Below are 57,283 nucleotides of genomic sequence, written 5' to 3' on the forward strand. Positions count from 1 at the left end.
CTTTTCTCTGGAGAAGAACAGGGGCTATTGGGATCCAAAAGCTACGCGAAATACATCGAAAATAACAAGATGGATTTGTATAGACTAATTAACCTTGACATGATTGGGTATCCATTTTTTGCAGATAATACTGTAATCATTGAAAGAGATGATAATATGGATCTGAATCACAACAAGGTTAGAGAAAACGATCTTAAATCTATAGTGTTTGGAGAAGTTATGAAAGATTTAGCCTCAGAGGTTAATCTTAACTTCCATTTGGATTCCATATATGACAGTGACTATGAACCTTTCGAAGCAAGTGGACATGTAGTAATAGGTGCTTACGATGGATTTGCAGATCCGAAAAAAAATCCACGCTATCATTCATCCTCGGACCTGCCAGAATTTATAAATTGGAACTATTTAACTGCAGTTACTAAGTTGGTATTGACAACAGTTCTAAAGATCGATTCTATCAACAGTCACTAATACAAATAACAACAACAGTTCCATATTTCAATGATAAATAGACCAGATGACGTTGGGACTAGAATATCCGTCTTTCAGACATGTAGTCTTACAATAAAATAGATCATTTAACTTCTGAATTTAAGAAAATGATATGGTGGTCAAGACAATTTCCATTCAGGACAACATCAATTTTCCATAAAGCCTCAAAGATCTGTCCATAGGATTTACTTCTCTTGAAAGGTTGGGGGCCGCTCTGAACGGTAATAGAGACCCGATCACTGGTGAACCCTTGATATCTTATAACAGTACTATTTAGGAGTAAACGCAAGTATACCATCATACTGTACTCTATTTTTTAAATGGATGAATATTTTGCACACATGATGGACGAATTGTATTTTCCCTTCTCATAATGTCGGTAAACCAGTCGAGTGAGTTTTATCATGATCTTTGTTTACTCGCTCATATGAATAACCTCATTTAATCATCTGCACTAAGTGCAAAAATCTACAAGCTCCTTCTCTTGCATTATTCATCCACTGTTCATCCACTGTTCTTGACATGTTCGTAGTAAATAGTCTATTCGTTCTGACTTATCATCAGTTTTAAACTTGGTAACTCCATGATGTTGCTTCCAAGTCTCTTTGGTTTCAGGATCGGACAATATTGTCATACAGATCCTCTGCAAATATCTTTTATATGTAAACTGATCGAAAAATAAATAATCATCATGAATCACTTACAAATTATGTATCAAAAAGTATCTAAAGAAATAATATCGATTATTGTTATAACGACGCTCTTGACAGTGTTATCGTCGGTGATGCAGCTTTCATACGCACAGTCAAATACGGATCTCGAAAATGACATGCTGAATATCCATAACGAGGAGCGCGATGCCGTTAGCGTTCCGCCGCTAACGTGGAGCAGTAGTCTTGAAGCCGACGCCCAAAGTTGGGCGAATCATTTGACGACGCTCGGGCTTGTATGTGATCCCGCACGAGCCGAGCTAGTACCACCCAAGCCCGTATGCGATACTACTCCACACGGTGCTAAAAACGAGAACATTGCGTCTGGGGTCGCGGATTTCAATTCACCAGGGGAACTTGCCCAATTGTGGGCTGACGAAAAGGCGAAATATAACTCCGGACAACGTTCCGGGCCAGGTATCGGCCATTACACTGCAATGGTCTGGAAGAACACCCAAGAGATTGGTTGTGGATTCGCCAGTAGTGGTCAAATGGACTTTCTAGTATGTCGCTATAACCCGCCGGGCAACGTTCCGGGACAAACACCTTACTAGAATATAGGATCGTTTGTTTGACAGGACTCAGCTATTCATTTTACAAAGTAGATCGATTAATACATAAATCTCATTCCGCAGTATCGTATGTTCAATCTCTTGCGTAATTAAAACTGGCTAGCTCCTTCTCCTACCCAATATCATCCAACTAGCCTAACGAATCCATTATCCTATAGTTTACCAGTCCTGATACTATGTCCGATGTCTTATCGTACTTTCTTAATCTATTCCTAAACACATCATTCATTATCCCGTACTTTTTTATTCTGCAGATGGTATGTTCGACTACTATTATCCTTCTTTTAGAGATCTTTGTTGTATTCCTTTTCCTTTTCTGTTAGATCCTTTTGATCCTTTTCTTTCTTTCTTATTGATAAAGAGGTTTTGTTTTGGATAGTCTTTTTGTACTTCAAGCCCAGGAATCCTAGGTCAAATGTATTAATAACATCTTTGGGATAACAGGGTGATTCTTCTTGTATATTTTGTAATCATGTCTCCTACCTACCTACCTACTTATTTTTTGATTTGTAGATTAAGACCGAGTTCGTTTACTGTGTAGATTCTTTGTTGTATTTTTGTTCTTCTTGCCAGAGTAGTATATCTTTCTTCTCATCCTGTCCTTTGGTCTTGATATTTCTTGCTCTGTACAGTCTAAAAGCAATAAAGCCTGGAAAGTACTGCTTAACAACTTCCTCCTCTGGTCTGTTCAATCTTTTGGTCATCTGATGGTTTTTGAGGAATGGGTACAATGTCTTATCATGCCATCAATCTTTTGAATGTCTTTACATACGTTACTCTGGTTTAAATCAAACAGGTATCCGGTCAAGGTATAGGTATAGGTGATGTATAATAATAGTAAACCAAAATCATAACAAACCTGTTTTTTATGTCTAGCTTAAACTGCCTTCCTCCTGCTTCTACTGATCTTTCTCTCTTTCTCTCTCTATCTTTTCTATGAGACAGAAGACGTTTTATCATGTTTGGTATTTTGATTCTATCGTTTGATAGATGTCATCAAACTGTTTGATTAAAAGACCAGTGAACGATTTGAAAAGTACGTAATGGTTTTGTAGATAACCTTTCATACCATACGATAGCAAAAGAAGGAAGGACATAGGCTTATCTAAAAGATAGAAGGACATAAAGCTGTTTGACTAACTACGTAAGATCTGATTAACTCAATCTTGTAAGATAATTAGGAATTTTAATAAAAACCAGTAAGAATTATGACATCGTGTTAAATATCGGTCAAATGATTATAAAACATCAACCTAATTTTTTGATATTATAAAAACCCTGCAAAGAACATGCAGATTCCCTTTTATATTTTATCTTTTATATAACTTGGTTAATATATTATCTAGTATAGTCACAATCTGGTTATTGGATTGAATTGAATTTTATTATCGGTATTAATTTGTATTTCTTGAGAAAAGCTAACCTGTGTCACTTGAGACACAATCTCTTAATTAATTTTCCTTAATACATCTATACTACATTCCATTTATAAGTTAATTAAACGGTCAACAACATATTCAATCTCATTTGCAAGACAAATATCGTTTGATTTTTCTTTTATTATCTTTAAAATAATTTAGAGATTGCTATATATTCACACATCGTTTCATAAAGCCGCTTGGACTAATTACGAAAGAGGTCTATTGATTAATTGTTTACAGACCATTTTCGCATCCATTGAAGCAAATTAATTATAGATTCCACAAGTTCTTGACCTTTCGGAGTTAACCGGTATTCCACTCTGGGAGGAATCTCATTAAAGGATTGTCTGTTTAAGATACCACTTTTTTCCAATTCCTTTAATCGGATTGTGAGAGTTTTACTGCTGAAACCTTTCATTGACTTCCTAAATGTCAAGTATCTGACTGGGTCAGTAGAACAGCAAAGAGGAATCAATATTTCTAACGTCCCTCTCTTAGTAATTATCTTTCTTAATTCAGATGTTTCTTTCATTAGATTTTCCACATCATAACCATAGAAATTACAAGAATTATTTTCCTTGAGGATAGGCAATTTACTTGATTCCAATGTGGCTTTATTCAGTATATCTCCCTTTAGTTTCCTTAACTTCACTTACTTTACCATTTTACTCTTACCAATTTAAATAGTTTCCTTTGTAAACCTATACCTATGGATAAACAATTACAATTAAAGGAGAAGATTAAAGAACAATATGGAAAGATTGCACTAGACGGAAATTCTAATTCTTGTTGTATGCCCTCTAGCGACTGCTGCGGTACATCTGAAATTATACTTTCCCCCTTTGAATCATCAAAGACTGTGGGGTATGATTCAGATAAACTAAAGTTGATTCCTGAAACTTCTGTATTAGGAGTAGGATGTGGAAATCCCACTAGATTTGCAGATATTAATGAAGGTGATAACGTAGTCGACTTAGGTTCAGGAGCAGGGATTGACGTATTTCTTGCAGCCAATTTGGTAAAAGAAAGCGGAAAAGTCATTGGAATTGATATGACAAAAAATATGCTCAACAAAGCAAGAGAAAATGCTGAAAAACATGGATATACCAACGTCGAGTTCAGACAGGGAGATATTGAACAAAGAATACCTGTTGAAGATAATTTTGTTGACGTAGTTATTAGCAACTGCGTTATTAATCTAACAACAAATAAGGAAAATACGTTCAAAGAAATTTACCGAATCCTTAAATCAGAAGGAAAAGGGAAAATGGTTATATCAGAATCTAGTTACTTCCAAGGAAATAGATCTAGATTCTGTTAATACGGATAATTGGTGCAGTTGTATTGATGGTGCATTAACAAAAGAAAACTACATTGATAGTATTAAAAAAGCTGGATTTACCAACATTGAGATACTAGAAGAGAAATTATATACGGAGTTAGATGAAGGCAAAGAACAAGAAAATCAAGAAAAAAGACAAATTACTAGTATCTCCATCAAGGCTGTTAAAAAGTAAGACGGTTAGCAAGAGAAGTGATATAGATGAAATTTCCATTTGACAAAAAATCCTCCGATAATACAAAAAAAAACTATCCTCTTTGTATGCGTTCAAAACGCGGGGAGAAGTCATATGGCAGAAAGTTTCTTTAGAAAGTATGCACCAAAAGGCTACGAAACGGTTAGTGCAGGTACCGTTCCAACTTCTCAAATTAATCCGATTGCAGTAGATGTTATGAAAGAGGTTGGAATAGACATCAGCAGTCAAAAGCCTAAAGATTTGACAGAAGATATGATGCGAAATGCAACAACCATAATCAATATGGGTTGTATGGACGATAAATACTGTCCTGCATTATTTATACCAAAAGTTATAGACTGGGGTATTGAAGATCCAAAAGACAAGCCGATAGAGAAAGTGAGACAAATAAGAGATGAAATTGAAAAAAGAGTATTGGAAATAATTGACTCTGCCAGAGACAATAAAATTCCAATTTAAGATAATAGCACTTTATTTCGTTCAGTTAAGTGAATCCAAGTAACTCCTAGTAAATAATCATGTCAAAGGAATCTACTTTTGAATCTGTAGTTAGCAAGCTATCTACTAATCAAAAAAGGTTTATCGCAGAACTGGTGGGAACGTTTGTCGTTGTTGTTTTAGCTACAGGTTCGGTAGTTATTAATGCAAAGTTAAATGGTATTCTTGGACTACCATTTGTTGCATTTGCTCCTTTTGTGGGCGTTGTAATAGGTGTATATCTTTTTGGAAAAATCTCTATGGCTCATTTTAACCCTGCTGTATCTGTTGGATTTTTAATCACAAAGCACATCACAAAAAAGCTACTAGTTTTGTATCTTTTGGCGGAGATTGTTGGTGCTTTTCTAGCAAGTCTTTTTGTAAGTATTATGATAGGCAAAGAGGCAAACATAGGAGCTAATGCACCTAATTATTCATACCCTTTACCTTTAATATTTGGAATTGAAGTTTTAGCATCAGCTCTTTTAATGGCGGTAATACTCACTGTTGTTTATACAAAAGGTTTGAAAGGATTCGGCGGTATCGCTATTGGAGGTATTGTTGGACTAGATATTTTATTTTTGGCTTTTATATCTGGTGCATCTATGAATCCTGCTCGTTCACTAGCCCCTGCTGTGTTATCAGGTGTATTGACAGATCTATGGTTATACTGGACAGCAACATTTGTGGGTACTGCAATGATTGCATTAATCTGTAGAAAAAAAGGTTTGAATGAATAACAAATATTGATCTACTATTGGTAACATCCGGTAACCGATGCCATTCGATTCGACCTGTAGCTTTGAATAGTCAATATTTGATGTACATACAATAATATGAATAATAAATATTAGAGTTTGTTAAGACCGTTCTGCAATATTTTATAGTAACTTTTTTTCTTAAGGAACAGGAACTTAAGTTGAACAATAAAAAACCAGACGAAGTTGGGGCTCGAATCTACGTCTTTCGGACGTGGGTTCCAACGATAATTATCGCTTAGGTGTTAGGATATATGAGGAGTAGACTTTGATTTTATCACTCCTCATGATTATTTCTTTATAATTACTAAATTTAGGTCGCATTTAGAATATACTAAAATACAATAATCAAAACAAATGATTGGATAAGTTAAGTTTTAAGAAATCAAACACCCCGAGTATATGTAATTGAATCTAAAAAAATGTTATGACCACTTCTTAATCTGTTAGTTTTATCTTTGACTACAGCAAACTTAAATAATACTACTTAAATTAATACGAAATGTCAATCTCTTGTTCCATCATCGTAGTGGATGACGAACCAGAACTTGCATCTCTGTTCAAAGCATTTTTGAAAAATCAAGGGTATGATGTAGTCCCTTTCACCGACCCGATATTGGCTTTGGAGTATTATAAGAAAACTTCGGATAAACATTCATTGATAATAACAGACTTGAGAATGCCAGGTATATGTGGGATCGACCTTGCCCTGAAGGTAAGGGAATTTGACAATAAAATAAAAATTTTCTTGATGACTGCTTTTGAAAGTAAAGATTTGGAAGATAGAAAAGACTTTAAAAATGCAAGAATTGACCGATTAATTCAAAAACCTGTTCGTTTTTCTGACCTACGAGAAATGATAAACGATGCTTGGAAAAAGTGAGCATGCTGATTCATATTTTTACTGCAATTAAGTGATGATTTAGTAACTTTTGCTTTTGCTCCTCTGACAATCTATTAAAATCTTTTTGATGATATACGCATATCCTCTTCAACTCAATATCGTATTTAGAAGGAAGAGATAACTCAAAATTTACAAGGTCGTCTATGCGATGTTTAAAAGGAAAAGTACCTTTATCGGCTATGATTGATACGCCTGATTTCCCCTTCGACTTAGCATACTCAACCAAGGTTTTGTTATAATTATAATCAGAGTCTGGTGATACGTTACCTATGTATTTCTTTAATGAATCGACGATTATTAATGATTTTTCGGCCTTTTCCCATTTTTCTATATCTATGGATGTGAGTCCTTCAGAAAGTATTTTTCGCACAGAATCTTCGGTTTCATAAAAAGGTGCCAGTTGAATAACTTCATTTCTTTCCTCAATCCCTTTTTTTACATATTGAGAATAAAATTCTCTTAGTATAACTAAGTCCTCATAAACAACTATGTGTGAATCCCATAATCTGATTCTGATATGGTATTGGATGCATTGGCTGCATTCATCTGAATGATATTATTTTCAACATATATGTAATAACACCCGCCTATATTATTTTGTCCAAAAAACTTTATAAACTTAACCAAGGTTGCAAGAAGTTATTTTAAAAAGTTTGAATGAATAACAAATATTGAACTCGTGTGATAATAGGTATTTAACAACGGTAGTAATTCTATAATTCTGTTTGACGACACAGAATAAAATGGGTTAGGATTGTAAATTTAACCATATTTGTACTGTTGTTGCTGAATAGGAGAAAGTCAAAATTAGAATGATACTAAAGTTTTTTCTATGACCATCTAAATCTAACTCTTTAAATCGTGTATTCTAGAGAGGCCGGGCAAATGAAAGTTGAAAACCATCTGGCTCGCGTATGTCTATATAATCTGAATTATCAAATAATATATGCAGATGTGCAGAAAATTAATAATAATAGTTTCTTCTTTTTTTTCTATATTACTTGCGTTTTCTGAATATAATTCTAATGCTTTTTCTTTAAATGATACTAATCCGTCAATCGTTAAAAACGATAGTTGGATAAGCGAACGGAATAATTTGAATGTAACCGTACAACTTATGCCAATAGTCCCAGTTATCGACGAAACTACAAAAATATTATTTGAAGTGACCTCTCTTAATAACTCCAAACCTTTTGAGGACCTGAATACTAGAGTTACTATAACAGACCATGATGGACGATTATATAAATTTGAAAATAAACTCTTGCCTGTAATTGATGGACAATTTTCTGTCGATTATATTTTTCCAGATGACGGAGAACATAGAATAATTTTGCAATTATATAAAAATACTACTCCTTTTACGGTTAGTTCTTTTGATTTACTCATTCCTCATTCTATGCCTCCATCACAAACAGACAATATACTAAAACCGTTTATCGACTTTTTCAATTCTTTTTCGTAAATACTATTTCGATGAGGATACAGAATTAATCAAGTATTCATTAGTTAACTTTCAAGGAACAAATTTTATTTATCGAGATTGGGATTGGGCTAACATTTAGCCGGGCAAAAATTTGGTTGCGCCCGTTGTACAGTCTCCATCACTCTCTCATCAAAGAGCACACATTAAAGTAAATAGAAAGGTGTTGGTCCAGTCATAATGATAATAAATTTAATGTAGATCCTCTGATAGTTCTATTCTACTCTCGACCAGGAAACCGCGTCTGGATCTCTTGAAGCAGCCAGCCGTTTCCGTCTGGATCCTCAAACGAGGCAAAGGAGAAATAGGAACGAGATGGGATTTGTTTGCGTGTTAGGTAGTCATGGGTTAAACTTATTGTGTGATTAATTTTGATTGACGAATTTATTAGACATATATCAATCAAGTAAATCAATCTATTAGATGACGAGTTTTGTTAAAGATTAGAAAAATGCTACGAAACTATGTGTTATAAATACTATAAGAAGTAAGTACTTTAAATGAATATATACAAAAAATTGATGTTACTATTAACTATTGTCTTCATATTTACTATACCTCTCGAATTTAATACCGTTATCAATCAACAATCTTTTGCTCAAATTTCCTCTTCTCCCGAACGATTGCCGCCTACTTCCCCACCGCCATTTGAAGAACTACCTCAACAACAAAAAGCCACATCGACAAACAAAACTTGTACGCTAACACCATCCTTAATCGAAGTTGAAGGTACACCTCAACAGATTGAAGGTCCATATTTCGTTGACAATATGCCAAACCGTTCTGATCTACGTTCTGAACCATCTGATGGTTCAATACAGGATGGTATTCCTTTGAACATAACATTCAACGTATATAGAGTTGATGACACCGATGGAGATGGAAAGGGAACTTGTGTTCCTTTTAGTGGTGCTAAAATGGACCTTTGGGAAGCAAATTCTCAAGGCCTTTATTCTGGAGTAGAGGAAGATGGAACACAAGGATTGGTATATCTTCGTGGATATCAGATTACTGATGAAAATGGAACTGCAAAGTTTGAAACAATCTATCCAGGATGGTATGAAAATAGAGCAATACACATTCACTTAAAAATAAGGGATTTTGAAGGTCCCGAGAAAACCTTTGAATGGACTTCCCAGTTGTATCTTCCCGATTCAATTAATAAAGAAGTACATTTACAACCACCATATAACAACCATGGACCTGTTCCTATGACAAATGAGCAAGATTTCATTTTTACAGGACCTTCTACTGATGGTTTAATAAAAAATAACACTGGAAATCACCTAATGCTTAATGTATTAAAGTCCGATGGCGGATATAGTGGCATGTTCAATGTGGGATTGAATACAACCATGGATAAATAACAAACACAGACGAAGTTGGGGCTCGAATCTACGTCTTTCGGACGTGGGTTCCAAATTCGATACTTCAAATTTTACAATTTGAAATAATGATTCAAGAATTAGGTCTTCTTAATGGACATGATGATGGTCACTCCATCCAAATTCAGATATATTGATACTAAATCAAAATTATTCTTAGAATACAGGAATGCCAGGGTAGGAATAACGATGACTTCAACTTATAATCGAAGATTTTAGAAAATACATGATAAACTACAGTTAAAAAATATTATTCAGTTTGTGTGAGATTGTATTGCTGGAGCCCAAGACTACTACAATTTAATTACAAATCCTTAGTTTAGTTATTGTGAACAAATAACAATGTGTAACAATATATAGCAGTTCCGTGTGATATATAGTAGGATTTGCAGATAATTGGAAATATTAAGTTCTAATCGTATAGATTATGATAAAGATGCCTATAATTATGATAGATCAAGACCTGATAATCTTACAAATGCTAATCTTACAAATGCTAATCTTACAAATGCTAATCTTACAAATGCTAATCTTACAAATGCTAATCTTACAAATGCTAATCTTACAGATGATAATGATCAAATAAAATTCATTAACTATACTCAGCAATATTGTATAGGCATTATTGATATTGTTAATTCAACTAATGAAACCTCAAAAATATCTAGTCCACCTAAATTGAGAAAATATTATTCGTTATTTCTTAATACAATGTCATCTGTAATCAATAATTGCAATGGAAAGGTTATTAAAAATATTGGGGATAGTCTGTTTTTCTATTTTCCCAAAACTTGTGACGAAACCAACGAGCCGGCCTTTCATGAAGTATTTGAATGTGGAATGAGAATGCTTTCATCCAGTAGTATACTAGATAGTCAGTTATGCGAGAATGAATTGCAGCCTATCAATTATAGAATCTGTATGGATTATGGAGAGGTGGAAATAGCAATGTCTGATAATTCTAATGAAGTTGACTTGTTTGGATCAGTTATTAACGAATGTTCAAAAATGAATAATTTTGTGTCTTCAAAAGAATTGTGGATTGGGGAAAAACTATACTATAGAGCTAGTAAATCTCAATTCATTAACAACTATGCTATACATAAGGTAAATCTACAAAATAATGGCTTTAATAACATCAAATCCGTTAAAAATTTTGGTTGTTTGTATTCTGTAAGTATGCTAGATGAAATTCAAAGGAATAAAACTATACTTGACTACAGAGAAATACAAAATACACTAAAGAAAAATAATTTATCAAAACCTATTGCTAACACCATTATCAATATTCTAATAATAGACGATGAAGAAGATATTCTTTACACCTTTACTACCCTTTTAAATAGACAAGGTTATAACGTCAAGGCTTTTTCAAATTCAATCGAAGCTTTTACACATTTTACAGAGAAAAGCCCTTACTTTTATAATTTGATTCTGATGGACATTCGAATGCCTGGAATAAATGGTATTCAGCTCTATCATAAACTAAGAGCAATAAATCCCTATGCGAAAATTTTATTGATATCAGCATTGGATGTTGTACACGAATTAATCGAGTCGGTTCCTGGAATAAACATGAAAGAGATCATTAGAAAGCCCATAGAACCAGAAGATTTCATATTAAAAATAAAATCAACAATAAATGATTGATCAATAGAAATAAGTTCTGTTTATAACGATTCATAAAGTTTATTCCATAACAATAATTCAGTATTCTTTAGAGTATTAGTCAAATTTACGCTCTTACCTATGATACCTCTCATAATACTAACTATCATATCTTTTGATCCTTTCTTGTGGGTGGCATCAGAAATACATCATTTTTATATTGAATTATTTGCAGTTATTTTAGTTTCAACATTAGCTTTCTATTATATTCTGCGTGCAAGAGTTTTAAAGGACAATTTTAGCCTCTTTGTTGGTATCGGATTTCTAATTAGCGGATTAATTGATATGTTACACGTAATAGTATCAATAACACTAATTGAAAATATTGATTTCTTGAAGTATTTTATTCCTCAAACGTGGTTTGCAGGAAGATTTTTTCTCAGCGCTATGCTCTTAATTGCAGTAGTGAAATATTCATACACATCTAAAGAAGAAGACCTTGTCAATCTTGATAAACAGTATGATACTAATCAAAAGATCAACCCCTCTAAAAACCGTAAAAAAAATATAATAGACAACTCCATTCTATACATAATAATTTTAGGTGTATTGGCATCTAGTATTGCTTTGAGCTCACTATTTTTGGTCTTTCCTGCCTCTGTTTTAGATGATTACCCGTTCATAGGCCCTATGAGATTCCACCTCTGATATTGTTTGTCCTTGCTTTGTTCTTTTTCTATAAAAAACGACTTTACCTAAAAAAAGACGTTCTTTATAAAGGTATTCTTATTTATTTCATAATTGAAATATTCGCTCAAATCATAATGTCTTTTATTGCCGTTTCTTTTGATACTGCGCATAACCTAGCTCATGTGATTAAAGATGCGGGATATTTTGTCAACATCATAGCACTTGCTTTATCTAGTATACACTATACCAAGAATTTAAAAAAAAGCAATGCTCTTATACGAAATCAATATATAAAAGTCAAAGAAGCAGAAAAGATGAAAGATCAATTCTTGAACATTTCTGCTCACGAATTGAGAACACTAATTCAACCAATTATCGGGCTTTCAGGAATGCTTAATGGAGATTTTCAAAATAAAAAACATGTTGATATGAAAGAAATAGAACGTGGTGTGTCAATCATATATAGAAATGCAAGAAGGTTACAAAAACTGACCGACGATATTCTAGATGTAACTAAAATTGAAAGTAATGAATTGAAACTTGACATAGGAGAATTTGATCTTCTTGACGTCATATCAAATACAATAAATGATTGTACAATAGATATGGAAAAAAAGAAAGAAAATGTATTATTTGTATGTATAAATGACTTTAACAATAAAGAAAATGACGATGGTAAATTAAAAATGTCACCAAGGGTCACGTAGTTGTAAAAGGAGACAAAAATAGAATAACTCAAGTATTGTCAAATCTTGTAAATAATGCAATAAAGTTTACAACAAAAGGATCGATAGCTGTAACAATGGAGAAAAAAATAATAGCGAAGTCATAATTGCCGTAATAGATACAGGATTAGGAATTGATCTGGAAATAATGCCATATTTATTTAAAAAATTTATTTCAAATTCATTTATTGGAACTGGTTTGGGTTTGTATATATCAAAAAGCATAATAGAAGCTCATGACGGAAAGATTTGGGCTGAAAACAACAGGGACGGTAATGGTGCTACATTTAGTTTTAGTTTACCTTTAAAAAAATAATTTTATACAAACAATGGAAACGGAACTAAAAAAATACATTTTAAAGTTGACCAACGAAAAGTTACCATTTCAATATGAGAATAAACAAACTTTCTTTTTGAAATTAGTATTTTTATACCTGTAAGTATTTCATAATATAGACAAATATTGGCACAATCAGTCAATCAATATAAAAAAATATCTTCTTTTATCATGTCTTGGTATCTTTTTCTATCGTCAAAAAAGTTTGAGAGCCGTACCAATATCCTAATTTTCCATCCTTTGTGCTATTTTTGATATTAAATTCGGCTTGTTCAGTTAGAATATGTTTACATATTGTGTATGCATTTTCTTGGTTGTTTTCACGTAATTTCTTTAGGATGTTACGAAAATAAGGTCTAGATAATCCTAAAGTTATTTGATCGACCACATCAGACAATTTACTAATAACTTGATGATATTCGTCAAATTATATAAAAATATGGTATGATTCCCTGTTTGAGGCGCCGGGAGTGGGACTCGGATCTACGTCTTTCTGACGTGGGTTCCAACAAAAAAAGCCTCCTACTCTTTCAACTGGTTGACTAATCAAGGTCCGGGCCCGTGGGGATACGGTTCAAGGTTGAATATAATCCTGTGCAAAAAAACAATGTCTATCTAAATCATGAATTAACTATAGATCTTTTGTAAGGTTTAGTTATGTAACCGAGGCAGAATCTCCATATAAAAAATTAATAGACGTCTATAACGTTCATATTAATGAAGATCAACTATCTATCTTTTAATTCGAAGTTTGTAATCTTATCAGCATATTTTTTATACAACTGATCAATAACTCTAATTCTTTGAGTATGTTTGCATTTCTTGGGGTTTCCAGCCGAATACAAATATCCTTTACATGTGCAAAACCAATGATTATTATCCTTTAATTTATTAACCTTATATCTCTCTCCTGAAGTAATCGATTTCACATAATAAATATCCTCCTTATCATCATATTCTACCGATTTAGTGAAATCAATTCGCTTTGCATGATTAGAATTCATTTTTTTAAAAATTCCTTATAATATATTCGCATACTAAACATATTAATTTATGACATATGTCATTTCCTTGGTTATTCACTTGTGATTTATTTCATCAACATGTAAGGAAGTAAAGGGATGGCCCTCGATCAAAAACTGACGATACGCCATGATTATCTGAAATAAACATGGTCCATTAGAGTATGATGATAATGGACGATTTAAAAGCATTAATGATTTCTTTAGCAATAGATGACGATTACTCCACTACTAGGACCCAACGGTAAAATTCCTATTTTAATTCGAGATGATGATATTAATTTTTTTACAAAAAGCAATATGCTGGAATCAATATATTCTAACGCATGGAATAATCAATTCAAAGTAAGTCTATCTGTGATACCTTATCAAAAGACAATTAATGATGCTTGTGTCCCACCTGATTTCAGGAACTCTCCAGAATATCATTCCATCGAGAACAATGAAGAATTATGCACATTTTTAAAGGAAAAGATCAGACACAGTAAGATTGAGATTATTCAACATGGTGTAACTCATGATTTAATTGATGGTCGAGGAGAGTTTAGTCAGCAGATTGACGGAAAGAGTGAAGATATAAACAGAACTATAAAAGATACATTTACTCATTATTACAGGTCACTAAATACTGATGGTTATGAAAAGAACAACAAGATAGGCTTTGAACCCTATGTAAATATTGGAAGGGATATAATAAGAAAATCCTTTGATATTAATCCAGTTTTGTTTGTTCCCCCATTTGATGACTTTTCTACGTACAATCTAAATCTCCTATCAAGTCTTGGCATGATTCCTATCTATGGACAATCAAACTATCATAGATTTTTTAGATCATCATACGTTCCCAGTTATTTTAAAAAATATTTTGCAAGTAAACTTTTAAAAAAATTTGCCAATGTGGGATTTATTATTCCCTTTATCATGTCTAATGTCGATTACTATAATAACAAACATAGTCCGGGAATAATGCTATATATCCCTAGAAGGCTAAAAATAAATCCTATATCAAATTCCAATAAAAATGCAGAAAAAGAACAAGAATCTTCACAAACATTTGTAAAATGGATATCCAATACCATCTCTTATTCCATGGTTCAAAGAACGCCTCTAGGTATTCTAAACCACTATCATCATTATTTTTATGATTGGAATCATGATTCTATTACTAGAAAAAACTTGTTTGAACAGTGGAATCAGATTTTACATCTGTTCAATAAAATTCCCTTTTCATGGAAGACAACTTTCTTCGATCTATATCAACGAATAAGAAAGATAAAAAAAATTAATATTGCAATTACAGGTCAAAAGATGACTATAAAATCAGGCAATGAGTTGATTGAAGAAATCTCTTTTAAAGTAGACAAGGTACTACAGTTAGTAAAAGAAGATGTGGTTTATGACGAGCAGGACAAGACAATAATTACCATTGATCAATTAGAGCCTAATTCCACAAGAGTTTTTTATGTCAAATAATGGACATAATGAGTGTACATTATGCTGCGACAAGTGCTCTCCCTAATTGGAAAATTAATAACTCAAAAACTACAAAATACATCAGATCAGACGTATCATATATGGTCAATAATAATACAGAGTAGAACTCTAGCCAATTTCTGAATTTCTTTGCTTGAATACATCTGTGGGGATACGGTTCAAGATAGAATATAATCGGGTACTATATCCATTGAAAAATAAATCATCGTGCTTGAATTCTTATAGGACTTTATGGTCTGTTTAATAATCTGTCAGTTTCGCCCATACAAATTATTTGAATGTAGCAGTAGCATGCATCGTTCTAATAATTTAAGTGGTGTTAATCAAGGATTTGGAAATTATTTAAATATTAATAAATTTACCCTAATAAGTAATGATTAATGATGAGCGATGAAAAGGATGATGAAGTCTTTTCCCAAGACTACAAATCGATTGAACAATATATTCTAAATGGAATAATTTATAAAATTCTTGTATCTGGAAATCAGACTCAAAATAAATATTCAATAATTGAAATTACCTTTCCTCCAGGTGAAGAGTCAGAAATACCTTTACACAAACACGGAAACGAAGCATTGGTAATGCACGTGATTGAAGGCAATTTTTCCTTTAGATACGGAAAAGAAACTCTAGAAGGAAATAAGGATACGGTGTTAAGATTTGAAAAAGATAAAAGTCATTCTTATAGAAAAATTGGAAATGATCAGGGCAAATTACTTGTAACATACACTCCTGCAGGATTGGAAAACTTTTTTAGAGAACTAGGAACATCCACGATGGAGGATTTTAAAAAGTCTATACAGTTTGATCCAGTTATAGTTCATTTGTTAGAAAGTAATTATAACTGGAGATTTATTTTTGATTAAGTTTCTCTTCACATAATGCTAAATACATCCGTGGGGATGTGATTCAAGGTTGAATATAATCAACGTTAAAAGTGATGGCCGGTACATTATATGTAAACAAAATCAAAGTCAACCATTACAAAGATCTAATGATTTAAGAGAAAGCAACATACATCAAATTTCAATAGAGAGCGCCTCTTGTCTAATCCGGCACCATTAAATCATTGACGGGTATCTGGAAACTCAATAATATCGTCAATTGCAAATATTTGGTTATTTAGCACAATTGTGCTCATTTCTTTACTGTGTCAAGTATTATAGGACGATTGGACGATTCGGCGGTTATTTATTGAAAATTATGGAGGATAAATATCAAAGGAATCTATTTCACAATGATCAATCCTAGACAAAAAGGTTTTTTGATAAATAAACTAAATTAAATTCATGACACCAACTACTGTCAACCATTTTTCCTCAAAATCCAGAGAGTATTCTTATGCTAGACCAAAATATCCAGAGGATCTTTTTAAATTTCTAAATGAGATTACTCCTGTTAAGGATCTGGCTTGGGATTGTGCGACAGGAAACGGACAGGCCGCCATAAGCCTTTGCAAATACTTTAAAAAGGTGATAGCAAGCGATGCAAGCAAGAATCAAATTGATAACGCATTTGATCGGGACAACATCAACTATGAGGTGTTTCCTGCAGAGAAACCCAATATCCAAAACGACTCTGTTAACCTAATCACTGTAGCGATGGCAGTTCACTGGTTTGACTTTGAGATGTTTTATCGAGAAGCCAGACGAGTAAGCCGAAGTAGTGGAATAATAGCAGTATGGGCCTATGGAATGCAAAAAATTAGCCCTGAAATTGACAAAATAAGTGAAAGACTCAATGTTGGCGGAGATATTCTCGGAAACTATTGGCCAAAAGAAGTCAAATTTGTAAAAGAAGAATACAAAACAATACCGTTCCCTTTTAAGGAAATTGGGGTTCCCAAATTTGAGATAAAAGTAGACTGGAATCTTAATAATCTTTTTGATTACATGCAAACGTGGTCAGCAGTAAAAAGATTCTATGCGGAAAATAAATACGACCCATTGAGTGCCGTCAAAGAAGATTTGAAGAATTTGTGGGGAAAGGATGATGAAATAAGACTAGTAAAATGGGATCTAAACCTCAGGGTAGGTAGTATCGATAGTTGATATTCTATTGTCAGGCTGAGTTATTTTTTAACTTTAAACCTCACGCTTGTGGTGAATCATCTAATTGAGACATATTAGGATTTGATCGTATTGTTACACCATCAAATAGTTTCCTCAGAACCATAAAATACACTGGACTTTGTAATCAATCCATCTTGAAATTCAAATTTCTCAATAACTGATGTTCTATGTTTACCATCCAATGTTGCATAGTATTCAAGTAGAATCTTGTTTTCTTGTATCAATACTTCTTTGGGTGTAAAATTCAGTGAAGGAAAGTTATTTTTCAAGGCTTTTGACCGATATTCCTCTAATTCTTTTTGGTTAGATATTTTTGATGCGGTGCGATCTGGAAATACAACTTTGACTTTAGGGCTAGAGAATTCAATATTTTCCGAATACATAGATAATACTGTTTTTATATCGTGGTTATTCCAGCCATCAATCCAATTTTTCACATGCTGGTTTACAAATGATTCAGAAAGAGCCATATATCCTATTGTTATTCTTGATTTAAATATAATTTTCCGGAGCAAATAAAGATTTGATTTTGAAAAAATAATAGTAAAGTAGAAAGAAATTTAACAGTTCATTTGTCCGACACAAATGTACCGCGAACCCAATCGAGTCATTGTATATTTATCATTTTAGAGATCACTAAGTTTGGGTGCGTGGGGGTTGGTAACAAATTTGACTATAATTATGGATTGCATTGCTGAGGATACAATAACTAATAGACCTGACGATGGGATTCCTTGGGTATCCCTTAAACTCGGTTATCATCAAGTTTAATTCTCGTTTTCTTCACTTTCTGGTTCATCGTCACTATCATTACCTTCATTGTTATCTGATTCCTCAGAATTTGATTCTTCTTCGATACCATCATTATCGTTCTCGTTCTCGCTTTCATTTACATCATTTTGGCCGTCAGTAGTAGGATTTTCACCGTTACCGTCACTTTCGCTCGATTCACTATTTCCTTCCTCTACTGGTGGATCGGTCCAGTCATCAATTTCATCATTGTCTCCACTACTACTTGTACAAGTGTGATCACGACTTGCTTCTTCAGCCGTACATGGATTACTGTCATCGCTGTTGTTTTCATTGTTGTTATTTTCATCATTATCTGTTTGGGTATCACTCTCATCATTTGTCTCACAACCTATCCCATCGCCATCAGCATCAAGGTTATTCGGGTCATTGCTTCCAACTGCAATATTTGTTCCCTCGACATCACTGCAGTTCAGATCGCCGCCGCCCTTACTATCTTGAGTTTCACAACCTATCCCATCGCCATCAGCATCAAGGTTATTCGGGTCATTGCTTCCAACTGCAATATTTGTTCCCTCGACATCACTGCAGTTCAGTTCGCCACTCCTAGTACCATTATTGTAGTCAATATCGTCAGCTTCACAACCTATCCCATCGCCATCAGCATCAAGGTTATTCGGGTCATTGCTTCCAACCGTAACATTAGTTTCCTGAATATCTGCACAGTCTAAGTCACCACCGTTGCTACCGCCATTATTGTTAAGATCCTCAGCTTCGCAACCTATGCCATCATTGTCACCGTCAAAGTCGTTTGGATCATTGTTTCCGACTAGGAAGTTTCTTTCATCAATGTCTTCACAGTCTAAGTCACCACCGTTGCTACCGCCATTATTGTTAAGATCCTCAGCTTCGCAACCTATGCCATCATTGTCACCGTCAAAGTCGTTTGGATCTGTCAGGCATAGTCAAGATTCATGGAAAACATCCGGTTTCTACGGACGGTGGAACCTGGTACCCAATGGATTGTAGATTCCTAAAACTAAAACACCATATCCATTCCTCAATAGAGAAAAGTTTGATTGAAAGGACTATGCAATATATTAAGGACAGAACTGAATGTTTCGATGATTATTTTCCTTGTAGGTCAAAGAATTGCAAGTTAAAGCACGTGAAAAATTGGTTGAATTTATTTGTAATTTATCATAACAGAAAGACAAAACCTGCTAAATGAACAGAGCCTGTCAATATGTGTATATTGTATTTAACTCATGAAGAACATAATTCCACTATTAATCCATCGCTCCATCCGTATTTCTTATCCATCAATTGTGAAATTCTATTAATCAAATCTGTCTCTACAGCATCTTCAATTACCCGTCCATAACCGTGGAATGCTCGATTATCTACATGAAAAGATATGGTAGGATCGTGAAGGATATTCTGTACCCTGTGTACTTTCTTTTTATACTCTGATAAAACATAATATTTCTTATTTTGCTCAACAAACCAAATTTCTATTTTATGTAATTTTCCTGTTTTCCATCCTTTAGTCGTTAGATAAAGGAATTGTGATTGTGTATGAGGAGGATTAGGCAACTAATCTAGAGTATTTATTAGACTTTAAGATAGATATGTTAATCTATAAAGCATACAATCTCATTTTTTTATGAAATGATAAAGTCATCAAGTCTAATTGATGTTTATTTCTGGTGGTGCTGGCGGCATCATTAAGAAAAAACCTTTGGAAGGTAACTGAGGATCATTTAACTTGTACTGGCAATTTACAATATTTTGTTCATAGCATATCAAAGTAGTATCATTCACTGAAGGAACTTTATAATATTTTATAACTTGGATATTTGAAAGAATTATTGCACCTTGATTTTCTAAAGTTCCATTTATTTTGTAAAATCCCGAAGAATTCTTAAAACTCTTTACGATTTCTACCAGAGTATTATCTAATGGTTCCTGGGTGGTAGACATTCTATCTGCATAGTAGTGTATTTCGGGTTTTTCATGATCGTTATAAACAGAGGAATTAACCTTGGATAATAAATCTGATATCGATAAACTGTATATAGCCAAGAGACCAAATAGTACCAAAGCAACAGCCAATACAGTTGATCCAAGTCTCATATATTAGAAAATAGTATACCAAACTATTTCATCAGTTGCAAGTTTTTTAGCAGAAAAATGAACTTCTTTTTTACTATCTATCTTATATCTATACGATATCTACAGGGTACATGATTCTTAGATATATAAGTCCGATCCAATGTAAAAAGTGGGTTAACTACATTCGATCTGTTATACCTAAGTAGAGTATATTTTTTTCGTAAGGGACAAGAACTTGATAAGTTGAATAATACAAAACCAGATGAAGTTGGGGGACTCGAAACCCTGCTATAAAAACAGGGAATCTAATTATTGAAGGCTAGATTAGAAATGAGAAAGAATGGGATTTGTCATGTCAGGTAGTCGTGGGTTCATATCATAATTATAACTATCATAAACCTTAATTTTGATAGGTTGTTCATTGTCTTTTGACCTTAATAAGATACAAAGAACTTGCAACTATTCCCACTTAAAATAAATTGGTAATTAGATCGAATGGACCAACACGTTCTATCCCTATTTGAGGAATTCCTATAGTTCTTGATACGATATATATTCCAATAAGGAAACCTGAACCAATCATTATACCGATGGAGAGTAATCGTAATGGTATTTGATAATTTGTAAGAAACGCAGTAGCCACTCTACCTGCTCCACCGAAGGTTGAAATGATTATAAACCCAATAGATGAACAACTAACACAAGTGCTAATTACTATTCCTAAAAATGAACCTGAAATCAATGATTTACCTATTTTCAGGTTTAAATTTTTTATCAAATAAATATTCATAGACACTACTATTCCCAAGAGAAGGGCTTTGGCTCTTCATTTAGCATCCAAATATTCTGTAAGGTGACCATCAGGAGCACGAAAGAAAACAGAAAACAAATTAAATCCAAAATAATGTACTTGGCTCTTCAGATTCTTGTCCAAGGAAGGAAAGAGGGTTATTCCAATCGACCTTAAACATAAGGTTGCATTCAGCAAATCATCCAGATATTATGGTCCCCTCGAGTTAGGTTACTAATGGATTTGTGTCTATTTGTGTTTCCTTTTGCTTTTCAGACTTTTCATATAATCAATAAAAAATGTTGCAAAGACTCCAGCTGCCCCACTGCCGAGAATCACTATTGCAGTCCCGTATGTATTCCAAAAGGCCATAAATCCCTCATTAACAGTTAGTGGCGGTAGTACCTCTATTGTTAAATTACCTTTACCTATTATATCGCCGGTAGTTGGATACTTTTTGGACACTTGAAACTCTGGGTCCACAATTCCAGTTACTGTTTCATTAAACATAGGCGCTGTAGACGATGTTGTTTGTACTAACATTGAAGCCTCAAAAGGTACAGTATACACACCTACTGGTGATTGTGGAGAAACCTCTACGTCAAATAATGGGGGCTGGATTCTTTGGGCAGATACACTTAAGCCGTTAGAGCTGAAATTAGTGCCATGTTCAAAAGTTATACTAGTAACATTACTAGAGAGGGGTGTCTCTATCTCAGTCGGTACTATTTTCTTTTTCTCCTTGTCTTATGACTATACTCTCGGGATGTGTTAATATGTCTATGACAGGTGGAGGAACAGCAACCCAGCTTGTGAAATCCCTGACTTCGCTTGACTTGAAGGATTCTGCGGTATAAAAAGATAAGCCGTAATTGCTTGGGGAATTTATAGAATCCAGGTTCAATAGCAGTTTGACATATCCTGGCCCTATTTTGGGATTATCGAAAGGTTCAGTATAGTTTATCTTGGATTCTATAAGCGCAGAAGTACCTGTTGATGATAACTGGTAAAGATATTCACTCCATTTTCCATTAGCTGCTTCAACATAATAGTTGAAATTGGCTCCGCTATATCCTGAATTTTGAGGCAAGGAAACAATGGCAATAAGCACACCATACCTAATCTTTTTGAAAGGTTGATCGTATACAGAAGCATTTTCCGAATTTGATTTCACCCAAAATGTAGTATCTAGAGTTTTTCCATCACTAAAATAATCCACTGCCAGTAGGTCTGCAGGGTCGGACCTTAAATTAGCACTATCATTACCATAGGTTTGAACCCAGTCGTTTTTCTGATCGCTGATATTTTTATCATAAATTAAGACTTGATCAAACGCAGGCGGTGCAGCAAAAGCCTCATGAAAGAGCGAACAGGGGTTTAATATCAATAACAACACAAAAATTATACTAGCTGAAGCAAAAGCTATGAATGAGCATTTTTGTGATTGCAAGTCCGTATTGAGTAACCCTTTATACACCAAATAAAATCATACATAGATAAGGTTTTTGTCAACAATTCGCATATTTTAAGCACATTAAATAAGCGAGGTTTCGGGTCTGAACCCGCTATGCTCCTTCTTGTAACCTCACTAGCCTGACTAACTTGTTTCAATTTATGGATGATCATAAAATGAACAGCAACCAATGCTGCCCCAATTGTTATATTTGGTTTAAGGTGTAGCCTTTAAGCGGATTTGCGTATTAATTAGGAAAACTTCGTAACCAAGAGAGGGATTCGAAACCCTGCTATAAAAACAGGGAATCTATTTCTGTTAAACAACCCAACAAATGGAGGGAATGGAATTTGAACTCGTCTCTTGATTTCACGGGTTTCCATTGATTTCCATATGCTAATTTAGCTACTTCCATATACATTTGAAACAGTGAATCTTGATTTTTCCGCCTAGAATTGTTCATCTCTTATGACAACCCTCTTTGTTAAGCTCTTTCTTTAGATTCATCTTTTTTTAGCATAATAGATAGTATCACGGAAATAATACACAACAGCGTCATACAAAGAAATATTTGCATAAATGAATTAGATGAGGGAAAATTAGTCATATTGGTGGCAACATCTACTTTTAAAGGTGTTTGATTTATTTGCATTAACATTCCTGCAAGAGCTGGTCCTATAGCAGAACCTATAAATCTAAATAATGTGTTTACTCCAAAAGATATCCCTATGAATTTGATGGGTGTAGAAGCAGTGTTTATATTTATTTGACCTACATTTAATAAAGATAATCCCGAACCTATTATTGCGAGACTTATCGCGGTCCATACAAGGTTATTATAAAGTAATAGAATACTACCAAATCCAATCGTTGCTATTATTGATCCTGCTATAATTACCCTAAATGATCCAATTTTTGATATTATGAAACCAGATGTAGGTCCAAATATCAATGACATGATGGAAAATGGAAGTATTAGGTAGACAACATCTAAAGCACTTCCCCCAAAACCTATTGGCTGAGGAGTCCTCACAAGCACTGGTATAGTTTGAAAAACGGTGAATGTAACTATTCCCCAGATAAGTATGATGATGTTTGTTAGAAATATCGGTTTTAGTTTTAGCAATTGAAGATTAATTAGAGGAACAGATACTTTTCGTTCGAGCAATATGAAAACAAACAGTGATACACCGCTCAATGCGAACAATAAGGTCGAAATTGATATACCTGATTTTACACTTTCATTATTTTCTGATTGAACCAATGTTAGTGCTGAAATAAATGATATGATAGTAACAGCAAGGGTGATGGTTCCTTTAATATCAAAATTTGAAACTACTTTATGGGATTTTATATGCCTGTGATTTGAGCTGAGATTTGTAATATCAATAGATAACTCCCATTTGTTGGCTTCCTTCACAACGGGAGATTTATCTTTTATTTTGACAAAATACTTTATCACGATGGTTACAATAATTGTAAACGGAAGTATAGATAAGAAGGTCATGTGCCATCCAAAATTATGTGTAATATTTCCCCCAATCATTAATCCTAATACTCCTCCGAAAGCAAACATAGATGCCAGTGTTCCTTGACTTATAGCTATTTTGTCTTTTGGAATTTCAATTTGGATAATTGCAAAAACTAGGGGAAATACAGACATCCCAATACCTTGTATTATACGGAAAAAGATTAACCAAAAAATATCATTAGCTAAAGAACCACCAAGAATTCCCACTGTATAAATTACTAATACTGTCAAAAGAATAAGTTTCCGTCCGTACAAATCGGATAGCTTTGACACTATGGTTGTAGAAATCAATGCAGATATTACAAATGATGCAAATATCCAAGAGGACATACTATAAGAAATATTAAACTCTCTAATGATGTCTGGGATTGCAGGTAATAACATTGTTTCTACATACATTACCAAAATGGAGATGGAGCTCAAAATCAAAAGGAGCTTCCAAGACGAAAAAGATGATTTTTTCATTTCTAGCTTACATTTTTCTCCAAAAATATCATTACAGGCGAATCATCTAAGGACAGTCTTTTAAATTCATGATAACCATGTTTTTGGTACAGGTAAATATTTTTAATACTTTTGTATCCGGTAAATATTTCTTTTATATCTTCTAATGACGCTACTTCAATATGGACGTCATTTGCTTTTACCATTTTCATGAAGCCGTTATCATCTATGAAGAAATTACAAATTATTTATCTGTTAAATTGAAAGAGAAAGCCTACATGAATAAATCATTAACACAAAAACTACACCAAAAAATTAAGTAGATGAAGTTTGGGACTCGAATCCATACCATATAATCGCGGATTCAAATAATAAATTATTTCAGAATCGATTTGATACAAAAGTGGTATAACATCATATCATTGTACCTACTATAAATTTCAGCCTCGTAAAGTAAGGAAGGGTATTATTTTCAATTTTTCATGGCACCAAATCAAATCTAAAGTGAACAGGTCCAAAAAGCAAATAAAAGAATAAAAATCTGAACAAGCAATTTCATGTATTAAGTTGACCAGTACAGAGCATGCTTTAAGATTAAGACCTGGAGTCATAGATGATGCGAAGGAGGTTGGGAAAATAATTTTTGAAGCATTTTCAGGGATTGCAGATAAGCATGGCTTTCCTCGGGAGTTTCCTACTGTTGATATCGGAATAAATGTAGCTTCTTCTTTGCTCTCTAACCCTGGATTCTATTCAGTAGTTGCCGAAGATATTGAGGGATACGGTAACAAGGTCATAGGAAGCAACTTTTTAGATGAACGGTCAAATATGGTGACAGGGATTGGACCAATAACAATTGATCCAAAATTCCAGAATAAAGGAGCAGGTAGACAGTTAATGAACAATGTAATGGAGAGAGCTAGAAGTAAGAACTATCCAGCAATACGTTTGCTCCAAGCGTCATATCATAACCGATCACTTGCGCTGTATACCAGCTTAGGGTTTGACGTTAGAGAGCCAATATCAACCATGCAGGGAAAACCAATTTCAGTAGTCATTCCTGGAAGAACAATACGAGTGGCAACTGAGTCGGATTTGGAATCATGTGACGCAATCTGCAGAGCAATTCATGGTCACGATAGAAGTGGTGAGCTAAAAGATAGTATAAAACAAGGTATTGCCAAAGTAGTTTTACATGGGGACAAAATTACAGGCTATACAAGTGGATTGACATATTTTAATCACTCAGTAGGTTTTTCTAATGATGACCTTAAAGCGCTTATTGCTTCAGAATCAATTACGACAGCTGATAGTTATGGAGGACCTGGTATTCTTATTCCAACTAGAAATGCAGAGTTATTCCGATGGTGTCTTGACAACGATCTAAGACTAGTCCATCAACTTAATCTCATGACTATTGGAATGTATAATGAACCTGCTGGATACTATATGCCCTCTATCCTATATTGAAAATCACTGATAGTAGTCAGTTAAATAGTAACTTAGTATACTAAAAAATTCAAAAATAAAACAGACGAAGTTTGGGATTCGAATCCATACCATATAATCGCGGATTCATAATTTAAAATTTTACTAGACTCTATCAAAAATCATTAGCATGGAGAGCATGGGATTTGTTTACATAACAGGCAGTCATGGGTTTATTTCCGTCGACAGTAATTGCATTAGTGAAAGTTAATTTCATTCTGTTCAGCAATGATGTATTTACAAATAATCTCGGTGTTTCCTATTGAATTTTCAAACAGTTTATCCAAAGATTTTCTAATATACGGTTTTTGATATTTGCAGATCGAAGTAATTGGTTCTTTTATCATCTTCTCTCTTGAATTAAATGAAGAATACTGTGACTGATCTGGCTTTTGCAAATTATCAATTTTATTTTGTCTCTTTAAGTTAATAAAATATTTATATGAATCCACGTTTTAGGCGCCGGGAGTGGGACTCGAACCCACGAGTCCGGAAGGACATCAGCTATCTATCCTTTACTTCCTCTTTTATTAGATCTCGAGGCTGACCCCTTTTAGGGCTGGATTTTTTGATTGCTTACCTAGCTTGGGTACCCCGGCTTTTTACCTTACATCACTTTGCAAGTGTTATATTTTTAAACTTATGTTAATAATTTTTATTTCTCCATAAATAATTAATACTCTACATTATTACCTAAGATATGCTTTCATTAAATATCCAAGGGCCTACTCTAGCTACTGTAAAAGCGTTGTCTCTTACTGATCTAGCAATCATGTCTTATTCTGCACACATATTAAGAAAAAGATTGACTAGTAACTTCAATATAGATTGTTTTACAGCCCCTGATCCATTTTCTGAAGAGAATGAATTTAACTATTTCATAGTTATAGACAAAGCAAATACTAACAGGATTATTTCTTTCATTGCATTAAAAGAAGTTCTTGATATTGATTTATGGGATTTACTCTTTGGTAAAGATATGTTAAGATTGGATATATCAAAAGAAGATGCATTATCTTTAAAACAAGAATTAATGCCTAAATATACTGATAATTTTTTCCCGATTCGAAAGGATAGCTCCATAATCGGGTATATTGCTTTTAGTTTCGAAATCTGTGGTATGAAAAATTAACGTACCTGTTATTACTAATGGCAAATTCCATTGTATTTTTTAAGGACACTATTATATCTGCAGATTTAACGAAATTGGTAATTCCAATTCACCATTTTTTAGTATGATTATTTTCAAATCCTTTAAAATTTCTCTTGCCCTAGTAATTCCCTCTCTCTGAATAATCTTATATGCTATGTCCCTCCTAAAGGAATCGGACCATTCTTGTCCGATTTTATATTTACCGTTAATTGTATCAACTTTAATTTTTATTACTGTTAGATGTATAATGGATTTTGCATCTTGATTTAATTCCGTATACTTGCCTTCAGATTGATATTTTTGCATCATCTTGTTCATTGCAATTGCTTTTTCTTGATTATCAGATACAATAGATGCTTTTCCTTTTATTACTATACTTGTATACAATGTGTCCGCAAAAGAAGCATCGGTAGGATGAAAATAGTATGAAGGTAAAAAACAAATTTCCTTATCAACCTCAAATCCTACTTTTTGATTTCGCAGGAGGTTCTCAATTTTCTCTCCCCTGTGATGGGAATGCATATAAATTACATGTTCATAAAGAATCGGGTTTTTGGTAGAGACATTATTTACTATCTTTATATCATTGCATGTATTTTCACTCTCGCCGTCTTCTCGACATGTTGGCTTCCCATAATCAAGGGTAAAATTTTTACCGCTTACATCTGTAACCGTATGAACAAAATTCATTGGAATTATTTGAGGATATCCGTTTACGTCAATTGTTGCTAATCTTCCAACATGTACCTCGTTCAAAAATTTTATTATGTTATTGATATTTTTTATTCTAAATCTGGATGTTAATTGCATTTTTCTGTTCTTGTAGAATTAAAAAACTGACAATTTAGATTCATTCCTCTTTCATTCCCCTTCTTCTGTAGTAGTAACTGGAGAAATTCTTTCTTTCCTTGCTAAAAATATTAATAAAATCCCAAATAGTCCTAATATTAATGATAAACCCTGAGCACCGCCATAGGGTATAAATATATAATAACCAATCGAAAAGCAAAAACAGATTATGGCTTGCAAGACATAGGTGATGGTCTTTCTTAAATCTATTTTTCTTGTGATAAAGCCTATTGCAAAAAATGCTATACTGGGATATATAATCAACAGAATATACTGATCTATATCTATGCCATTGTGTGACATATTGTATTCTATCTTTTTGTATTAATTAAGATATCAAAAAATATGCCAAAAGTAAAAAATTAACGGTATGATTTCTGTTTTCTTCGTCTTGCCCCTGGGCCGCCATATTTCTTTGACTCTGTTTGTCTTGGATCCCCTACTAGTAGATGTCTATCAAATTCTGTTATCTTTTTCTTGATTTCTTCTCTGACGTTTCTTGTAAATGGATGATCCCTTGGATCTTTTGCACCTTTTGTTTCTCCTGTTAATGCACGTGAAATTGCTACTGCACTGGCAAACGCTTGTCCCATAAAGCCGCCGCCATTGACGTGCACATTAACATCAACTCTCTCCCTTAGTTCACCAATTATATTAGTAGGTGTTAAAATGAGTTCCTTTGCTACTTCTGGTTGAATAACTTCTACAGGGATATTGTTAATTCTAATTTTTCCATTTCCCTTTACTATGGTAGCTACGGCTCTACATGTCTTTCTTTGCCCCGGATAAAGATCTATTTTATTCATATTATTGAACTACTCCTTTCCAACCTATCTGTTTTGCCACGTCACTCATAGATATGTAAAATGATTCGGGTCTCGTAATTTTTGCGTCCTCAAACGATATCATTGCTGAATTTTTTAACTCATCTGGTACGCCCATATATACCCTTAATCTTTTAAAAGATTGCATTCCACTGGACTTTCTTTTTGGGACCATGCCTCTTATCATTTTTGTAATTATGGTGTCTGGTCTTCTTGGATGAAACGGACCATGAATTGGGTTAACAATTGATCCAACTTCTAATCGTTTCTTGTAACTCTCGATGACTTCATATTTGTTTCCGGATACCATCACTTTTTCAGCATTTACTACGGATACTCTGTTACCCTGCAATAATAATTTTGATACCTTCGAACATAGCCTTCCTGAAATACAATTTGTTGCATCAACTACTATAAGCTTATTTTGTTGAGATTGACCTTCTTCTGGTTTTGTCTCCAACTTTGTTTCCTTAGCCAATTATTTTTACACCTTTACCATCAGGATATTTACTTATTAATGATTGCAATGAAATAACTTCTGCCCCTGCAGTGTTCAATTTATTTATGGCAGTTTCTGAAAATGAATATGCATATACTGTTAATTTGTGTCCCAGCGTTCCATTGCCCAAAATCTTCCCTGGAACTACCACTATATCCCCATTATTAGTAATTTTATCCAATCTTTGGATGTTAACTTGTCTCCTGTTTGATCTAGATTTGGAAAATTCTTTCTCTAATGCTTTCCAAATCTGTGCCTTGTTACTTTTAAATGCTTTACGTAGAATCCAAACTGTATTATCTATTAAAGTATCGTTAAACATTACTTGCTATTCCAATTAAAAAGAGTATAAAGTACCAAATAAATTTACCTAGAGGTTGTTTGGTATCTGGAGTGCGTTAACTGTTTCGCCAAAGTCTTTTATGCTTTTATTTAGTTGCTCAATTGCTGCTATGATTATTTCCTCTGCAGTTAATGCTCCATTAGATTCCACAGTCAAAAAAATTTCATTTTCATTTTCGCCATATTTTACTACTGCTATTGTAGCAGGCTGCCATTTTGCATGATCCCTGCCAAACCCCAGCCTCGCATATGCCTCAAACTTTAATTTTTGACCAGGAGCTAGTACTATGATGGGAATATCCTGACTTACAGGTTTTACAAATTCATCTTCTGAAATTAACTCTGAAGTAGTAATTGTTTTAGTTTTTTCATTAGCTTCTGCATCAAGTTGCAATAATACTCTACAATTCGTACAACCCAAGGAACTCTTACAACTGCATTCTTCGGGCAATGAAAATTTCTTCAAGTCAGTCCTTAGTGGAATTAAACCAAGCCTATGAGCAACTGCTTCATCATGCATTACTGATGAATTTTCTAGAATAACTACGTCATCAATAGCAAAAGTAGGCACCTCGCTAATTGATAGTCGTCTAATTGCATTTACATACTGACGAGGTACGTTATTAAATTTAATGGTTATCCTTTCATCATGTTTCTCAATAACCTTTAAATCTATGGAGATCAAATCAAATAATTTTAATCTTACGTATATTAAAAATGTAATGAATCTATTAGGAATGTTGTAACCTACCAAGCATGTTATTATATTAATATATCACAGTTAATTTTCTATTGTATGGCTGATTCAAAAGTTACTGTTGTAAAATTAACTATTGGAAATGATAGATTTGAAATTTTAGTGAAGCCAGATCCTGCATTAGAATATAAATTAGGTAAACGAACCGATTTGTCTTCAGTATTAGTCTCAGACGAAATATATTCAGATGCAAATAAAGGATCTCGAGTTGCCGTTGATAAATTAAATAAACATTTCAAAACTAGTGACTCTAATGAAATACTTAAACAAATATTACTTAAAGGAGAGCTAAATCTTACTACAGATCAAAGACGCAAAATGGTAGAGGACAAGCGAAAACAGATTGTTCAATACATAAATAAAAATTTTGTAGATCCTAAAACAAAACTTCCTCATCCTGTTCAACGAATAGAAAATGCACTAGAAGATGTAAGAGTCACGATCGATCCTTTCAAGAAAGCCGAAGACCAGGTCAAATCTATAGTTGACTCGCTTAGAAAAATTCTTCCATTAAAATCTGAAATGTTGCAGCTTGTTATTCTTATACCAAACTCGTTTTCTTCCACCAGTTATAATTATATTAAAAGCTCAGGTGTTCTAACTTCTGAAGAATGGCTATCAGATGGTTCTTTAAAAGTAAATATAGAAATAAATGCCGGTATGAAAGGGAACTTTCTCGAACGCATAGGTTCATTGACTAAAGGATCCGCACAAGTTAAGGAATAACTACTTACAGATTATATTATAGAACAAATTCTAGATAATTAGATATAGAAATATGAAAACATTTCATTTTACATCTATTTTGTTAATGGAGGTAGACAATATCTAAAATGCAAGAAATAAAGAGGAGATATGTTATACCTGGAGATAAAATTATTGAGGGTAATTATAAACCTTTGATGAATGTTATTAAAAGTGGTAATTATTTGGTATCTACCAGAGTTGGAATTGCTGAAGCTGGTAAAGATGGCGTTAAAGTTATACCTTTATCGGGTGTTTATATACCACGTGTTAACGACTTAGTAATCGGGAAGATTATTGATCGATCTTCTTTATCTTGGGATGTTGATATTAATGCATGCTTTTTCGCTCACCTGCCCGCACAAGATGTATTTGGGCGAGATTTTTCACCAGCCAAAGATGATATGGGTCGACAACTAAGCATAGGCGACTTAATTATTGCAAGGATTGTATCTTTTGATAGAACTAGAGATCCCATGCTTACAGTTCAAGATAAGGATTTAGGAAAGATCCCTTACGGTGAATTCATAAAAATTTCTCCTACTCGAGTTCCACGATTAATTGGAAAACGTGGTTCTATGATTCAAACTATAGAACAAGCTACCCAAACAAGAGTGATAATCGGTCAAAATGGTATAGTAGTTGTTACAGGCAGAGACCCAGATGGTCTAAGTTTGGCTGCAAAGGCTATTAAAATGGTAGAGGAAGAGTCTCATACTACCAACCTTACTCAACGAGTCAAGACTTTACTAAATGTTCAAGACCCTGTTGATCCAGAACAACCAGAATCAATGAATGCTTCTTCCAATCCTGAATCATCAGCACAACCACAACCACAACCACAACCCAGCGATGAATCATCAGCACAACCACAACCACAACCACAACCACAACCACAACCACAACCACAACCACAACCCAGCGATGAATCATCAGCACAACCACAACCACAACCACAACCACAACCACAACCACAACCACAACCCAGCGATGAATCATCAGCACAACCACAACCACAACCACAACCACAACCACAACCACAACCACCACAACCCAGCGATGAATCATCAACACCGAATAATAGTAAATCTGGCTCCAGTACAAAGGAAAAACATCGAAATGATAATTCTGAAAAGTCATCCAACAACGATAGCAATAGCGATCAAAAAGAAAAAAAACAAGAGTGATCAAATAGGATGTGTATAATTTGAAAGAGTTAGCTTTAATGGATGAAAACGGAAAAAGATCTGATGGCAGAGGGATAGATGAATTACGGTCAATCAAGATTGCCGTGGGCGTGGTAAAAAATGCAGACGGTTCAGCTTATATAGAATTCGGAAAGAATAAAATAATTGTCGCTGTTTACGGGCCACGTGAAGTTCATCCAAAACATATGGCTCTTCCAGACAGGTGTGTTCTTAGGTGTAGATACCACATGTCTCCATTTTCCACAGACACCAGAAAGAATCCCGCTCCCTCTCGACGAGAAGTGGAGATATCTAAAGTAATGCGTGAATCTTTGGAACCATCCTTAATTTTAAGTGACTATCCACGAGCAGTAATTGATGTTTTCGTTGAAGTATTGCAAGCCGATGGTGGATCTAGGTGTGCTGGCATCAACGCGGCATCAGTAGCATTAGCTGATGCTGGAATTAACATGCGTGATTTAGTTTCTGCTTGTGCTGCTGGACGGTTATCAGACAATATTGTACTAGATATTAATGATCTTGAAGATAAAGAAGGAGATGCAGATATGCCTGTAGCTTATTTGCCCAATTTGGAACAGGTTACTTTGCTGCAGTTGGATGGTAAGTTAACTACAGCTCAATTTAGTGAATGTTTGGAAAAAGCAATCACTGGATGCAAGTCGGTATACGAAATACAAAAAGAAGCATTAATGAAAAAGTATTTTGGTGATGAAATGGAGTTGAAAGAAGAAGCATGAGCTCCTCTAAACGTTCTACAGTAATAGTCGAACAATTACGAAAACAACAAATGCTAGAAGCTTTGTCAAGAGGGAAAAGATTGGATGGTCGCGATTTTGAATCGTACAGAAATTTTGAAATAGAGGTAGGAATAATAGACAAAGCCTCTGGTTCTGCAAAGGTAAAGCTAGGTAATACCGAAGTTATAGCAGGTGTTAAAGTTGAAACAGGCGAACCATTTGAAGGATTAGAAAATAAAGGTGCATTGATTATGTCTGCAGAAGTTTTACCTACTGCCTCTCCCCATGTTGAACCTGGACCTCCTGACGAGGACGCAATAGAATTATCAAGGGTTGTTGATAGAGGGATACGCGAATCACAAATGCTAGATTTAGATAAATTGGTTTTGATTCCTGGAAAAATAGTTTACACTGTTTTTGTTGACTGTAGTATAATAAACAGCGATGGTAATTTGTTAGATGCTACCTCTTATGCAGTAGTGGCTGCTCTTCTAACAAGTAAATTTCCGATCTATGAAATTAAAGATGAACAGGTAGTTGATACTGGTAAAACTATGCCTCCACCCATTACTACAATGCCGGTATCTATTACCGCAGTTAGAATTGGAGAATCGGTCTTGTTGGATCCAACAACAGAAGAGGAAGCTTGCATGGATGCCCGCATAACTATGACAACCCAATCCGATGGAAATATAGTCGCTGTCCAAAAAGGCTTTACGGGCCCATTTTCTGTCAATCAGATTGTCCAATTCTCTGAAATAGCAAGAATTAAAGGAGAGGATATGCGCTCTAAAATAAAGGAGTTGAATTAAAGGTTAAAAGAAAAAAGGGTTCAACAGCACTAAAAGGTTTGGGTGTTAAGTTTGGTGCTACCGTACGAAAAAGATATGGTAAGGTCTATAGAACATTAAAACAAAAAAGACGATGTCCTAGCTGTACTTCATTAAAATTTAAAAGAGTAGCGATGGGCATATGGCGATGCAATAAATGCGAATATAAAGTCGCAGCAGGAGCCTATGACGTAAATCTTGGAAAGCTTCAAGGCTAAAATTTTTATTTATTTTGATGTAGAATATATTAACCACAATAAGGGGTTTTTCCCATCAAATAACGATGACGGTGATAATTTAAAAAAACCCTTGAATTCTATTTTTGTTGCATTAAGAGGCGATATTCAATCCACTCCTGATTTTGATACTGATGTTACTGTTTCTATAGAAAATAACCATATTATATTGTCAATATCCGGTAACAATATGTCTAAATTCCGTGCGTCATTACTATCTTTTTTGAGACTAGTAGAGTTAGCATATTCTGTACTGTATATTGACAAATGATATAGTAGTGTAATAATTTTTATCTTAGTGAATATTTAGTTACTTTGTATTAACAATGAGTGAACAAGAGCTTCCTCCATGGCTAAAAGAGCAACTTGCAAGATTGCAACAATTACAGCAAAACCTTCAAGCAATAATGATGCAAAAACAACAGGTTGAACTAGAAATATCTGAAACAGAAAGGGCCTTGGAGGAGTTAAAGAAAACTACTCCTGATGATGTCGTATACAAGCTTGCAGGCCCTTTGATGGTTAAATCTGATAGGGATAATTTAATAAAAGAACTAGAAGAAAAGAAAGAGCTTTCAAATACCAGGACTATAGTTTTAGGCAAACAAGAATCTAGGGTCAAGGAAAATCTAAAAGAGGTGGAAAATAAGATTAATCAAATGATGCATATGGCCCAAGGGGGATCACAATCCAATAAATTTAATCAACCTCCACAATAACAACTTTTTTCTTATGAATGTTAATTAAGAATATGCTTTTTTATTATTGCATTGGCTATTCGGATTGTTGCAGATGAGCGAGAGAAAAATAGTCGAGTTCCTAATTTACTTAAACTCAGTGGGGTATTTGTCGATTATAAACAATTAGCAGTTGGAGATTATATTGTTTCCTCTGAGACCGTTATTGAAAGAAAAACCATATATGATTTGATAAATTCTGTATATGACGGTCGCATATTTATTCAATGTTCAGATTTAATAAATCATTATACTAAGCCATTGATTATTATAGAAGGAAATTTAACAGACCTTGATACAAGAGAGCATTTTGAAAATGATTCTAAATTAATTATCGATAAGATACGAGTAGCATACGAAACTTTGATAAAAGTAGCACTTGATTTCCGAATCCCAATTTTATATACTGATTCTGTATTTTATACAGCTGAATTGTTAGTTTTACTAGCATCCAATCAATTTAGGAGCAAAAACGATGGACCTTTGCTTAAAAAGATAAAAAAGTCAAATCCATTTCTTCTTCAACAATTATATGTTCTTACCTCTTTACCTGGAATAGGTTCTAAATTAGCTACAAGATTATTGGATAGATTTCATTCTCCTACAAATGTTTTGAATGCTTCGATAGCAGAGCTTGCCAGGGTACCAGGTCTTGGAAACATGCGTGCCGAAAAAATTCGAAAGATTTTGGATACTCCTGTACCCAAAGAAGTAAGTATCTATACCCAAAAAAAATTGATGATTGATAATACAGACGAAAATACTGGTGATGATTCGCGTGAGAATAACATAACTTGAAAAACTGATATTGCCAGTATAATTTTATTCGTAACTATTAACCAAAAAAGTCTATGCCGCTAATGACTTCTCAATTACGGATATTACTTTATCATTCATCTCAGTATTTCCTATCGTGATTCTCATTGCTCCATTGTAGTTTCCAAGGTCTCCAAAATTCTTTATTAGTATTTTTTCATTTAATAATTGGTTTTTGATTTTATTGTAGTGATTAAATGTTTGAAAGAAAAAGAAGTTAGAATCTGACCTAAATATTTTGATCTTGTCTAATTTATTTAGCCTATCAAACATTTTTGTTCTTTCTCTCTTTATTGCTTTTATACTTCTATTTACAATCTGAATGTTTTCAAGTGCTTCAATTGCCAATTGCATGGAGAAACTACTTAATGGATATGGTAATTGAATATATTGGTTGAAAACATCTGATATTTCTTCATTAGCCAAGATATATCCTATTCTGGCTCCAGCCAGACCAAAAGCTTTTGAAAACGTTCTCATAATTAAAACATTACGATATTTTGTTACTATATCAGATAAACTATACTCCGCAAATTCCACATACGCTTCATCGATTATTATCAACTTGTCTTTTAAAATATCTATTATACTTGAAATATCGTCAAGTTTAAATTGATTTCCAGTAGGGTTATTCGGTGATGCTATGTATATTATATCATAGTCTCTAGCTTTCTTGATAAATAGTTCCAAGTCAAAGGAATTATCAATAGCGGAAAGATCTATTAATTTAGTGGGTATTTTATACAGATTACATCTGTCTGTAAAATAAGAAAATGTAGGGTTTATTGTTATGACTTTTTTTCCTTTACCTATTGTTGACAATAATAAATCCATTATTTGGTCAGACCCACTACCTATGCCAATATTTCTTGTACTTAGTTTGGTATAATCTGCTAATTTCATATACAGTTTTTCAAATTGTTCTAATGGATATTCTCTAAAATCGCTTTCATGAAGAGATTTTGATGCAATTGCTTTTATAAATCTCCGTTCTAAAATTAAATTTTCATTTGAATCTAGTTTATAGAAATCATGAATTTTTTCTGGCCTTTTATAAGGTTTGTGTGATTTAATGTGGGCAAGTTCCTTATCTAACCAATCCACCATTATTTTATCCTTCCATTTACCGCTTCATAGTGATTAAATAATCCTTCTGTTGATGTTATTTCTTTTATGATTGGAGCGATTTTCTTTAAAGCATCCCTATTCATTTCTATCACATTTACTAGTTTAATAAAATCTAAAACAGATAGTGCTGACCTCGATTTTGCAAATCTATAAGTTGGGAGTACATGATTAGAGCCAAGACAATAATCGCTTACAGATGATGGAGTGTATTCGCCAATTAATATCAATCCTGCATTATAAATCTCCTTCAATATTTTTTTATCATTAATTGCAAATATTTCAAGGTGTTCAGGTGCAAATTCATTAATGAATTCTGTTATTTCTTCATTATTATCACATAATGCTATGAATCCATTATCATTTATACTTTTTTCAACAAATTCTCTTCTAGGTATTTCATCTTCTTTAATTATTCTACTTAATTCTTCAGAAATCTTTGTGGCCAATATTTTTGATTTCGTTACTACCCCGCATAATGTATCTTCACTGTGTTCTGCCTGAGAGATCAAGTCCAATGCAATATACCGTGGATTTGACTTTTCGTCAGCATACACCAGTAATTCGGTCGGACCGGCTATCATGTCTATTGATACATCTTTTGATACCACTGACTTTGCAACAGACGCATACACACCACCTGGTCCAACTATTTTATCCACTCTTTTTATAGTCTTTGTACCATAAGCCAGTGCTGCTATTCCGTACGCGCCACCTACCTTATAAAACTCATCTACACCACAGATGTCCCCTGCAACAAGAGTCAAAGGGTCCACCTTTCCATTTTTCATGGATGGTGTAATAGCCACTATTTGTTTTACCCCTGCAACTTTTGCTGGTATGGCACACATTACTATCGTACTTGGATATCTAGCTTTCCCGCCTGGAATATAACATCCTACTCTGAAAATAGGCATTATTGTTTTGTTTATCTTGATTCCATCCGAATCAATTTTAATATTCTTGAGATTATCGATTACAGCTTTTTCACTTTTCTCCAACTTGGATTTCATGTATTTTATTATTCTTATTTGCTTGGCTGAGACGTTTTCATATGCTTCTTTAATTTCAGACTTACTAACAACAAATGAATCAATCTTAACGTTTTCGTATTTCTCAATACATTTTAACAATCCTTCATCTCCGTTTCTTTGTATGTCATCGATGATTTTTAGAACATTCTTTGTTGGAATTGAAAGATCCTTATTCCAAGATCTTTCTCTTAATTCATTAGCTTGTTCTCGTGGTTCTTTAATTTTTATAATCTTAATCAAATTTTATTTCATCTTTATCATCTAGAATGATCTTATCCATTGATAGTATTTGACTTGGTTCTAAAATTACCAACCCTTGAGCAACTTTTCTGATAGTTGGTATAAGTCTAATAAACTCGTTCTTGTCTATTATGGTATTTACTCCATACCATCCCTCTTTACTTAAATTACTAATAGTTGGACCTTTCAATGACGGGAGAATACGTAATAATTCTTCAAGATTGTCTTTTTCTACATTAACGAAAATATGTAATTTTTTTCTTGCTTCTACTACTCCTCTCAATAAGACAATCATGTCTATTATTTTTTCCTTTTTTATAGGATCCTTTAGCGCATCTTTATTTGCTATGAGTACTGCTGTAGATTCCATTACTTGATCTATGATTTTTAGATTATTTTGAATAAGGGTGGTTCCTGTTTCTGTAATGTCAAAAACTGCATCGACATCTTCTGGAGGTTTTGCCTCTGTTGCTCCAAATGATAGAAAAATTTCCACCATCTTATTATTACCCGTCCTAGACCAAGGAGTTACTATTGTGGGTTCCAGATCTCCAAAGTGTTTCTTATAACTCTCCTTTGATTTTATGTATGAGGATGCTGATTTTAGATATTCCGTTGAAAATCTCAAAGTCTTTTTGTTCTGAGCAAAATTATCTATCAACTCATCAAGATTGTTGAACTCGAAAAATTCTGGAATAGCTATTACCTGCTTAACTTTACCATATTCTAAATCTAATAATACTTTGACATCAGCATTAGTTTCCCTTATCCAGTCTTTGCCTGTTATTCCAACATCATGAAATCCCTCTTGTACGTACGTCGGAATTTCCTGAGGTCTTAAAATTTTGACCTCTATGTCTGGGTCCGCAATCTTTACCCTGTATATTCTACCCCTTCCGCTAACACTGCATTGCCATGCCTGTTCTATCATTTTAAAAGTAGCCTCTTCTATACTGCCTTTGGGCACCACGAATTTAATAAGACCCATATTTGATACCTATATCGAATATACTAATTATTACGTTGTTTATTTGTTTTATTAATCCGATTTTTTATTCTACCGAGTCATAATGCTAGTTTTCTTTTAATGATTCTAGAATTTCCTTGGCTCTTGAAACCGATACATTTCTCTCTTCAACCATTTTTCTGGAGACCGTTTCAATTTTGTCATTTGTAGCTCCTGCGATTATTGCAATATTTTTTGAGTGCAGTTTCATATGTCCCTTCTGAATACCTTCGTTAGATAAAGCTCTTATTGCTGAAAAATTCTGAGCTAATCCTGAAGCAGCAATAATGGTTGCTAATTCCTGCGAATTTGATATATTCATTAATTTCAAACACGCTTTAACGATAGGATGTGTGTTTGTTATCCCTCCAATTATTCCCACCGCCATTGGAATTTCTATTTCTCCCACGAGATCTCCTTTAGAATTTTGGTACCATTTAGTCAAAGATCTATATCGTCCATCTCTGCACGCATATGCATGACATCCTGCCTCAATAGCTCTAAAATCCTGACCAGTCGCTATTGCTACACTATCAATCCCATTCATAATTCCCTTATTATGAGTAACGGCTCTATGGACGTCAGTGAACGCTAGTGAATAAGCAAATAAAATCCTTTTAAGAATTTCTTGTCCACCAATTAATTCTGTCGGAAATACAGCTCTACATTTTACTAGGCGTTGCGTCGCATAATTAGACAAAATTTTTAGTATTACCTTACATCCTGTTAATGCTTCTATTTCGGGTGCAATAGCTTCACACATAGTATTAACAACATTTGCACCCATTGCGTCTTTGGTATCTACCATGATTTCTATTATTATCATCAGTCCGAGTTTGTTTATGCTTTCATCATTGACTTGTTTAATTTTAATGTCTAAACATTTCGCAAATTTGCTTTTAGTATTTGCTAGAGATATTATTTCAATCTTATTATTTGATATCAACTCAATTAAACTTTGAACTCTTGTTTGATCGTATGAGCTATTTGGGATTAATTGAATTTGCCCTATCATGATAGAATCATCAGCGTGAGCCGTAAAACCTCCACCTTTACTTGCTATCTTTGCGGCGTTGCTTGCAGCAGCTATCACAGATGGTTCTTCTATTGCCATCGGAACTAAATACACCTTATTGTTAATGACAAAATTGTCTGCTATTCCGATAGGGAGTGGAAAAATTCCAATAGCGTTTTCTATCATCCCATCGATATTATTAAATTTAAATATTGATGTATTTCTAAACAAATCAATTTCGTTATCATCCAAGCTTGTTTTTACTTTGATAAATTGAAGTCTTTCTTCATGAGTCATATCTCTAAATTTTTTCTTATCCAAATTTTTACTCATTTTTTACTCATTTTTAACTATTTTTAACAATTTATCGACGGCACCACCACCGTTATCAAAAAAGTCTCTATTGTTTGTAATCAGATATAATGATCCATCGCTATCTTCTGCCACATCTTTGATTTTACCATATCCGGTTAATATTGAAGATTGATCTTTTGATATAGGATCAATACTTCTCAAATGTTCCCCTTTTAAAGTAGCCACAATTAATTTTCCATAGTAATCTAGTTCCGTAGAATTGCTTATCAAAATTCCAGAGGGATATATAGAAGGCGTAAAACAAAATTCTGCATTAATGAATAAACTTTCTTCTAAATTACCACATTCTTCTATTGGCCAACCATAGTTTTCACCTGCTTTGATTACGTTAATTTCATCATTTCCAATCCTGCCAGCTTCACTAGCATACATTGTATTATTGTTAAAGTCCCACATAATACCTACAACATTTCTATGTCCATAGGAATAAATTGAAGAGTTAGGAAATGGGTTGTCATTGGGTGTGGTTCCATCATCGTTAATACGGAGTATTTTTCCTGCCAAACTAGATAAATTCTGAGATAACTCTGAATTTGTAGTATCTCCAACACCTACGTACAATTTTCCATCCGGTCCAAACTTTAATACTCCACCATTATGGAGTTTTGAAGCCGGTATATGATCGATTATTGTCCCTGTTTCACTAAGTGAGTTATTTTTTTCTTGTAATCGTATAACCTTGTTGAATGTCTGATTTTCATTATTTTTATAAGTATAATACAGATACAAATAATGATTATTAACAAATTGAGGATGAATTGCCACTCCTAATAATCCTGCGCCTTCATCAAAATAATTATCCTTTACTTCGTAATTGTTCAACTGAGATCCGTTACTATTGAGAATTAATGTCTTTCCTGTTTGTTCTGTTATTACGATTCTTTTATCAGGTAAAACCGCTACACCCGTGGGAAACTCTAAACCATCCGCTATAACTTTGACAGCAGAAGCGCTATCTTCTGCATACGGTGAAGGTAAAAGGATCGTTGTATCTGAGGGAGTATTTAGTATTGTTAATGCACTTATTATTACAACTATAATTCCAATTACTATGACTACATACTTATTCATCATATTATCTTATGAGCTATAAGTTGCATTATAGTCAATATAAAATATTATTCTATAACAAATTGAGTACTTTATGTTTCTATATCCGCGGCAACTATGCTAACTGCTAACTACTCTCTTTCTGGTTGACGTACAACTCATAACTATTGATTTTTATATTTATTTTTATTTTCTTTTGATTTGGTCCATATATTTTTAGACCGTATGCTTTTTCATCCTTAATTGGAAAATGAAGAGGATTTAGTAGATCATATGAATCAAAATTAAAAATTTTCAGCGCAGATGAGGAGATTTGAACTCCTGATCGCCATACGGCGAATCGGCTTTCTTTTAATCTACCTTGTTATTGACTCAAGGCCGACGCATTACTATGGTCCTAATAATTCTGCATTAGGATGACCACTCTGCCACATCTGCACTAAAATTAATTATTATTGCCCTCTATTATATTTTAACACATATGTATCCTACCCTTTAGGAGAAATTACGGCCTCTGCCTCTACACCGAATACCATGGTTTGTGCTTAATCGCAAAATGGCATAAAAAATCTAGTTAACGTTTAATCTTTCTGTATTACCCGATAAATTGTTAGTTCATTACAAAAGTTTGTAGTTTTATGATATTTGAATATCACAATCACAATTTGATCAGGTTTTTAATTTGTCGATTTAATATTTATTGATGAGCTTTAAATACTGAACTAAACAAAACTGATACTTTTCTAATTATTTAATTCCGTTTATTACTGATTTTTATATCTGTTAGCTAATAATTATCAAATAATGATTCCGATAAATAAGCCGTGGTTGGATGATGATGCTAAACAAGAAGTCATGAATGTACTTGATGAAAATGCATTGACTTCTCCAGCTAAGAATGGTGGAAAACGGGTTCAAGCATTTGAGAATCTCTTAAAATCGTATCTCAAAGTGAAGCATGTAATAGCTGTTAATTCGGGAACATCTGCTATACATGCCTCTTTGTTGTCTTTGGGAGTTAAACCAGGCGACGAAGTACTTCTTCCATCCTTTACTTTTGTAGCTACGGCCAATTCAGTTATTGCTACTGGAGCAAAGCCTGTTTTTGTCGATATAAACAAAAATGACTACACAATAGACGTTTCAGATATTGGAAAAAAAATTAATAACAACACAAAAGCAATTATTCCAGTTCATCTTTACGGTCATCCCTCTGATATGGATGAGATCAATTCTATTGCAAAAGATAATTCATTACAAGTTGTAGAGGATTCATGTCAATCATTAGGTTCTTTGTATGATCAAAAACAAACTGGTACAATGGGAAATTTAGGTTGTTTTAGTTTTTATGCCAGTAAAGTGCTCACTACTGGTGAGGGGGGGGCAATTGTTACTAACGATGACAGTCTGTATGAAAAATTGCTAATGATAAGAAACCATGGTATGGTAAATGGGTATGATACGGAGATATTTGGTCTGAACTTGAGGTTACCCGAAGTAAGTGCTGCCATCGGAATTGCTCAAATGCGAAAGCTAGACAAGATGCTACAAATGAGAAAAACAAATGCTGAATTATTGCTTGATGGATTGAAGAAATTTGAACAAAAAGGCTTACTCACATTGCCTCATGAACCTGAGAATAAGAAATTCAACTGGTACCTCTTTACTATTGGGTTCAAGGAAAATTCTCAACGAGAGTTGATCAAAAATAATCTTATTGGGGAAGAAATTGGTGCTACTGTATATTATGATCCACCGATACATAAGACTCCTTATTATAATCACTCTGATGATCTTAACTCTGATACTTTTCTCTCTAATACTGTTTGGGCTTGGAATCATGTGTTATCATTGCCTGTTCACCCGCTGATAACTGAAACCGATATTAACAAAATTCTAAAAACATTTGAGAATCTACAGTGATCAAGAATACTATACGAATTAGTTTAAACTGGTGTTTTCTCTCTATAAAATACTATTTTTATAATGGTTATTAAATCGGTTCTAATGTAAATGAAATTAACCATAGAAAAAGACGAACTTCTTTCTAGGAGATTTTATCTCGTCATTTTTTATTTATGTGCATTTGTTATGGCTGCAATTACATTTTATTCATTATATGTGAGTCTTTATGAATATTTGAATACTGGAAAGGTCATAATAGGGGAGGTATTGGTTAATACCGAATTTCCAGTAAAGGGGCTAGCAAAATTGGTAACCTATCTTATGATCGTTTCTGTGGTAGCGTGGTATTGCGTTACTAAACTCGGAGAAGATAAGGTAAAAAATGTCCCAAAAAGTATAAGATCCATTTTGCAATTGATAGTTCTTGCAATACTAATAATTTCAATTTATGAATTCTTTTATAATTTTATAATATGGAACGCATTAATCACTGCTGACTTAGTTAATGGTGAATTAAGATTGGACGATTTATTTATGCCCTACCCTAATCCTAATACCCCGTGGAACTTGGTATTTGCTACAAAGATGTCTTTGGCCGCTTTGATTATTTCTGCTCATGGTTTCTACATAATATCGAAAAGAATCTGAGAATCTGAGAAAGCCAGTGGTTAGAAATTGATACCTTTTTAATTCTTAATTCTTAATTCAATAAACCAGTTAGTTATCATTATTAATGCTACTATTATTATTACTGCCCTGTTTAATTCATTCTCGAAAACTTGCAAGCCAACCTATTAGAAGCAAATAAGATTTTATTACAGAAAATTGAAAAATTTTACCATGGGTAATATTGATAAAAAGGGTATTCAATTAACCGAAAAAGAGTGGCAAGTAATACTTGATTCTTTGAGCAATACAATTTTTAACGAAGAAATTACTGAAGAAGCCAGAAAAAATGCTAAAGATCTGTTTCTCAAAATAAATAAAAATATCTAAATTTATTGTGTTTGACTAGATTACTTACAAATTAGTAGATAGATTACATTTGGACATAACATGCAAGATAGAGTTTCCATTTTGATCCTTTTTGATGGTTTATCTATTATTACAACCGAAATTTATCATATTTGTAGCATCTTGAGTTTCTTTACCACTTACTATTAATCATTAGTTGGATCTATTCTCAATTATGATTGGATGTGTTGAGTTGAGTACAAATCGGATGTCAGAAAAATCTATTGTAGTATTCCTAAAATTCGAATACCAAATGTCAATTTTGACAATCAATTCGAATAGATTCTTTTTCTGTTCAATTAAAGCTTTTATATATTATATGTATACGAAATTCCTGTATCGTTTTATGATGGATTGATTGATTGATTGTGACTTTAATATATTAATAATTTAACAAACAACTAGGTGACATGGATAGATGAAAATTCATGGTCAGTCGTCACATGATTCCGACTAGGCAAAAATACCTTATTTAACCATTCTAAGAATATCTTCAATATCAATTATAATTTCAAATCTACTTTGTAAGTATATTTCTAATTTGCTTTACTAAATCCAATATTCTATCAATGTCGATTGCTTCTGGATTCAGATCTATATATTTATAAAGAATTTCTAAAGCTTGCTGATATTCCTTATTTCTATATAGGATTATACCTTTGTCTCTGAGTGCTTCAGAACTAGTGCTATCCAAGGAGAGAATCATTTCGTTTATTTTCATTATTTTGTCTAAATCATCTACTTCCATGTATCCATTTTTCAAATTATTCAAGACCCTGATTATGATTTGTAGCGAATTTGTCTTCTTCATCAAATCGCTAGTCAAAGAAATGGTAGACCTAGGATATGCCTTGTTCAAAAGATCTTGTAAGACGTAGTCATCCATGATTCGACCCTTGTTGAATGGATCAATTACTATAGATTCGTCCGAATCTTCGTCTAGTATATATTTGACTAAAAAGTGAGATGGAAAATTGACGGGATGGAGTTTAAAATCCATATAGCTAGCAAGGTGGATATAGATTAATGATAGCGTTATTGGAATTCCTGTCCTTTTTTCTAATACTATGTTTAAATAATTATTGACAGGGTTATAATAATCACTAATATTTGGTTGAAATTTTTTATCATCAAAGAAAAAATCATTCAATTTTTCAATAATGTGGGTTGGTCTCATACCTTTTGTATTTTTTATTTGAGAGGTTAGCTCTTTTCCCATCTCATTTATCATGTTCATGTATTCTGATATTTTCAGGTTGGGATAATCGATAATTCTAGCAATATGAAGTACATATTCAGTTATCTTTACTATGTCATCATTTTCTTGCACTTTCTCAATAACTGTCTCTTTCCAATCTGCTAGATAGTCTTTCTCTATCTTATCTTCAAAACCCAATATTAGTAAAAGCTTGTTTCATCCTTATAAGTAAAATCCAAAAAAATGTATCATGTTACGGTCGTCGAAATATTGTCAATGATTTTTATCATACACTTTGTAGTTTTTTCAAGAAGGTCGATCTTGGCAAATTCGTTGGGCGAATGTATCCTTGAAAATATGTAGGTCCCACCAATTGAAATGCAAGGAGCTTTAAGTAAATCAATAAAATCATACATAGGTCCAGTACCTGCAGATGAAATTGATATTATTGAATCTCCAAAAATTTCATTTGCAGATTTTTCAATTATTTTTACATATTGATTATCTAATGCAGTTCTTCCAGCGGCTTCTCCATGAATAAGCGTGACTTTGATATCCTCAAATCTGTTTTCTACTAGATGTTTCTCTAGCCTTTTAAACTGAAGACCAGGGTCCATATTTGGAACCAAACGAAAGTCAATCTTTACCATTGCTTTTGAAGGCGTTATGGTTTTCGCACCCGGTCCTGAGTATCCCGAATTTAATCCAGCTATATTACATGTTGGTTCACTGGTCAAAGCTTTCTTTACTCTTTTCCCGCTAATATTATTGATAAATTTGCTTATTCCGTATTCTTTCTTAAAACTTTCTTCATCAAATGGCTCGCTGTCTATGATCAAACTTTCCTCTTCAGATAATTCTTTGACTTCTTTAAACCAATCCTTTATCAAAATATTTCCCTCTCTATCGACCAATGTTGATAATGCTTGGACAATTCTCAAAGCAGGATTTTCTATCAAAACAGCTAAACTAGAATGAACATCTCTAGAGGCACCTTGTGCCGTCAATTCTACGTATAAAAGACCTTTCATCCCCAAACTGATAATGGGTTTTTGTTCCTGATCGATATATCCAAATTCCCAAATAACTATATCGGTCTTGAATTTTGTATTGTATTTTTTTAGATATTTTGATATATTCTTACTTCCAATCTCCTCCTCTCCTTCAATTAGAAATTTTATATTCATTGGAACATCGCCTCTTTGTTTTAGAAAAAACTCTATTGCTTTTAATCTGGTTACAAGTTCACCCTTATCGTCGGAAGCACCCCTCCCATAAATCAAATTCCCTTCTACTTTACCTTCAAACGGTTCATATTCCCATAAATCCCTAGGTTCTTCTGGTTGTACGTCGTAATGATTATAAAATAATAAAGTCTTCCCATTTGGATTTGATTTGGATTTGACTTCTCCATAAACTAGTGGAGGAGGTGCAGAATTTTTCTGATCATCATAATATATCAACTCTGCGTTGATTCCTATTCTTTTCATCATTGCAACGATCTCCTTGGCACACTCTTCCAAGTTTTGCTTTCTTGCAGAAACACTCGGAATTTTTATCAATTTCTGAAGATCGCTTATCAGTCCATGAGTATCAATATCTATGGTCAACTTGTTTGAAGACATTTAGCTATGATGATAAATATTTCTTTAATATAAAAACTAAATTTTTTTAATATTTTTATAACCTGATGATATACTTTTTTTATTGAGTAATGAAAATTTAAAGAACATTTTCCTTTCACCATCTTCTATTGCTGTAATAGGAGCATCAGAAAAACCTGGAGTAGGTAAAGCTATTTTTTCCAATATATTGAGCGGCTATAGGGGAAAAATATATCCGATTACCCCAACTAGTTCATCGGTATCTGGCATAAAAGCCTACAAAAGCGTACTTGATGTAGATGACAACATTGACCTTGCGGTAGTCGCCACCCCAAATAGAATCGTTCCTGCAGTTATGGAAGAAATAGGGAAAAAAAATATAAAATCTTGCATAATTGTTTCTGCAGGCTTTAAAGAAGTTGATGAAACTGGTGCAAAATTGGAACAACAAGTACAAGATGTTGGTAAAAAATATGGAATTAGAATAATAGGGCCCAATTGCCTTGGAATAATGAGTCTTACCGATCAAAATCTTATGAACTTAACATTTTTGAAAATTACTCCTAAACATGGTGAAATAGCTCTTGTTTCTCAAAGTGGAGCTATTTGCGCAGCTACGGTAGAGGATGCAATAGCTCAGGGAATAGGATTTTCCAAAGTAATTAGCATGGGAAACAAGGTGGATATGAATGAAACTGATATACTTGAATTATTAGAAGATGATCCTTATACCAAAGTAATTGTGATGTATTTAGAGGATATTCATGATGGCCGACGGTTCATGAATACTTCTAAAAGAATTACTTTGGAAAAAAGAAAACCAATTATTGTTTTAAAAGCTGGTAGGACTCCGGAAGGCGCCAGAGCTGCAATGTCTCATACAGGTGCATTGATGGGTTCAGACGAAGTATACGATGCTGTATTTAAGCAAGCTGGTGTGATTCGGGTAGATACAATGCAGGAATTATTTGAATTAGCGACTGCTTTTTCAAAACAACCTTTACCAATGAATAATATGGGGGTAGTAATTGTTTCTAATGCGGGTGGACCTGCAATCATTTCCACCGATTCTTGTTCCAAATATAACATACAAATGGCAGATATTTCTAATTCGAGGGAAAGAATATCTAAAGTTATCCCGCCGCATGGATCCTCACGAAATCCCGTTGATATAGTAGGCGATGCAGATTTCAATAGGTTTGAAAAAGTATTGATCGAAGTATTGTCTAATTCTAATGTTGGGTCTGTAGTAACAATGTGTACCCCATCTGCGACTTTAGATTATAATGAATTAGCCAAAACAATAATTCGAACATCAAAGAATAGTGGAAAGACAATGCTAGCTGCATTAATGGGTTTGGCTGAGGGTGTTGAAAACAAATCTATATTGTCAGAAGGGGGAGTACCTCATTTTATGTATTCAGAACCTGCCATTAGAACATTAGATTCGATGTATAGGTTTGGTAATTGGTTAAACAGCAAAAAAGAATCTATATCATCTTTCTCAGTTAATAAGGAGAAGGTTAAGGATGTTATATCTAACGTTTACGAACAGGGCAGAACAAATCTTTTGGAAGATGAGGGCTATGCGGTACTTCAAGCATATGGATTTCCAGTTCCAAAAAGTATGCTAGTAAATAATGAAGATGATGCTGTTAAATCTGCAATAGAAATTGGTTATCCTGTTGTCATGAAAATATCTTCAAAAGACATTATTCACAAATCAGAATCGGGTGGTGTAAAAGTTGGTTTAAAAAATACCGATGATGTTCGAAATGCGTATAATTCTATCATGTCTAGTGTAAAAAATTATAATCCAAACGCAAGAATTGAAGGCGTGTTGATTCAGGAAATGGTGACCAATTCCAAAGAATTAATCCTTGGTGCAAAACAAGACAAATTATTTGGGCCACTGTTGATGTTTGGATTAGGGGGAATCTACGTTGAGATTTTGAAGGATGTAAATTTCAGACTGGCTCCTATTTCTGAATCAGAAGCCAGGGAAATGGTGGATTCAATCAAAACAATTTCTTTATTGAAAGGTGTTAGAGGTGAAAAATCATCAGATATTCCATCCGTAGTTGATTGCTTGCTAAGATTATCTCAGCTAATCATAGATTTTCCAGAAATCGAAGAATTTGATATTAATCCGTTACTGGTCCTAGAAGAAGGACGTGGTTCACGGGTAGTGGATGTGAGGATTGGATTAAAAAATAAATAAATAAATAATTATTTCATTCCAATTTTTTGCCACATTCTTCACAAAAAATGGATTCCGCTTCATTATTGTATTTGCAATTTCTACACGTTTTACCATCTAATTTTGCTGTTATTGACGATGTGGATGAGGAACCATTGATGTCTGTATTACTATTACCACTACTAATGTTATGAATACTTCCAGAACCTCTTGATTTATTCTCGTTAGGTGAATTTTGATCTGCCAAAATAATTATGTCTCCTATTTTAGAAATCTTGTTCCATTCTATTTCTTTAATTTCATTGTTTGAATTTTTTATCTTGAAACTAAATTCAACATTTCCATCTAATAATTTTCTTAAACCAATTTCTTGTACTTTGCCAATTAAGTGTGCATTATTATCATAAGTTGACATTCCAATTATTTTTTCAATATGCACATACGTGGATTTCACATCTGAAATGGCTTCATTATTGTTGTTTTCAGTTTGATTGATAGAATTACTCGTATTGCTCTCGCCCTCGTTTCTATTTTCTGTTTCTAATACTTCATCAAGTCTGTCCTTCTCTTGCTCTACTTCTCTTCCCCCTCCTTCTTGTACTTCTTTTTTTGATTCAAGATTAGTATTATCTTTTGATTCATCAAATTTTCTATATTGTGCTATAATGTAATCACAGTTTTTGCATTTGTATTCTCCTTTTTCTTTTAATATTATGTTCTCACCCAAATCTTCGTTGGGGTTTTCAAATTCAAGATTAGGCGCTCCTTGATATTCTTTTTCACATTTGTTGCAATAATATTTTTTAAATCTGTCTTTATCTAACTTGCCTATGCCTGCCAAAAAAAGTTCAGGACCACCCAAGTTTGCTTTCTTTTGTTCGTCGTCACTAACCTTTGCAATTGCATATCCTCCAGAACCTCTCAATTTTTTTTCTACAAATGTTTTTTCTTTACTCATGGTTACAAGGCCAATTAAACGGTGAAATTCAAATAATATATAGGTATCTTGATTCGAATGCTACAATCGTCTTTGTGAACAAGAAAAAATGTTAATCAGGGCCAACTATAGGTAATCCCTTGCTAGCGGGCAAAGTTATTATTTTTTCTTGTTGGTCCTTATCTATTCTTTCAAATTCAAGTGTCATCTCAATAGGTGCATTATATCTTGAACTCAGTTCTTCTGCGAGTTGAGCTATAGATTGTTTATCTGCAAATTCTTTAGATCCTTGCAAGAATCCCCTTGTTTGTCTATATGCTACTTTACCCCCAAACTTTGAATTGAGAAAATTTGCAATATCTTTAACCTTTTCAATCGGTATCTCGTTGTAGTAGAAACATATTCCATTAACGGGTTCCTTATCAAATGGTGTCCCGTATCTATACCAAAATACACCAAAATGCTCATGGTCTCCTTGTAAACATTTAATCTCCCAATGATTTACGTTGTCAATAGGATAAGTTCCATCTCTTAAATCATTTAGGCTGAGCCTCCAGTATCTTACACGCATATTTATTTAGGGATAGGATTATGCATTTTATATTTGTAGATTTATTCTGATGTTCTAGAATCCCTTTTGGTTTGCAAAGGCATATGGATGTCAATGTAATAAGCTAGGAAAAAAAGATGTATGGTAAATTATCATGCGGGAGAATTTTACAAACCGTTATAAATCCTTGTAATTTGTCTAAATCTATTTGGATAATAGATTGGACTTGTTAATGGAAATGGAACAACGCTTTGATAACAGAGACGAGGCATATTTTAAGAATCTAGTTGACCACAAGGATTATGTAATAAGAACTAGAGCCGTATGCATACTAGCAGATATTTCTGGAGAAAAAGCCATTGAACCTATTGGACGAGTTCTATTAAGTGATTCAGACCAACTTGTAAGACATGAAGCGGCCTTTTCTCTAGGCCAATTAGGGCACACAAGTGGAATAGAAGTACTATCAAAAGCTGTGATAGAGGACCCAAGTTTTTTTGTTAGACATGAAGCCGCAGTAGCATTAGGGGTTATAGGATCCGAGCAATCACGAAAAACACTTGAGCGAGCACTAAATGATGAGAGTGAGGAGGTAAGAGAATCTGCTATGATAGCAATAGCAAATCTCGATTATATCGCACATGTAAAAAGAAAAAACAAGTTTACTAGTTTGACCGGTGGATAATTTTGATATTTACCGATTCAAATTCAAGAAAAAAAGAAGACTATCTATATTCCACAGGGAAATATGATGTTATTTCATATCTGTAGATGAGCTAGTAACTATAAAAATCGACAAATTAATATTGATTCTCGAAAAAATAGTACTATAAAATGTCTGATCTCAAACAAGAGGAGGGCCTTACACTACTCCTTGAGGAAAAAGTAAACGAATTTAATGAGTGGCGTTTAGAAAATCTCACTCTAAAATTAGACTTTACAGGAACTGATTTTTCAAATAAAGATATCTCTAACGCTTATCTTAATGGTGTTAATTTTACTGGATGTAATTTTACAAATTCAATAGTGGTGGGCACTAATTTCGTACAGTCTAATTTGTCCGAAACTACTTTTGAAGGTTCTGATATGTCTGACGCTTTGGTTATGTACGCTACAGCTAAGGGTTCTAATATTGTCAAAAGCCAATTAAGCAATACTAATTTTATGTGGTCTGATTTACAGAATTCAGATTTTAGGGAAAGTAATATGTACAAAACTATTTTTGTTGAAGCAAATCTTTCAAATGCCAATACCGAAGGACTAGATAAGAATAATGCTTATTTAAAATATGCAAAATTAAAGGGAACTTCTTGGGAATAGTATTCTTTTTCAATTACCTGTAGACCTTAAAGCAACATCATTATATAAGAAAATCACTTCGATTAATTTCAAACTAAATTACTTCAAATTTTTCTCTATCTAAAAACCAAGTTTAGATTAACTTAGATATAACAAAAAGTATTGTCATTTTATGTTTTGTATCTTTTTTTGGTTTTGTTAACCTAATAAAATCAGTGTAGCATTAGTAGTATCACTTTTATTTGATAATTGATATTTGTTATTGATAGATATTGAACAGTCAATCCAAAATAAATACTTTAAGGGATAAAATGGTTTTAACTGTAGCAGCAATCGCATATCTATTAATGATTACAATGTATGTAAATACATGGAACGCAAATGCAATTAAATTAAAGAAGGAAAATAATTATGATATTGGTCAAAGTGCAAAATGTATTATTGTAGCGGTAGGATGGGGTACAATTTTCGTATATATTTCCTTATCTACTTTGCTATCTTCATTTTATATTGTTGTCAATATAAAACAATCTAAACCATTTAATACCATTTTATATAAAAAATTAATATGTATGCATAACTTTTTAGATAAGATGGAGGGAATAGGTACTGCAGAAGGATTAGAAGAGTCCACCAAAACAATCCTCAATGTCTTAAATAATTCTACAAACAATCTGTTAATTTGTGCAGACCAGTACTGGCCTTCCGTCGCGATTGGCATAGAAGTTTTTAATAAAGGGATGTTTGACTTGAAGAAAAGAAATGTAAAATGCAGGTTTATTACCGAGGTAACTAAAGAAAATATTGGTTTTTGTAAAGAATTATTGAAGATAGCTGCAGTACATCATTTACCTGGATTAAAAGGAAATTTTGCGGTAAATGAAAATGAGTATATCGCATCAGCGACAATGAAAAATTTACAATTATTGTCTCAAGTGGTATACAGTAATTCAACGGCAGTGGTAGAACAACATAATTTCTTTTTTGAGAACCTGTGGGATAAATCTATTTCTGCAATAGAGAAAATTGACGAAATTGAGAAGGGCATCGTTCCCGAAATTGTAGATGTCATTAAAAATCCATTCGAAATAAAGAGCATCTATTTTGATATTTTAAAATCCAGTGTTACTGAAATAATGCTTATTCTTACAACTTCCACTGTTTTTCTGAGAGAGGAAAATGATGGATTAATGCAATCTTTGATAGACGCTTCAAATAGAAATGTAAAAATAAGAATAATTACTCCATCATTTAGTAATGTAGAAAATGAGATTGATAATCTAAGTCAAACGGACAAAATTGAAGTTAGACGTATCGAATCGCCTTTTGATGCGCCGATAAATATACTGGTCGTAGATGGAAAGTACTCGCTGATAGTGGAATTAAAGAATGACACAAAGCAGAAATTTACCGACGCAGTTGGCTCGGCAATATATTCTACAAGTCAACCAAATGTTATATCATTTGTTACCATTTTTGATACATTGTGGAAACAAACCGAGCTATATGAAAAACTAAAAGACGCAGATAATCTTAAAGAGGAATACATAAAAAAACTGCGACTGGCTGACAAAGCAAAAGACGAGTTTGTTAATATAGCTGCTCATGAGCTAAGAACTCCAACACAAAGCATTTTGACTTTTGCAAATTTATTAAAATATGATGTTAATAAAAATGAATCCATAGAAGCGATTTATAGGAACGCTAAAAGACTCAACGTTCTGATAAAAAATATCTTAGATGTTACTAAAATCGAAAGCAACAAACTTGTATTACATCAAGAGAATTTTATCTTAAACGATTTATTAACTACTATCATAAAGGATTACACAAGACAGTTAAAAAAACCTACATTTAAAAGACATATAAAATTGCATTATACTCTACAGAATGAAATCTTAGGGCCTGATGCTCTTATTCATGCTGATAAGGAGAGAATTATTCAGGTTATTTCAAATTTGCTCGATAACGCCATAAAATTCATTGAAAAAGATGGATTGATCAGGATAACTCTTAAGATATCAAAAGGAGATGGTCCACATGCGTATGGATACGCAGAAATAATCATTAAAGACACTGGAAGTGGGATCTCGGAAGAAATCTTTCCTCATCTTTTTAGTAAATTTTCCACTAGATCGTTTCAAGGTACTGGATTGGGATTGTACATTTCAAAGAATATTATTGAGTCTCATGGTGGAAGTATGTGGGCTGAAAATAATAAAGATGGGAAAGGTGCAACTTTCTCTTTTAAAATCCCACTAATTAAAACCGACCTGATTCAAAATAGTTCTGGAGTGAGTATATGAGATGGAAACCAAAAAAAATAAAATAAAAATACTTATAGTAGATGACGAGGATGACATTACCTTATCTTTTAAACGTATCCTAAAAATTCATGGATTTGAAGTGGATGCGTTTAATGATTCTATGTTAGCTTTGTCAAATTTCAAGGTAAACTACTACGATATTGCCCTTCTTGATATTAAGATGCCCTATATAGATGGTTTTGATTTGTACAAGAAAATAAAGGAAATGGACAATAACATTAGAGTGTGTTTTTTGACTGCTAGCGAGGCATATTATCAACAATTTAGAGAAAAAGACTATCATGAATTAAGTAGAGATTTATTTATCCAAAAACCGATTGAAATCGAAGAATTATTAAAAAGAATTGCAAATATGATGAAATAATTATGGGTACAGGATTGTGTATCATCAACCCAAAGGGTACTTCTTCATAATCTCACAACGTCCACAAATCCTTAAGATATAATGTCATCGTAATCATTTTTGCGATCTAACATCTGATAGCTAGTAGCATTAGCATTACAGTTTTACGCTCTGTTAACTTAAGGATGAATCTTCTCCTCGTTATGGTAATTGACAAACAGATTCAACCAGTTCCGTACATGATTTAGTTTGCAATTCTTCAACCTACAAGGAAAGTAGTCATCAAAACTTTCAGTTCGATCTTTGATATACTGCATTGTCCTTTCAGTTAGACTTTTCTCAAACGAAGAATGGATGCGGTGTTTTAGTTTTAGGAACCCACATGCTTGTGGATACCATGTGCCACCATCTGTGGAAACTGGATGTTTTCCATGATTCTTTATTACATCTGAGATGAACCTCTCAGCAACAAACATGTTTCTTTCCTTGGATTTATTAGCTAAGAAAGAGTGCGAGAATTTGCCTATTTTCTGGCTCTATTGCTACCCATAACCAGATGAATTCAAATCCAACTTTAAGCAATGTCTCGTCGATGATAAATTCTGAAATCCTTTTTCTCTTTGATAATATCTTTTTAGGATGATACTTTTGAATCCACTTCCAGATTGCAACATGACTTCTCTTGACCTTGCGGAAACAAAACATGGCTTTAGCAACGTTTCTTGTCGACAAACCTAGAAAGTACAAATACAATGCACGACCAATATATGATGAAGATGTTTTATTTCTTGTACTGGACATACTGGAAATAGACCATCTTTAAGCTATAGATTTATCGTTGAGTTAACAGAGCCCAGTTTTACAATAGCAATATTTTTAAACCTTGTTTTAATAAGCTAAGTAGTTGGTCTATTGAACCACAGTGACCAAAATTTCAAGTATTTCACTAAAACGAACCTTATAAAATGATATTGGTATATATTTGCAATATTAAACAACAGCCATAAATAGTACCTGATCCATATCATCCATATAAACATGATAGATAACCTAAACAATCTATCTAATTACAATAAGTATGATAACTCTGAAAATACTTTCAATAGTTCCGGTGGTGGTATTCCAAGATCAAATTCAGATTCGAATAGTTTGATTAAAGAAAGTAATCAAGAGCAAATTAATTTTATGAATTTCACACAACAATATTGTATAGGATTTATCGATATAATTAATTCCACTCAAGAAACTGCAAAAATAAAAGACCCTAAAAAGTTAAGAAAATATTATTCACTTTTTTTGAATTCCATGAGTACCATACTTTATCAACATAGTGGAAAAATTATTAAAAATAGTGGGGATAATTTGTTTTTTTACTTTCCAAAAACATCAAATCTTGATGATCATCGGGCATTTCAAGATGTTTTTGACTGCAGCACTTCAATGATTAAGTCAAATGGCCCTTTGAATCAAGAGTTAGCACAGGAAGATCTGCCGCCTATCAATTATAGAATTAGTATGAATTACGGATTAGTAGAAGTTGCCCTGGGGTCTACCAACAAGGAAGTGGACTTATTTGGCTCGGTAGTAAATGAATGTGCCAAAATAAATAGCTTGTCTAAATCAAATGGATTGGTAATAGGAAAGAACTTGTATTCCTTATTAATTAATTCGACTTTTAGTAAAGGATTTGAAATATCTGAGATCAAACTATCATTAGATGGGAACAGCAGAAATTTCAATTCGTATTACACAATAATAGATAATAGAAAAATATTATCCCCAAACAAACTACAAGAAGGACTAAATTATCCATCCACTTCAAATGAAATCAAGCGACTGGGTCAAATAAAAAACAAACAGTACAATATCTTACTAATAGATGATGACGTGGATATTCTATACACATTTAAATCACTGTTAAAAAGGGAGGGATATAAAGTACATTCCTATTCAAATCCTATTGAAGCTCTAAAAAACTTGACAAAAAAAAATTCACATAATTATGACTTGGTAGTTATGGATATAAGAATGCGCGAGGTGAGCGGAATAAGGCTATTCTACAGATTTAAA

67 protein-coding genes, 2 tRNA genes and 2 pseudogenes (2 of these 71 cut by a window edge) are annotated in these 57,283 nt (G+C 33.3%); 37 read left to right on the top strand and 34 right to left on the bottom strand.

What is annotated here, in order from left to right:
- On the top strand, positions 1-471 hold the final stretch of the coding sequence (locus AAGU22_RS15565) for a M28 family metallopeptidase (RefSeq protein ID WP_458720011.1). The gene continues 516 nt to the left of window position 1, outside the view; 471 of the gene's 987 nt are visible here — the last part of the coding sequence; its start codon lies beyond the left edge, outside the window; the stop codon is at positions 469-471.
- Between the two features lie 514 nt (positions 472-985).
- Here AAGU22_RS15565 and AAGU22_RS15570 read toward each other — a convergent pair.
- On the bottom strand, positions 986-1,126 hold the full coding sequence (locus AAGU22_RS15570) for a hypothetical protein (protein ID WP_458720012.1): 141 nt from the start codon (positions 1,124-1,126) through the stop codon (positions 986-988).
- Between the two features lie 57 nt (positions 1,127-1,183).
- On the opposite strand from AAGU22_RS15570, the gene AAGU22_RS15575 reads away from it, so the two are divergent.
- A complete protein-coding gene (locus tag AAGU22_RS15575; RefSeq protein ID WP_458720013.1) occupies positions 1,184-1,756 on the top strand; it encodes a CAP domain-containing protein in 573 nt (190 codons plus the stop codon).
- Between the two features lie 548 nt (positions 1,757-2,304).
- Here the strand turns inward: AAGU22_RS15575 and AAGU22_RS15580 are convergent.
- Positions 2,305-2,478, bottom strand: a complete 174-nt coding sequence (locus tag AAGU22_RS15580; RefSeq protein WP_458720014.1) for a hypothetical protein — start codon at positions 2,476-2,478, stop codon at positions 2,305-2,307.
- Between the two features lie 943 nt (positions 2,479-3,421).
- Positions 3,422-3,847 (bottom strand): winged helix-turn-helix transcriptional regulator, encoded by a 426-nt coding sequence (locus tag AAGU22_RS15585; RefSeq protein WP_458720015.1) that lies wholly within the window; start codon positions 3,845-3,847, stop codon positions 3,422-3,424.
- 57 nt (positions 3,848-3,904) lie between these two features.
- On the opposite strand from AAGU22_RS15585, the gene AAGU22_RS15590 reads away from it, so the two are divergent.
- From AAGU22_RS15590 to AAGU22_RS15605, 4 genes are all read left to right on the top strand, one after another.
- Entirely contained in the window at positions 3,905-4,516 is a 612-nt protein-coding gene (locus AAGU22_RS15590; protein ID WP_458720016.1) for a methyltransferase domain-containing protein, read from the top strand.
- Positions 4,517-4,751: 235 nt separating this feature from the next.
- Positions 4,752-5,192 carry an arsenate reductase ArsC gene (locus AAGU22_RS15595; protein WP_458720017.1) on the top strand — a complete coding sequence of 147 codons (441 nt, stop codon included), beginning with the start codon at positions 4,752-4,754 and terminating at the stop codon, positions 5,190-5,192.
- Positions 5,193-5,251: 59 nt separating this feature from the next.
- Positions 5,252-5,950 carry an MIP/aquaporin family protein gene (locus tag AAGU22_RS15600; protein ID WP_458720018.1) on the top strand — a complete coding sequence of 233 codons (699 nt, stop codon included), beginning with the start codon at positions 5,252-5,254 and terminating at the stop codon, positions 5,948-5,950.
- A 520-nt stretch (positions 5,951-6,470) separates the two neighbouring features.
- On the top strand, positions 6,471-6,851 hold the full coding sequence (locus tag AAGU22_RS15605) for a response regulator (protein WP_458720019.1): 381 nt from the start codon (positions 6,471-6,473) through the stop codon (positions 6,849-6,851).
- A gap of 10 nt (positions 6,852-6,861) precedes the next feature.
- Here the strand turns inward: AAGU22_RS15605 and AAGU22_RS15610 are convergent, their stop codons facing one another.
- Positions 6,862-7,242, bottom strand: a complete 381-nt coding sequence (locus AAGU22_RS15610) for a hypothetical protein (RefSeq protein ID WP_458720020.1) — start codon at positions 7,240-7,242, stop codon at positions 6,862-6,864.
- A gap of 582 nt (positions 7,243-7,824) precedes the next feature.
- Here AAGU22_RS15610 and AAGU22_RS15615 point away from each other — a divergent pair.
- Entirely contained in the window at positions 7,825-8,337 is a 513-nt protein-coding gene (locus AAGU22_RS15615; RefSeq protein ID WP_458720021.1) for a hypothetical protein, read from the top strand.
- 244 nt (positions 8,338-8,581) lie between these two features.
- On the opposite strand, the pseudogene AAGU22_RS15620 reads toward AAGU22_RS15615, so the two are convergent.
- Positions 8,582-8,668 (bottom strand): annotated as a pseudogene (locus AAGU22_RS15620) (VOC family protein); the annotation flags it as partial.
- Positions 8,669-8,855: 187 nt separating this feature from the next.
- Between AAGU22_RS15620 and AAGU22_RS15625 the strand changes: the two are divergent.
- The 6 genes from AAGU22_RS15625 to AAGU22_RS15650 all read left to right on the top strand — a co-directional run bounded on the left by AAGU22_RS15625 (position 8,856) and on the right by AAGU22_RS15650 (position 13,079).
- Complete coding sequence (locus AAGU22_RS15625) at positions 8,856-9,722, top strand: dioxygenase family protein (protein WP_458720022.1); 867 nt, start codon at positions 8,856-8,858, stop codon at positions 9,720-9,722.
- Between the two features lie 414 nt (positions 9,723-10,136).
- Complete coding sequence (locus AAGU22_RS15630) at positions 10,137-11,390, top strand: response regulator (protein ID WP_458720023.1); 1,254 nt, start codon at positions 10,137-10,139, stop codon at positions 11,388-11,390.
- Positions 11,391-11,489: 99 nt separating this feature from the next.
- Entirely contained in the window at positions 11,490-12,056 is a 567-nt protein-coding gene (locus AAGU22_RS15635; RefSeq protein WP_458720024.1) for an MASE3 domain-containing protein, read from the top strand.
- A 116-nt stretch (positions 12,057-12,172) separates the two neighbouring features.
- Positions 12,173-12,745 (top strand): sensor histidine kinase, encoded by a 573-nt coding sequence (locus AAGU22_RS15640; RefSeq protein ID WP_458720025.1) that lies wholly within the window; start codon positions 12,173-12,175, stop codon positions 12,743-12,745.
- Complete coding sequence (locus tag AAGU22_RS15645) at positions 12,718-12,870, top strand: ATP-binding protein (protein ID WP_458721803.1); 153 nt, start codon at positions 12,718-12,720, stop codon at positions 12,868-12,870. The genes AAGU22_RS15640 and AAGU22_RS15645 overlap by 28 nt, the downstream gene beginning before the upstream one ends.
- Positions 12,867-13,079 carry a sensor histidine kinase gene (locus AAGU22_RS15650; RefSeq protein WP_458721805.1) on the top strand — a complete coding sequence of 71 codons (213 nt, stop codon included), beginning with the start codon at positions 12,867-12,869 and terminating at the stop codon, positions 13,077-13,079. Before AAGU22_RS15645 ends, AAGU22_RS15650 begins: the two co-directional genes overlap by 4 nt.
- A 190-nt stretch (positions 13,080-13,269) precedes the next feature.
- Here the strand turns inward: AAGU22_RS15650 and AAGU22_RS15655 are convergent, their stop codons facing one another.
- Positions 13,270-13,497: a hypothetical protein gene (locus AAGU22_RS15655; RefSeq protein WP_458720026.1), complete on the bottom strand. Its 228-nt coding sequence runs from the start codon at positions 13,495-13,497 to the stop codon at positions 13,270-13,272.
- A 331-nt stretch (positions 13,498-13,828) separates the two neighbouring features.
- Positions 13,829-14,104 carry a hypothetical protein gene (locus AAGU22_RS15660; protein WP_458720027.1) on the bottom strand — a complete coding sequence of 92 codons (276 nt, stop codon included), beginning with the start codon at positions 14,102-14,104 and terminating at the stop codon, positions 13,829-13,831.
- Positions 14,105-14,335: 231 nt separating this feature from the next.
- Here AAGU22_RS15660 and AAGU22_RS15665 point away from each other — a divergent pair, with 231 nt between their 5' ends.
- The 3 genes from AAGU22_RS15665 (at position 14,336) to AAGU22_RS15675 (ending at position 17,667) form a co-directional block, all read left to right on the top strand.
- A complete protein-coding gene (locus AAGU22_RS15665; protein WP_458720028.1) occupies positions 14,336-15,595 on the top strand; it encodes a DUF2334 domain-containing protein in 1,260 nt (419 codons plus the stop codon).
- A gap of 404 nt (positions 15,596-15,999) precedes the next feature.
- Entirely contained in the window at positions 16,000-16,482 is a 483-nt protein-coding gene (locus AAGU22_RS15670; protein WP_458720029.1) for a cupin domain-containing protein, read from the top strand.
- A 423-nt stretch (positions 16,483-16,905) separates the two neighbouring features.
- Positions 16,906-17,667, top strand: a complete 762-nt coding sequence (locus AAGU22_RS15675) for a class I SAM-dependent methyltransferase (protein ID WP_458720030.1) — start codon at positions 16,906-16,908, stop codon at positions 17,665-17,667.
- A 101-nt stretch (positions 17,668-17,768) separates the two neighbouring features.
- On the opposite strand, the gene AAGU22_RS15680 is transcribed toward AAGU22_RS15675, so the two are convergent.
- Complete coding sequence (locus AAGU22_RS15680; protein ID WP_458720031.1) at positions 17,769-18,158, bottom strand: nuclear transport factor 2 family protein; 390 nt, start codon at positions 18,156-18,158, stop codon at positions 17,769-17,771.
- Positions 18,159-18,587: 429 nt separating this feature from the next.
- Here AAGU22_RS15680 and AAGU22_RS15685 point away from each other — a divergent pair, with 429 nt between their 5' ends.
- Complete coding sequence (locus tag AAGU22_RS15685; RefSeq protein ID WP_458720032.1) at positions 18,588-19,169, top strand: hypothetical protein; 582 nt, start codon at positions 18,588-18,590, stop codon at positions 19,167-19,169.
- A 215-nt stretch (positions 19,170-19,384) separates the two neighbouring features.
- On the top strand, positions 19,385-19,669 hold the full coding sequence (locus tag AAGU22_RS15690) for a hypothetical protein (protein ID WP_458720033.1): 285 nt from the start codon (positions 19,385-19,387) through the stop codon (positions 19,667-19,669).
- 35 nt (positions 19,670-19,704) lie between these two features.
- On the opposite strand, the gene AAGU22_RS15695 is transcribed toward AAGU22_RS15690, so the two are convergent.
- The 7 genes from AAGU22_RS15695 to AAGU22_RS15725 form a co-directional block, all read right to left on the bottom strand.
- On the bottom strand, positions 19,705-20,034 hold the full coding sequence (locus tag AAGU22_RS15695) for a nitroreductase/quinone reductase family protein (protein WP_458720034.1): 330 nt from the start codon (positions 20,032-20,034) through the stop codon (positions 19,705-19,707).
- A gap of 93 nt (positions 20,035-20,127) precedes the next feature.
- On the bottom strand, positions 20,128-20,574 hold the full coding sequence (locus tag AAGU22_RS15700; RefSeq protein ID WP_458720035.1) for a hypothetical protein: 447 nt from the start codon (positions 20,572-20,574) through the stop codon (positions 20,128-20,130).
- A 448-nt stretch (positions 20,575-21,022) separates the two neighbouring features.
- Positions 21,023-21,343 carry a hypothetical protein gene (locus AAGU22_RS15705; protein ID WP_458720036.1) on the bottom strand — a complete coding sequence of 107 codons (321 nt, stop codon included), beginning with the start codon at positions 21,341-21,343 and terminating at the stop codon, positions 21,023-21,025.
- A gap of 249 nt (positions 21,344-21,592) precedes the next feature.
- The gene (locus tag AAGU22_RS15710) at positions 21,593-21,886 is read right to left on the bottom strand and encodes a hypothetical protein (protein ID WP_458720037.1); all 294 of its coding nucleotides are present in this window, start codon (positions 21,884-21,886) and stop codon (positions 21,593-21,595) included.
- Positions 21,887-22,058: 172 nt separating this feature from the next.
- Positions 22,059-22,823, bottom strand: a complete 765-nt coding sequence (locus AAGU22_RS15715; protein WP_458720038.1) for a hypothetical protein — start codon at positions 22,821-22,823, stop codon at positions 22,059-22,061.
- 457 nt (positions 22,824-23,280) lie between these two features.
- Positions 23,281-24,792 carry an MFS transporter gene (locus tag AAGU22_RS15720; RefSeq protein ID WP_458720039.1) on the bottom strand — a complete coding sequence of 504 codons (1,512 nt, stop codon included), beginning with the start codon at positions 24,790-24,792 and terminating at the stop codon, positions 23,281-23,283.
- A 2-nt stretch (positions 24,793-24,794) separates the two neighbouring features.
- Positions 24,795-24,977 carry a hypothetical protein gene (locus AAGU22_RS15725; RefSeq protein WP_458720040.1) on the bottom strand — a complete coding sequence of 61 codons (183 nt, stop codon included), beginning with the start codon at positions 24,975-24,977 and terminating at the stop codon, positions 24,795-24,797.
- A 361-nt stretch (positions 24,978-25,338) separates the two neighbouring features.
- Here AAGU22_RS15725 and AAGU22_RS15730 point away from each other — a divergent pair, with 361 nt between their 5' ends.
- Positions 25,339-26,241 (top strand): GNAT family N-acetyltransferase, encoded by a 903-nt coding sequence (locus AAGU22_RS15730; protein WP_458720041.1) that lies wholly within the window; start codon positions 25,339-25,341, stop codon positions 26,239-26,241.
- A gap of 478 nt (positions 26,242-26,719) precedes the next feature.
- Here the strand turns inward: AAGU22_RS15730 and AAGU22_RS15735 are convergent.
- Positions 26,720-26,858, bottom strand: a tRNA-Ser gene (locus AAGU22_RS15735).
- A gap of 101 nt (positions 26,859-26,959) precedes the next feature.
- On the opposite strand from AAGU22_RS15735, the gene AAGU22_RS15740 reads away from it, so the two are divergent.
- Positions 26,960-27,391 carry a hypothetical protein gene (locus AAGU22_RS15740; protein WP_458720042.1) on the top strand — a complete coding sequence of 144 codons (432 nt, stop codon included), beginning with the start codon at positions 26,960-26,962 and terminating at the stop codon, positions 27,389-27,391.
- Positions 27,392-27,442: 51 nt separating this feature from the next.
- Here AAGU22_RS15740 and AAGU22_RS15745 read toward each other — a convergent pair whose 3' ends face one another.
- The 6 genes from AAGU22_RS15745 to AAGU22_RS15770 are packed head-to-tail and all read right to left on the bottom strand — an operon-like array spanning position 27,443 to position 30,611.
- Positions 27,443-28,222 carry a pyridoxamine 5'-phosphate oxidase family protein gene (locus tag AAGU22_RS15745; protein ID WP_458720043.1) on the bottom strand — a complete coding sequence of 260 codons (780 nt, stop codon included), beginning with the start codon at positions 28,220-28,222 and terminating at the stop codon, positions 27,443-27,445.
- A gap of 51 nt (positions 28,223-28,273) precedes the next feature.
- The gene (locus AAGU22_RS15750; RefSeq protein WP_458720044.1) at positions 28,274-28,564 is read right to left on the bottom strand and encodes a hypothetical protein; all 291 of its coding nucleotides are present in this window, start codon (positions 28,562-28,564) and stop codon (positions 28,274-28,276) included.
- Between the two features lie 59 nt (positions 28,565-28,623).
- Positions 28,624-29,067 (bottom strand): 30S ribosomal protein S9, encoded by a 444-nt coding sequence (gene rpsI, locus AAGU22_RS15755; RefSeq protein ID WP_458720045.1) that lies wholly within the window; start codon positions 29,065-29,067, stop codon positions 28,624-28,626.
- 1 nt (position 29,068) lies between these two features.
- Positions 29,069-29,563, bottom strand: a complete 495-nt coding sequence (locus AAGU22_RS15760) for a 50S ribosomal protein L13 (protein ID WP_458720046.1) — start codon at positions 29,561-29,563, stop codon at positions 29,069-29,071.
- Positions 29,556-29,906, bottom strand: a complete 351-nt coding sequence (locus AAGU22_RS15765; RefSeq protein WP_458720047.1) for a 50S ribosomal protein L18e — start codon at positions 29,904-29,906, stop codon at positions 29,556-29,558. Before AAGU22_RS15765 ends, AAGU22_RS15760 begins: the two co-directional genes overlap by 8 nt.
- Before the next feature lie 48 nt (positions 29,907-29,954).
- On the bottom strand, positions 29,955-30,611 hold the full coding sequence (locus AAGU22_RS15770) for a DNA-directed RNA polymerase subunit D (protein WP_458720048.1): 657 nt from the start codon (positions 30,609-30,611) through the stop codon (positions 29,955-29,957).
- Positions 30,612-30,722: 111 nt separating this feature from the next.
- On the opposite strand from AAGU22_RS15770, the gene AAGU22_RS15775 reads away from it, so the two are divergent.
- From AAGU22_RS15775 to AAGU22_RS15810, 8 genes and pseudogenes are all read left to right on the top strand, one after another.
- A complete protein-coding gene (locus AAGU22_RS15775) occupies positions 30,723-31,409 on the top strand; it encodes a ribosome assembly factor SBDS (protein ID WP_458720049.1) in 687 nt (228 codons plus the stop codon).
- Positions 31,410-31,516: 107 nt separating this feature from the next.
- A pseudogene (gene rrp4, locus AAGU22_RS15780) lies at positions 31,517-32,182 on the top strand (exosome complex RNA-binding protein Rrp4); the annotation flags it as partial.
- Positions 32,183-32,652: 470 nt separating this feature from the next.
- The gene (rrp41, locus tag AAGU22_RS15785; protein ID WP_458721806.1) at positions 32,653-33,372 is read left to right on the top strand and encodes an exosome complex exonuclease Rrp41; all 720 of its coding nucleotides are present in this window, start codon (positions 32,653-32,655) and stop codon (positions 33,370-33,372) included.
- A complete protein-coding gene (gene rrp42, locus AAGU22_RS15790) occupies positions 33,369-34,184 on the top strand; it encodes an exosome complex protein Rrp42 (RefSeq protein WP_458720050.1) in 816 nt (271 codons plus the stop codon). Before rrp41 ends, rrp42 begins: the two co-directional genes overlap by 4 nt.
- A 38-nt stretch (positions 34,185-34,222) precedes the next feature.
- On the top strand, positions 34,223-34,420 hold the full coding sequence (locus tag AAGU22_RS15795; RefSeq protein WP_196817518.1) for an eL43 family ribosomal protein: 198 nt from the start codon (positions 34,223-34,225) through the stop codon (positions 34,418-34,420).
- Complete coding sequence (locus AAGU22_RS15800) at positions 34,401-34,709, top strand: KEOPS complex subunit Pcc1 (RefSeq protein ID WP_458720051.1); 309 nt, start codon at positions 34,401-34,403, stop codon at positions 34,707-34,709. The genes AAGU22_RS15795 and AAGU22_RS15800 overlap by 20 nt, the downstream gene beginning before the upstream one ends.
- Before the next feature lie 55 nt (positions 34,710-34,764).
- The gene (locus tag AAGU22_RS15805) at positions 34,765-35,157 is read left to right on the top strand and encodes a prefoldin subunit beta (protein WP_458720052.1); all 393 of its coding nucleotides are present in this window, start codon (positions 34,765-34,767) and stop codon (positions 35,155-35,157) included.
- Between the two features lie 51 nt (positions 35,158-35,208).
- On the top strand, positions 35,209-35,973 hold the full coding sequence (locus tag AAGU22_RS15810) for an ERCC4 domain-containing protein (RefSeq protein ID WP_458720053.1): 765 nt from the start codon (positions 35,209-35,211) through the stop codon (positions 35,971-35,973).
- 51 nt (positions 35,974-36,024) lie between these two features.
- Here the strand turns inward: AAGU22_RS15810 and AAGU22_RS15815 are convergent, their stop codons facing one another.
- The 6 genes from AAGU22_RS15815 to AAGU22_RS15840 form a co-directional block, all read right to left on the bottom strand.
- The gene (locus tag AAGU22_RS15815) at positions 36,025-37,098 is read right to left on the bottom strand and encodes a pyridoxal phosphate-dependent aminotransferase (protein ID WP_458720054.1); all 1,074 of its coding nucleotides are present in this window, start codon (positions 37,096-37,098) and stop codon (positions 36,025-36,027) included.
- Positions 37,098-38,390 carry a histidinol dehydrogenase gene (gene hisD, locus AAGU22_RS15820; RefSeq protein ID WP_458720055.1) on the bottom strand — a complete coding sequence of 431 codons (1,293 nt, stop codon included), beginning with the start codon at positions 38,388-38,390 and terminating at the stop codon, positions 37,098-37,100. The genes AAGU22_RS15815 and hisD overlap by 1 nt, the downstream gene beginning before the upstream one ends.
- Complete coding sequence (hisG, locus tag AAGU22_RS15825) at positions 38,383-39,378, bottom strand: ATP phosphoribosyltransferase (RefSeq protein WP_458720056.1); 996 nt, start codon at positions 39,376-39,378, stop codon at positions 38,383-38,385. Before hisG ends, hisD begins: the two co-directional genes overlap by 8 nt.
- Before the next feature lie 85 nt (positions 39,379-39,463).
- Positions 39,464-40,744 carry a hydroxymethylglutaryl-CoA reductase, degradative gene (locus tag AAGU22_RS15830; protein ID WP_458720057.1) on the bottom strand — a complete coding sequence of 427 codons (1,281 nt, stop codon included), beginning with the start codon at positions 40,742-40,744 and terminating at the stop codon, positions 39,464-39,466.
- Positions 40,745-40,747: 3 nt separating this feature from the next.
- Positions 40,748-41,857 (bottom strand): PQQ-dependent sugar dehydrogenase, encoded by a 1,110-nt coding sequence (locus AAGU22_RS15835; RefSeq protein WP_458720058.1) that lies wholly within the window; start codon positions 41,855-41,857, stop codon positions 40,748-40,750.
- Positions 41,858-42,134: 277 nt separating this feature from the next.
- A tRNA-Ser gene (locus tag AAGU22_RS15840) sits at positions 42,135-42,274 on the bottom strand.
- A gap of 366 nt (positions 42,275-42,640) precedes the next feature.
- Here AAGU22_RS15840 and AAGU22_RS15845 point away from each other — a divergent pair.
- The 3 genes from AAGU22_RS15845 to AAGU22_RS15855 all read left to right on the top strand — a co-directional run bounded on the left by AAGU22_RS15845 (position 42,641) and on the right by AAGU22_RS15855 (position 44,737).
- Entirely contained in the window at positions 42,641-43,759 is a 1,119-nt protein-coding gene (locus tag AAGU22_RS15845; RefSeq protein ID WP_458720059.1) for a DegT/DnrJ/EryC1/StrS family aminotransferase, read from the top strand.
- 90 nt (positions 43,760-43,849) lie between these two features.
- Positions 43,850-44,389, top strand: coding sequence for a hypothetical protein (locus AAGU22_RS15850; protein ID WP_458720060.1), 540 nt, complete (start codon positions 43,850-43,852; stop codon positions 44,387-44,389).
- Between the two features lie 192 nt (positions 44,390-44,581).
- On the top strand, positions 44,582-44,737 hold the full coding sequence (locus AAGU22_RS15855) for a hypothetical protein (RefSeq protein WP_458720061.1): 156 nt from the start codon (positions 44,582-44,584) through the stop codon (positions 44,735-44,737).
- 535 nt (positions 44,738-45,272) lie between these two features.
- On the opposite strand, the gene AAGU22_RS15860 is transcribed toward AAGU22_RS15855, so the two are convergent.
- Both AAGU22_RS15860 and AAGU22_RS15865 read right to left on the bottom strand, forming a co-directional pair.
- The gene (locus AAGU22_RS15860; RefSeq protein ID WP_458720062.1) at positions 45,273-46,151 is read right to left on the bottom strand and encodes a SirB1 family protein; all 879 of its coding nucleotides are present in this window, start codon (positions 46,149-46,151) and stop codon (positions 45,273-45,275) included.
- A 50-nt stretch (positions 46,152-46,201) separates the two neighbouring features.
- Positions 46,202-47,578, bottom strand: a complete 1,377-nt coding sequence (locus AAGU22_RS15865; protein WP_458720063.1) for a M20/M25/M40 family metallo-hydrolase — start codon at positions 47,576-47,578, stop codon at positions 46,202-46,204.
- 82 nt (positions 47,579-47,660) lie between these two features.
- On the opposite strand from AAGU22_RS15865, the gene AAGU22_RS15870 reads away from it, so the two are divergent.
- Positions 47,661-49,778 (top strand): acetate--CoA ligase family protein, encoded by a 2,118-nt coding sequence (locus AAGU22_RS15870; protein WP_458720064.1) that lies wholly within the window; start codon positions 47,661-47,663, stop codon positions 49,776-49,778.
- Between the two features lie 13 nt (positions 49,779-49,791).
- Here AAGU22_RS15870 and AAGU22_RS15875 read toward each other — a convergent pair whose 3' ends face one another.
- Entirely contained in the window at positions 49,792-50,715 is a 924-nt protein-coding gene (locus AAGU22_RS15875) for a hypothetical protein (RefSeq protein WP_458720065.1), read from the bottom strand.
- 91 nt (positions 50,716-50,806) lie between these two features.
- Positions 50,807-51,265 (bottom strand): hypothetical protein, encoded by a 459-nt coding sequence (locus AAGU22_RS15880; RefSeq protein WP_458720066.1) that lies wholly within the window; start codon positions 51,263-51,265, stop codon positions 50,807-50,809.
- 187 nt (positions 51,266-51,452) lie between these two features.
- On the opposite strand from AAGU22_RS15880, the gene AAGU22_RS15885 reads away from it, so the two are divergent.
- The 4 genes from AAGU22_RS15885 to AAGU22_RS15900 all read left to right on the top strand — a co-directional run bounded on the left by AAGU22_RS15885 (position 51,453) and on the right by AAGU22_RS15900 (position 55,234).
- Positions 51,453-51,929 (top strand): HEAT repeat domain-containing protein, encoded by a 477-nt coding sequence (locus AAGU22_RS15885; protein ID WP_458720067.1) that lies wholly within the window; start codon positions 51,453-51,455, stop codon positions 51,927-51,929.
- Positions 51,930-52,078: 149 nt separating this feature from the next.
- Positions 52,079-52,564: a pentapeptide repeat-containing protein gene (locus AAGU22_RS15890; RefSeq protein ID WP_458720068.1), complete on the top strand. Its 486-nt coding sequence runs from the start codon at positions 52,079-52,081 to the stop codon at positions 52,562-52,564.
- A gap of 251 nt (positions 52,565-52,815) precedes the next feature.
- Complete coding sequence (locus tag AAGU22_RS15895) at positions 52,816-54,849, top strand: ATP-binding protein (protein WP_458720069.1); 2,034 nt, start codon at positions 52,816-52,818, stop codon at positions 54,847-54,849.
- Position 54,850: 1 nt separating this feature from the next.
- Complete coding sequence (locus tag AAGU22_RS15900) at positions 54,851-55,234, top strand: response regulator transcription factor (RefSeq protein ID WP_458720070.1); 384 nt, start codon at positions 54,851-54,853, stop codon at positions 55,232-55,234.
- Between the two features lie 158 nt (positions 55,235-55,392).
- Here the strand turns inward: AAGU22_RS15900 and AAGU22_RS15905 are convergent, their stop codons facing one another.
- Entirely contained in the window at positions 55,393-55,689 is a 297-nt protein-coding gene (locus tag AAGU22_RS15905) for a hypothetical protein (RefSeq protein WP_458720071.1), read from the bottom strand.
- 19 nt (positions 55,690-55,708) lie between these two features.
- Complete coding sequence (locus AAGU22_RS15910; RefSeq protein WP_458720072.1) at positions 55,709-56,014, bottom strand: hypothetical protein; 306 nt, start codon at positions 56,012-56,014, stop codon at positions 55,709-55,711.
- Between the two features lie 237 nt (positions 56,015-56,251).
- On the opposite strand from AAGU22_RS15910, the gene AAGU22_RS15915 reads away from it, so the two are divergent.
- Positions 56,252-57,283 carry the 5' portion of a response regulator gene (locus tag AAGU22_RS15915; RefSeq protein ID WP_458720073.1) on the top strand. The gene runs 177 nt beyond the window's last position, so the window shows 1,032 of its 1,209 coding nt (coding positions 1-1,032); its start codon is at positions 56,252-56,254; its stop codon lies beyond the right edge, outside the window.

The sequence above is a fragment of the Candidatus Nitrosocosmicus sp. R genome (assembly GCF_054408505.1).

What these genes read in the sequence shown, in the direction of transcription:
- AAGU22_RS15570 (WP_458720012.1), bottom strand. Translation starts at nt 1,126, where the DNA reads ATGACAATATTGTCCGATCCTGAAACCAAAGAGACTTGGAAGCAACAT.
- AAGU22_RS15575 (WP_458720013.1), top strand. Translation starts at nt 1,184, where the DNA reads ATGAATCACTTACAAATTATGTATCAAAAAGTATCTAAAGAAATAATA.
- AAGU22_RS15580 (WP_458720014.1), bottom strand. Translation starts at nt 2,478, where the DNA reads ATGACCAAAAGATTGAACAGACCAGAGGAGGAAGTTGTTAAGCAGTAC.
- AAGU22_RS15590 (WP_458720016.1), top strand. Translation starts at nt 3,905, where the DNA reads ATGGATAAACAATTACAATTAAAGGAGAAGATTAAAGAACAATATGGA.
- AAGU22_RS15600 (WP_458720018.1), top strand. Translation starts at nt 5,252, where the DNA reads ATGTCAAAGGAATCTACTTTTGAATCTGTAGTTAGCAAGCTATCTACT.
- AAGU22_RS15605 (WP_458720019.1), top strand. Translation starts at nt 6,471, where the DNA reads ATGTCAATCTCTTGTTCCATCATCGTAGTGGATGACGAACCAGAACTT.
- AAGU22_RS15615 (WP_458720021.1), top strand. Translation starts at nt 7,825, where the DNA reads ATGTGCAGAAAATTAATAATAATAGTTTCTTCTTTTTTTTCTATATTA.
- AAGU22_RS15625 (WP_458720022.1), top strand. Translation starts at nt 8,856, where the DNA reads ATGAATATATACAAAAAATTGATGTTACTATTAACTATTGTCTTCATA.
- AAGU22_RS15635 (WP_458720024.1), top strand. Translation starts at nt 11,490, where the DNA reads ATGATACCTCTCATAATACTAACTATCATATCTTTTGATCCTTTCTTG.
- AAGU22_RS15640 (WP_458720025.1), top strand. Translation starts at nt 12,173, where the DNA reads ATGTCTTTTATTGCCGTTTCTTTTGATACTGCGCATAACCTAGCTCAT.
- AAGU22_RS15660 (WP_458720027.1), bottom strand. Translation starts at nt 14,104, where the DNA reads ATGAATTCTAATCATGCAAAGCGAATTGATTTCACTAAATCGGTAGAA.
- AAGU22_RS15665 (WP_458720028.1), top strand. Translation starts at nt 14,336, where the DNA reads ATGACGATTACTCCACTACTAGGACCCAACGGTAAAATTCCTATTTTA.
- AAGU22_RS15670 (WP_458720029.1), top strand. Translation starts at nt 16,000, where the DNA reads ATGAGCGATGAAAAGGATGATGAAGTCTTTTCCCAAGACTACAAATCG.
- AAGU22_RS15675 (WP_458720030.1), top strand. Translation starts at nt 16,906, where the DNA reads ATGACACCAACTACTGTCAACCATTTTTCCTCAAAATCCAGAGAGTAT.
- AAGU22_RS15680 (WP_458720031.1), bottom strand. Translation starts at nt 18,158, where the DNA reads ATGGCTCTTTCTGAATCATTTGTAAACCAGCATGTGAAAAATTGGATT.
- AAGU22_RS15700 (WP_458720035.1), bottom strand. Translation starts at nt 20,574, where the DNA reads ATGAGACTTGGATCAACTGTATTGGCTGTTGCTTTGGTACTATTTGGT.
- AAGU22_RS15705 (WP_458720036.1), bottom strand. Translation starts at nt 21,343, where the DNA reads ATGAATATTTATTTGATAAAAAATTTAAACCTGAAAATAGGTAAATCA.
- AAGU22_RS15710 (WP_458720037.1), bottom strand. Translation starts at nt 21,886, where the DNA reads ATGTTAGTACAAACAACATCGTCTACAGCGCCTATGTTTAATGAAACA.
- AAGU22_RS15720 (WP_458720039.1), bottom strand. Translation starts at nt 24,792, where the DNA reads ATGAAAAAATCATCTTTTTCGTCTTGGAAGCTCCTTTTGATTTTGAGC.
- AAGU22_RS15725 (WP_458720040.1), bottom strand. Translation starts at nt 24,977, where the DNA reads ATGGTAAAAGCAAATGACGTCCATATTGAAGTAGCGTCATTAGAAGAT.
- AAGU22_RS15740 (WP_458720042.1), top strand. Translation starts at nt 26,960, where the DNA reads ATGCTTTCATTAAATATCCAAGGGCCTACTCTAGCTACTGTAAAAGCG.
- AAGU22_RS15745 (WP_458720043.1), bottom strand. Translation starts at nt 28,222, where the DNA reads ATGCAATTAACATCCAGATTTAGAATAAAAAATATCAATAACATAATA.
- AAGU22_RS15750 (WP_458720044.1), bottom strand. Translation starts at nt 28,564, where the DNA reads ATGTCACACAATGGCATAGATATAGATCAGTATATTCTGTTGATTATA.
- rpsI (WP_458720045.1), bottom strand. Translation starts at nt 29,067, where the DNA reads ATGAATAAAATAGATCTTTATCCGGGGCAAAGAAAGACATGTAGAGCC.
- AAGU22_RS15765 (WP_458720047.1), bottom strand. Translation starts at nt 29,906, where the DNA reads ATGTTTAACGATACTTTAATAGATAATACAGTTTGGATTCTACGTAAA.
- AAGU22_RS15775 (WP_458720049.1), top strand. Translation starts at nt 30,723, where the DNA reads ATGGCTGATTCAAAAGTTACTGTTGTAAAATTAACTATTGGAAATGAT.
- rrp41 (WP_458721806.1), top strand. Translation starts at nt 32,653, where the DNA reads ATGGATGAAAACGGAAAAAGATCTGATGGCAGAGGGATAGATGAATTA.
- rrp42 (WP_458720050.1), top strand. Translation starts at nt 33,369, where the DNA reads ATGAGCTCCTCTAAACGTTCTACAGTAATAGTCGAACAATTACGAAAA.
- AAGU22_RS15805 (WP_458720052.1), top strand. Translation starts at nt 34,765, where the DNA reads ATGAGTGAACAAGAGCTTCCTCCATGGCTAAAAGAGCAACTTGCAAGA.
- AAGU22_RS15815 (WP_458720054.1), bottom strand. Translation starts at nt 37,098, where the DNA reads ATGGTGGATTGGTTAGATAAGGAACTTGCCCACATTAAATCACACAAA.
- hisG (WP_458720056.1), bottom strand. Translation starts at nt 39,378, where the DNA reads ATGGGTCTTATTAAATTCGTGGTGCCCAAAGGCAGTATAGAAGAGGCT.
- AAGU22_RS15830 (WP_458720057.1), bottom strand. Translation starts at nt 40,744, where the DNA reads ATGAGTAAAAATTTGGATAAGAAAAAATTTAGAGATATGACTCATGAA.
- AAGU22_RS15835 (WP_458720058.1), bottom strand. Translation starts at nt 41,857, where the DNA reads ATGAATAAGTATGTAGTCATAGTAATTGGAATTATAGTTGTAATAATA.
- AAGU22_RS15845 (WP_458720059.1), top strand. Translation starts at nt 42,641, where the DNA reads ATGATTCCGATAAATAAGCCGTGGTTGGATGATGATGCTAAACAAGAA.
- AAGU22_RS15850 (WP_458720060.1), top strand. Translation starts at nt 43,850, where the DNA reads ATGAAATTAACCATAGAAAAAGACGAACTTCTTTCTAGGAGATTTTAT.
- AAGU22_RS15855 (WP_458720061.1), top strand. Translation starts at nt 44,582, where the DNA reads ATGGGTAATATTGATAAAAAGGGTATTCAATTAACCGAAAAAGAGTGG.
- AAGU22_RS15865 (WP_458720063.1), bottom strand. Translation starts at nt 47,578, where the DNA reads ATGTCTTCAAACAAGTTGACCATAGATATTGATACTCATGGACTGATA.
- AAGU22_RS15875 (WP_458720065.1), bottom strand. Translation starts at nt 50,715, where the DNA reads ATGAGTAAAGAAAAAACATTTGTAGAAAAAAAATTGAGAGGTTCTGGA.
- AAGU22_RS15880 (WP_458720066.1), bottom strand. Translation starts at nt 51,265, where the DNA reads ATGCGTGTAAGATACTGGAGGCTCAGCCTAAATGATTTAAGAGATGGA.
- AAGU22_RS15890 (WP_458720068.1), top strand. Translation starts at nt 52,079, where the DNA reads ATGTCTGATCTCAAACAAGAGGAGGGCCTTACACTACTCCTTGAGGAA.
- AAGU22_RS15900 (WP_458720070.1), top strand. Translation starts at nt 54,851, where the DNA reads ATGGAAACCAAAAAAAATAAAATAAAAATACTTATAGTAGATGACGAG.
- AAGU22_RS15905 (WP_458720071.1), bottom strand. Translation starts at nt 55,689, where the DNA reads ATGTTTGTTGCTGAGAGGTTCATCTCAGATGTAATAAAGAATCATGGA.
- AAGU22_RS15910 (WP_458720072.1), bottom strand. Translation starts at nt 56,014, where the DNA reads ATGTCCAGTACAAGAAATAAAACATCTTCATCATATATTGGTCGTGCA.